The 56,425-nt window shown below is 63.0% G+C and carries 54 protein-coding genes (1 of these 54 cut by a window edge); 22 read left to right on the plus strand and 32 right to left on the minus strand.

The window, feature by feature from the left end; translation table 11 throughout:
* The coding region (locus tag BRAS3843_RS41485; RefSeq protein ID WP_008969479.1) for a hypothetical protein at window positions 1-255 on the plus strand (255 nt) is incomplete at its 5' end.
* 874 nt (window positions 256-1,129) lie between these two features.
* On the opposite strand, the gene BRAS3843_RS13590 is transcribed toward BRAS3843_RS41485, so the two are convergent.
* From BRAS3843_RS13590 to BRAS3843_RS13615, 5 genes are all read right to left on the minus strand, one after another.
* The gene (locus BRAS3843_RS13590; protein WP_244425287.1) at window positions 1,130-2,287 is read right to left on the minus strand and encodes a DUF418 domain-containing protein; all 1,158 of its coding nucleotides are present in this window, start codon (window positions 2,285-2,287) and stop codon (window positions 1,130-1,132) included.
* Window positions 2,288-3,153: 866 nt separating this feature from the next.
* Window positions 3,154-4,665 carry an exopolyphosphatase gene (gene ppx, locus BRAS3843_RS13600; protein ID WP_008969482.1) on the minus strand — a complete coding sequence of 504 codons (1,512 nt, stop codon included), beginning with the start codon at window positions 4,663-4,665 and terminating at the stop codon, window positions 3,154-3,156.
* A gap of 30 nt (window positions 4,666-4,695) precedes the next feature.
* Window positions 4,696-6,876 (minus strand): RNA degradosome polyphosphate kinase, encoded by a 2,181-nt coding sequence (locus BRAS3843_RS13605; protein ID WP_008969483.1) that lies wholly within the window; start codon window positions 6,874-6,876, stop codon window positions 4,696-4,698.
* A gap of 108 nt (window positions 6,877-6,984) precedes the next feature.
* Complete coding sequence (locus tag BRAS3843_RS13610; RefSeq protein WP_008969484.1) at window positions 6,985-7,686, minus strand: DnaA/Hda family protein; 702 nt, start codon at window positions 7,684-7,686, stop codon at window positions 6,985-6,987.
* Window positions 7,687-7,731: 45 nt separating this feature from the next.
* Window positions 7,732-8,286, minus strand: a complete 555-nt coding sequence (locus BRAS3843_RS13615; RefSeq protein WP_008969485.1) for a CDP-alcohol phosphatidyltransferase family protein — start codon at window positions 8,284-8,286, stop codon at window positions 7,732-7,734.
* A gap of 149 nt (window positions 8,287-8,435) precedes the next feature.
* Between BRAS3843_RS13615 and purM the strand changes: the two genes are divergently transcribed.
* Window positions 8,436-9,509 (plus strand): phosphoribosylformylglycinamidine cyclo-ligase, encoded by a 1,074-nt coding sequence (purM, locus tag BRAS3843_RS13620; protein ID WP_008969486.1) that lies wholly within the window; start codon window positions 8,436-8,438, stop codon window positions 9,507-9,509.
* A 4-nt stretch (window positions 9,510-9,513) separates the two neighbouring features.
* Window positions 9,514-10,182, plus strand: coding sequence for a phosphoribosylglycinamide formyltransferase (gene purN, locus BRAS3843_RS13625; protein WP_008969487.1), 669 nt, complete (start codon window positions 9,514-9,516; stop codon window positions 10,180-10,182).
* Window positions 10,183-10,379: 197 nt separating this feature from the next.
* Here the strand turns inward: purN and BRAS3843_RS13630 are convergent, their stop codons facing one another.
* Window positions 10,380-10,589: a cold-shock protein gene (locus tag BRAS3843_RS13630; protein ID WP_008969488.1), complete on the minus strand. Its 210-nt coding sequence runs from the start codon at window positions 10,587-10,589 to the stop codon at window positions 10,380-10,382.
* Between the two features lie 352 nt (window positions 10,590-10,941).
* Here BRAS3843_RS13630 and BRAS3843_RS13635 point away from each other — a divergent pair, with 352 nt between their 5' ends.
* Window positions 10,942-12,093 (plus strand): autotransporter outer membrane beta-barrel domain-containing protein, encoded by a 1,152-nt coding sequence (locus BRAS3843_RS13635; RefSeq protein WP_008969489.1) that lies wholly within the window; start codon window positions 10,942-10,944, stop codon window positions 12,091-12,093.
* A 25-nt stretch (window positions 12,094-12,118) separates the two neighbouring features.
* Here BRAS3843_RS13635 and BRAS3843_RS13640 read toward each other — a convergent pair whose 3' ends face one another.
* The gene (locus BRAS3843_RS13640; RefSeq protein WP_008969490.1) at window positions 12,119-13,165 is read right to left on the minus strand and encodes a LysR family transcriptional regulator; all 1,047 of its coding nucleotides are present in this window, start codon (window positions 13,163-13,165) and stop codon (window positions 12,119-12,121) included.
* A 53-nt stretch (window positions 13,166-13,218) separates the two neighbouring features.
* Here BRAS3843_RS13640 and BRAS3843_RS13645 point away from each other — a divergent pair, with 53 nt between their 5' ends.
* Genes BRAS3843_RS13645 through BRAS3843_RS13655 form a run of 3 tightly spaced genes read left to right on the plus strand, consistent with a single transcriptional unit; the run spans window position 13,219 to window position 15,036 of the window.
* Window positions 13,219-13,845 carry a hypothetical protein gene (locus BRAS3843_RS13645; RefSeq protein ID WP_008969491.1) on the plus strand — a complete coding sequence of 209 codons (627 nt, stop codon included), beginning with the start codon at window positions 13,219-13,221 and terminating at the stop codon, window positions 13,843-13,845.
* A complete protein-coding gene (locus BRAS3843_RS13650; protein ID WP_008969493.1) occupies window positions 13,832-14,458 on the plus strand; it encodes a GNAT family N-acetyltransferase in 627 nt (208 codons plus the stop codon). The genes BRAS3843_RS13645 and BRAS3843_RS13650 overlap by 14 nt, the downstream gene beginning before the upstream one ends.
* A complete protein-coding gene (locus BRAS3843_RS13655) occupies window positions 14,455-15,036 on the plus strand; it encodes an isochorismatase family protein (RefSeq protein WP_008969494.1) in 582 nt (193 codons plus the stop codon). Before BRAS3843_RS13650 ends, BRAS3843_RS13655 begins: the two co-directional genes overlap by 4 nt.
* 21 nt (window positions 15,037-15,057) lie before the next feature.
* Here the strand turns inward: BRAS3843_RS13655 and BRAS3843_RS41490 are convergent, their stop codons facing one another.
* From BRAS3843_RS41490 to BRAS3843_RS13665, 3 genes are all read right to left on the minus strand, one after another.
* Complete coding sequence (locus BRAS3843_RS41490) at window positions 15,058-15,231, minus strand: hypothetical protein (protein WP_008969495.1); 174 nt, start codon at window positions 15,229-15,231, stop codon at window positions 15,058-15,060.
* Between the two features lie 296 nt (window positions 15,232-15,527).
* The gene (gene rnd / locus BRAS3843_RS13660) at window positions 15,528-16,679 is read right to left on the minus strand and encodes a ribonuclease D (protein WP_008969497.1); all 1,152 of its coding nucleotides are present in this window, start codon (window positions 16,677-16,679) and stop codon (window positions 15,528-15,530) included.
* 379 nt (window positions 16,680-17,058) lie between these two features.
* Entirely contained in the window at window positions 17,059-18,534 is a 1,476-nt protein-coding gene (locus tag BRAS3843_RS13665) for a protein adenylyltransferase SelO (RefSeq protein ID WP_008969498.1), read from the minus strand.
* Between the two features lie 188 nt (window positions 18,535-18,722).
* Here BRAS3843_RS13665 and aspS point away from each other — a divergent pair, with 188 nt between their 5' ends.
* Window positions 18,723-20,513 carry an aspartate--tRNA ligase gene (gene aspS, locus BRAS3843_RS13670; protein ID WP_008969499.1) on the plus strand — a complete coding sequence of 597 codons (1,791 nt, stop codon included), beginning with the start codon at window positions 18,723-18,725 and terminating at the stop codon, window positions 20,511-20,513.
* Between the two features lie 15 nt (window positions 20,514-20,528).
* Here aspS and BRAS3843_RS13675 read toward each other — a convergent pair whose 3' ends face one another.
* Complete coding sequence (locus BRAS3843_RS13675; RefSeq protein ID WP_008969500.1) at window positions 20,529-21,377, minus strand: metallophosphoesterase; 849 nt, start codon at window positions 21,375-21,377, stop codon at window positions 20,529-20,531.
* 529 nt (window positions 21,378-21,906) lie between these two features.
* On the opposite strand from BRAS3843_RS13675, the gene BRAS3843_RS13680 reads away from it, so the two are divergent.
* The gene (locus tag BRAS3843_RS13680; RefSeq protein WP_008969502.1) at window positions 21,907-23,463 is read left to right on the plus strand and encodes an ABC transporter substrate-binding protein; all 1,557 of its coding nucleotides are present in this window, start codon (window positions 21,907-21,909) and stop codon (window positions 23,461-23,463) included.
* A 186-nt stretch (window positions 23,464-23,649) separates the two neighbouring features.
* Window positions 23,650-24,096 carry a hypothetical protein gene (locus tag BRAS3843_RS40695; protein WP_139024849.1) on the plus strand — a complete coding sequence of 149 codons (447 nt, stop codon included), beginning with the start codon at window positions 23,650-23,652 and terminating at the stop codon, window positions 24,094-24,096.
* 101 nt (window positions 24,097-24,197) lie between these two features.
* On the opposite strand, the gene BRAS3843_RS13690 is transcribed toward BRAS3843_RS40695, so the two are convergent.
* Together BRAS3843_RS13690 and BRAS3843_RS13695 are read right to left on the minus strand one after the other, a co-directional pair.
* Window positions 24,198-24,530: an avidin/streptavidin family protein gene (locus BRAS3843_RS13690; protein WP_244425289.1), complete on the minus strand. Its 333-nt coding sequence runs from the start codon at window positions 24,528-24,530 to the stop codon at window positions 24,198-24,200.
* A 134-nt stretch (window positions 24,531-24,664) separates the two neighbouring features.
* A complete protein-coding gene (locus BRAS3843_RS13695) occupies window positions 24,665-25,018 on the minus strand; it encodes a cupin domain-containing protein (protein WP_008969505.1) in 354 nt (117 codons plus the stop codon).
* Between the two features lie 192 nt (window positions 25,019-25,210).
* On the opposite strand from BRAS3843_RS13695, the gene BRAS3843_RS13700 reads away from it, so the two are divergent.
* Window positions 25,211-25,999: an outer membrane beta-barrel protein gene (locus BRAS3843_RS13700; protein ID WP_008969506.1), complete on the plus strand. Its 789-nt coding sequence runs from the start codon at window positions 25,211-25,213 to the stop codon at window positions 25,997-25,999.
* A 147-nt stretch (window positions 26,000-26,146) separates the two neighbouring features.
* On the opposite strand, the gene BRAS3843_RS13705 is transcribed toward BRAS3843_RS13700, so the two are convergent.
* From BRAS3843_RS13705 to BRAS3843_RS13715, 3 genes are all read right to left on the minus strand, one after another.
* The gene (locus BRAS3843_RS13705; protein ID WP_008969507.1) at window positions 26,147-26,704 is read right to left on the minus strand and encodes a sterol desaturase family protein; all 558 of its coding nucleotides are present in this window, start codon (window positions 26,702-26,704) and stop codon (window positions 26,147-26,149) included.
* 231 nt (window positions 26,705-26,935) lie between these two features.
* Window positions 26,936-28,114, minus strand: coding sequence for a cytochrome P450 (locus BRAS3843_RS13710; protein WP_008969508.1), 1,179 nt, complete (start codon window positions 28,112-28,114; stop codon window positions 26,936-26,938).
* Between the two features lie 81 nt (window positions 28,115-28,195).
* The gene (locus tag BRAS3843_RS13715; RefSeq protein WP_008969509.1) at window positions 28,196-28,987 is read right to left on the minus strand and encodes a helix-turn-helix transcriptional regulator; all 792 of its coding nucleotides are present in this window, start codon (window positions 28,985-28,987) and stop codon (window positions 28,196-28,198) included.
* Window positions 28,988-29,180: 193 nt separating this feature from the next.
* On the opposite strand from BRAS3843_RS13715, the gene BRAS3843_RS13720 reads away from it, so the two are divergent.
* Window positions 29,181-30,329: an ABC transporter substrate-binding protein gene (locus BRAS3843_RS13720; RefSeq protein ID WP_008969510.1), complete on the plus strand. Its 1,149-nt coding sequence runs from the start codon at window positions 29,181-29,183 to the stop codon at window positions 30,327-30,329.
* Between the two features lie 9 nt (window positions 30,330-30,338).
* Here the strand turns inward: BRAS3843_RS13720 and BRAS3843_RS13725 are convergent, their stop codons facing one another.
* The 4 genes from BRAS3843_RS13725 to BRAS3843_RS13740 form a co-directional block, all read right to left on the minus strand.
* Window positions 30,339-30,998 (minus strand): TadE/TadG family type IV pilus assembly protein, encoded by a 660-nt coding sequence (locus BRAS3843_RS13725; protein WP_008969511.1) that lies wholly within the window; start codon window positions 30,996-30,998, stop codon window positions 30,339-30,341.
* A gap of 10 nt (window positions 30,999-31,008) precedes the next feature.
* The gene (locus BRAS3843_RS13730) at window positions 31,009-31,563 is read right to left on the minus strand and encodes a TadE/TadG family type IV pilus assembly protein (protein WP_008969512.1); all 555 of its coding nucleotides are present in this window, start codon (window positions 31,561-31,563) and stop codon (window positions 31,009-31,011) included.
* Window positions 31,564-31,572: 9 nt separating this feature from the next.
* Window positions 31,573-32,976: a pilus assembly protein TadG-related protein gene (locus BRAS3843_RS13735; RefSeq protein WP_008969513.1), complete on the minus strand. Its 1,404-nt coding sequence runs from the start codon at window positions 32,974-32,976 to the stop codon at window positions 31,573-31,575.
* Window positions 32,977-33,436: 460 nt separating this feature from the next.
* A complete protein-coding gene (locus BRAS3843_RS13740; protein WP_008969514.1) occupies window positions 33,437-34,924 on the minus strand; it encodes an MFS transporter in 1,488 nt (495 codons plus the stop codon).
* Window positions 34,925-35,316: 392 nt separating this feature from the next.
* Between BRAS3843_RS13740 and guaB the strand changes: the two genes are divergently transcribed.
* The 6 genes from guaB to guaA all read left to right on the plus strand — a co-directional run bounded on the left by guaB (window position 35,317) and on the right by guaA (window position 42,149).
* Window positions 35,317-36,804 (plus strand): IMP dehydrogenase, encoded by a 1,488-nt coding sequence (guaB, locus tag BRAS3843_RS13745; protein WP_008969515.1) that lies wholly within the window; start codon window positions 35,317-35,319, stop codon window positions 36,802-36,804.
* A gap of 164 nt (window positions 36,805-36,968) precedes the next feature.
* The gene (locus BRAS3843_RS13750) at window positions 36,969-37,991 is read left to right on the plus strand and encodes an NADP-dependent oxidoreductase (protein ID WP_008969516.1); all 1,023 of its coding nucleotides are present in this window, start codon (window positions 36,969-36,971) and stop codon (window positions 37,989-37,991) included.
* 136 nt (window positions 37,992-38,127) lie between these two features.
* Entirely contained in the window at window positions 38,128-38,472 is a 345-nt protein-coding gene (locus BRAS3843_RS13755) for an MAPEG family protein (RefSeq protein ID WP_008969517.1), read from the plus strand.
* 16 nt (window positions 38,473-38,488) lie between these two features.
* The gene (locus BRAS3843_RS13760; RefSeq protein WP_008969518.1) at window positions 38,489-39,790 is read left to right on the plus strand and encodes an RsmB/NOP family class I SAM-dependent RNA methyltransferase; all 1,302 of its coding nucleotides are present in this window, start codon (window positions 38,489-38,491) and stop codon (window positions 39,788-39,790) included.
* Window positions 39,791-40,150: 360 nt separating this feature from the next.
* Window positions 40,151-40,435: a hypothetical protein gene (locus BRAS3843_RS13765; protein WP_008969519.1), complete on the plus strand. Its 285-nt coding sequence runs from the start codon at window positions 40,151-40,153 to the stop codon at window positions 40,433-40,435.
* 118 nt (window positions 40,436-40,553) lie between these two features.
* A complete protein-coding gene (gene guaA / locus BRAS3843_RS13770; protein ID WP_008969520.1) occupies window positions 40,554-42,149 on the plus strand; it encodes a glutamine-hydrolyzing GMP synthase in 1,596 nt (531 codons plus the stop codon).
* A gap of 228 nt (window positions 42,150-42,377) precedes the next feature.
* Here guaA and BRAS3843_RS13775 read toward each other — a convergent pair whose 3' ends face one another.
* Window positions 42,378-43,985, minus strand: a complete 1,608-nt coding sequence (locus BRAS3843_RS13775; protein ID WP_008969521.1) for a serine hydrolase — start codon at window positions 43,983-43,985, stop codon at window positions 42,378-42,380.
* 541 nt (window positions 43,986-44,526) lie between these two features.
* Entirely contained in the window at window positions 44,527-45,024 is a 498-nt protein-coding gene (locus tag BRAS3843_RS13780) for a helix-turn-helix domain-containing protein (protein ID WP_008969523.1), read from the minus strand.
* An 85-nt stretch (window positions 45,025-45,109) separates the two neighbouring features.
* Between BRAS3843_RS13780 and BRAS3843_RS13785 the strand changes: the two genes are divergently transcribed.
* Window positions 45,110-45,751 (plus strand): dihydrofolate reductase family protein, encoded by a 642-nt coding sequence (locus tag BRAS3843_RS13785; RefSeq protein WP_008969524.1) that lies wholly within the window; start codon window positions 45,110-45,112, stop codon window positions 45,749-45,751.
* A gap of 156 nt (window positions 45,752-45,907) precedes the next feature.
* Here the strand turns inward: BRAS3843_RS13785 and BRAS3843_RS13790 are convergent, their stop codons facing one another.
* The 5 genes from BRAS3843_RS13790 to BRAS3843_RS13810 form a co-directional block, all read right to left on the minus strand.
* Entirely contained in the window at window positions 45,908-46,720 is an 813-nt protein-coding gene (locus tag BRAS3843_RS13790; RefSeq protein ID WP_008969525.1) for an SDR family oxidoreductase, read from the minus strand.
* A 51-nt stretch (window positions 46,721-46,771) separates the two neighbouring features.
* Window positions 46,772-47,632, minus strand: coding sequence for an NmrA/HSCARG family protein (locus BRAS3843_RS13795; RefSeq protein WP_008969526.1), 861 nt, complete (start codon window positions 47,630-47,632; stop codon window positions 46,772-46,774).
* A 26-nt stretch (window positions 47,633-47,658) separates the two neighbouring features.
* Window positions 47,659-48,087, minus strand: a complete 429-nt coding sequence (locus BRAS3843_RS13800; protein WP_244425291.1) for an SRPBCC domain-containing protein — start codon at window positions 48,085-48,087, stop codon at window positions 47,659-47,661.
* Window positions 48,088-48,346: 259 nt separating this feature from the next.
* Window positions 48,347-48,949, minus strand: coding sequence for an NAD(P)-binding domain-containing protein (locus BRAS3843_RS13805; protein ID WP_008969528.1), 603 nt, complete (start codon window positions 48,947-48,949; stop codon window positions 48,347-48,349).
* Between the two features lie 216 nt (window positions 48,950-49,165).
* Complete coding sequence (locus BRAS3843_RS13810) at window positions 49,166-49,900, minus strand: SDR family oxidoreductase (protein WP_008969529.1); 735 nt, start codon at window positions 49,898-49,900, stop codon at window positions 49,166-49,168.
* Between the two features lie 288 nt (window positions 49,901-50,188).
* Between BRAS3843_RS13810 and BRAS3843_RS13815 the strand changes: the two genes are divergently transcribed.
* Window positions 50,189-51,085: a LysR family transcriptional regulator gene (locus BRAS3843_RS13815; protein WP_008969530.1), complete on the plus strand. Its 897-nt coding sequence runs from the start codon at window positions 50,189-50,191 to the stop codon at window positions 51,083-51,085.
* Between the two features lie 47 nt (window positions 51,086-51,132).
* Here the strand turns inward: BRAS3843_RS13815 and BRAS3843_RS13820 are convergent, their stop codons facing one another.
* The 3 genes from BRAS3843_RS13820 to BRAS3843_RS13830 form a co-directional block, all read right to left on the minus strand.
* A complete protein-coding gene (locus BRAS3843_RS13820) occupies window positions 51,133-51,690 on the minus strand; it encodes a hypothetical protein (RefSeq protein ID WP_008969531.1) in 558 nt (185 codons plus the stop codon).
* A gap of 128 nt (window positions 51,691-51,818) precedes the next feature.
* Window positions 51,819-52,400: a TetR/AcrR family transcriptional regulator gene (locus BRAS3843_RS13825; protein WP_008969532.1), complete on the minus strand. Its 582-nt coding sequence runs from the start codon at window positions 52,398-52,400 to the stop codon at window positions 51,819-51,821.
* 89 nt (window positions 52,401-52,489) lie between these two features.
* On the minus strand, window positions 52,490-53,209 hold the full coding sequence (locus BRAS3843_RS13830) for a hypothetical protein (protein WP_008969533.1): 720 nt from the start codon (window positions 53,207-53,209) through the stop codon (window positions 52,490-52,492).
* A 117-nt stretch (window positions 53,210-53,326) separates the two neighbouring features.
* Here BRAS3843_RS13830 and BRAS3843_RS13835 point away from each other — a divergent pair, with 117 nt between their 5' ends.
* A complete protein-coding gene (locus tag BRAS3843_RS13835) occupies window positions 53,327-53,779 on the plus strand; it encodes a helix-turn-helix domain-containing protein (protein WP_008969534.1) in 453 nt (150 codons plus the stop codon).
* A 146-nt stretch (window positions 53,780-53,925) separates the two neighbouring features.
* Here the strand turns inward: BRAS3843_RS13835 and BRAS3843_RS13840 are convergent, their stop codons facing one another.
* Together BRAS3843_RS13840 and BRAS3843_RS13845 are read right to left on the minus strand one after the other, a co-directional pair.
* On the minus strand, window positions 53,926-54,372 hold the full coding sequence (locus tag BRAS3843_RS13840) for a cupin domain-containing protein (RefSeq protein WP_244425293.1): 447 nt from the start codon (window positions 54,370-54,372) through the stop codon (window positions 53,926-53,928).
* Between the two features lie 69 nt (window positions 54,373-54,441).
* Window positions 54,442-55,488: an aldehyde reductase gene (locus tag BRAS3843_RS13845; protein ID WP_008969536.1), complete on the minus strand. Its 1,047-nt coding sequence runs from the start codon at window positions 55,486-55,488 to the stop codon at window positions 54,442-54,444.
* A 95-nt stretch (window positions 55,489-55,583) separates the two neighbouring features.
* On the opposite strand from BRAS3843_RS13845, the gene BRAS3843_RS13850 reads away from it, so the two are divergent.
* Window positions 55,584-56,425, plus strand: partial view of an AraC family transcriptional regulator gene (locus BRAS3843_RS13850; protein ID WP_008969537.1) — the 5' portion only. It continues 100 nt past the right edge of the window; only the first 842 of its 942 coding nucleotides appear in the window; its start codon is at window positions 55,584-55,586; its stop codon lies off the right edge, out of view.

Consider the following 56,425-nt stretch of genomic DNA (forward strand, 5'->3'; position numbering starts at 1 on the left):
ATGACCGTCAAGCCGGGCACGTTTCGCGGTATGCTGAATGCGGGGCCAAATGCTGGCCAGCAATTCTCCATCGAGGGGGATAGCAGGTTGTTCCGGGTCTCCGATGATGGAAAGAGGCTTGCAGCTGCGATAGACAAGCCCTTCGTCCAGAAAATCAGCTTCTCGGGATCGTCTGAGCCTGTTTCACGAGTCTGCACGGCGATCAGCAATCAGTCGCTGATCAACGAATCCGTCACGGTGGGGACTGCCAGGTGACAGGCTGATTGCGATCGGCGCCTTACGCAAGGTTCGGCGCAGGCTCTGACGCCTGCGCCGCTTCCACGTACAAGGCTCGATACCGGACAAGAGTCCGATATCGATACGGGATCGCCGGTCAGCGACGATTGCGCGTCGCCAAATCTCTATACCGGCAATCTCCGAAAAGTGGGGGTTCACCACGCCGCCGTGAACCACACCGAAAATGACATCAAAACGATAAGTAAGCCCGAACTGGCTGCACAATCGGCCACAGAAGAGGTCTCGATAACGTCAGCGCATACAGCGCTGCCTGCGGTCAGTCTAATAAGGAAAGGACATCGCATGCATCCGTTCGTCATGGCCATCGCTACGGCCACCCAAATGTTTGCGCCCGTTTCCGATGCCGTCCCGAAACTCAACGTCGAAGCGACCTGCAGAGGGTCGGTCGAGGCCGATAAAGAGATGGGTTTGAGCTTACCTCAAAGCTTCGACAAATGTATGAGGGACGAGAACTCCGCGCGTGAGCAATTAGGTCCGATTTGGTCTTCGTATCCCTCGACTGTCAGGACCCAGTGTGAGGGAGAGGCGATAAGCGCAGGCGAAGCGAGCTATGTAGATCTATTGACCTGTCTTCAAATGAATGATGGGTCAGTCACGACGTCGGTAACTACGTTGAGAGGCGCGAGCAAAAAGAAGAGAACTTCAAAATAGCCGGTGCTAACGGCCTTGCCGAATGGACTGCACGTCCCGGACCTTCCGGTCTGCGCCCGCGATGCCGGCTTCCGGGCCTCGACCGGAAATAAGCAGTCGGGGGACCGACAGGCCGCTTTGACCCTGGCTGTGTGAAAAGTCTTATTGCACACAACCAAGACCGCGGACCTTGGACCGTGCACTAAATGGAGCTGGTGAGTGGTGCAATCGACATCGGCTGCATGGTGCCATACATCAGCGTTCGCCATAGCCATTCGACCGGGCCGTATCGGTAGCGGCCCAGCCACCACGCACTGAAGAATATCTGAGCGATGTAGACGGCGAGGCCGATGACGAGCGCTTTTGCTGCACCGATCGAACCGAACAGCCCAAGGCCGTATCCATAGAAAATCCAACCGAAAATCAGGGACTGGGCGAGGTAGTTTGTGAACGCCATCCGCCCCAGCGGCACAGCCCAGCCCAGCAATGCCTTTCCGCTCGTCAGGTTTGCGATCGCAAGGATCGCCGCGCCGTAGCCAAGTGCCAGCGCAATTGTGCCGACGGGCGTCGCGAGCCTGCCGATACCCGTGACCGCGACGAAGCTGCTCGAACCTGAAAGGACAAGAAGGGCGCCGAGACCGATGCAGACGACGGCTGTCGAGAACAGGAGTACACGATGGGGTGTGCGCAGGACGCCGCTGCGCCAAACGAACGCACCGAACAGAAACAGCCCCAAGGTGCGCGGCAACATGTAAACGTGCAGGGGAACGAATAGTGGGATTTCGCGAAGTCGGAATGCCAATACATCGCCGAAGCTCCCCGTTGCATAAATCTGATTGGCCTCCTGCACGTCGCGCTGGATCGAAGTGAAGCTGGGAAATAGTCCAGCCGGCGGCCATACCTGCATCGCGAGATACACCCCGAGGAACGCCGCCGCGCCACCCGCCAGAAGCCAGCGGGGACCGAATAGAAACGGCAGGACGATCAGACCAGCGAGCGCATATTCGGTGAGGATGTCGCCGTTCCAGATCAGACACAGGTGGATGAGTCCGAACGCCAGAAGGACGATCAGGCGGCGAAATAACAGAACAGCGCGGCGTGGAGATTCGGAAAGATGCTCGAATTGAATGGCAAGCCCTATCCCGAAAAGGAGGGAAAAGAGAGCAAATGCCTTCAGATCGACAGCCAGCATCAAAACAGTCTCAACGGCCCGGTCGAGTGGAGCTGCAGGCGGGACGGCGGACAGGAACTGCTCGAAAATCGAAACGCGGAATTCCATGACCAGATTGATTGCTAGAACGCCGAGCAGTGCGACGCCGCGGAGCGCGTCGATACTGTCGATACGGTCCGATGGGTTCACCGGGCCAGGGCGTTCGTCACGGACGAGAGCGCGGGACATTGCACGGCGATTATAGATTGTAGGACGAATTTGGATAGATGCTCATGTCGGGTTCTGGCCCCCCGGACCATCCGGTCTGCGCCCGCGCGGATGGCTCTTCGCTAACGGGGGACGTGCCTCACATCGGGAGTGTTCGCTATCGGCCGAGACGATCGAGCAGGGCAGATCGATCTAGCCGACCCGCGGTCGCGGGAAGCGGGAAGAATTCGTCCTGATCGCGCGCGCCAAAACACGAAGTTCGCCAGCGATTCCAACGCGACTCGGCGTGTCCAGTCCCGCCGCGAAAAATTTCCTTGTTTCTTATTTTCAGAAATCGTGGTTGTCTATCGGCATCCCGCCTCATCACGGAGGGGCGTTGCGCGCGATCGTCACGACACGCGGGGCGGGGAGGCGGTGGCCGCAAAACATCGGGAGCGCTCGCTGGGCGCGGACGAACGATGGTTTGCGGACGGTGAAGCCGCGTGGTCCTGGCGCCTCGGTGCTGGCGCTAAGTTCGCGGCGATGCAACTCGACATCGCTTTGCGATGCGAGGGCATCGCGCGGATGACGGGGGCAAGACAGCCGATCCCCGGGGAGAGCGCGGAGTAAGCCGTAAGCCCATCGCGCAGGGAATGCCGGTTGATCGGCTGCACCTGTGGTGACTGCCGCCTGCTTTCTTTGTTGCAGGCGGGCCATGGGTGAGGCCTTCACCCGGCATTCCCTGCGCCCTCTGCACTTCGAGGGTCAATTAGAACAAGCGCAACTCGGGCAAACATGCCGCGAGAACGCCATCGCACGTCGAATTGGGCTCTCGCATGTCCTGCATTGCTAGCACTGTGGATCGAGATCTAGCTCAGCACCACCGACCCGCTGCGGCCGACCAGGCGCGCCAGTTGCTTGAAGCGGCCGCCGACGCGGTCGGCGATCAGATCGACCATCCGATGTTCGAACACCAGCATCAGCTCGTCCCCGCGGGTGCGGAAATGCGTCGCCGGCAGCACGCCGGGCCGGGCGGCCGAGACCAGATGGGCGACGCGGAAGGCTGTGCCCAAAATCCTGGCACGTTCGATCTGGTCTTTCGGCAGGCGCCGCATCAGCGTCGGCGGCGCGGCCTCGTTGCGAAAGCCCTCATAACGAAAGAACACCGACAGCGCGACGAAGATGCGCCCCTCATGGCTGATCGAGCCGAAATTGCCGTTGAGGATCAGGCCATAGGTCTCTTCGCCGCGATGATCCGGATGCATCCGCCAGCCGATATCCGACAGCAGGCAGGCGGCGTGACGCAGCCGTTTCTCTTCCTCGGTCTCGGCGAGGTGCGCGACGCGGACCAGCCGGTCGGTCCACTCGATCAGCTCGCGGGCGTGGCGGGCCGATCGCGACAGCAGTTCGTTCAAGGTCTGGGCGGCGCTGAGCAGCCCATCCAGGCTGCGTTCCTTCTCGGAAAGCTTGGCGTAGAGCAGGCCCTCGCGCACGCCATAGGTCGAGAACACGATGGTCTTCGGCCGTGCAACGCGGATGATGAATTCCAGCACCAGCGCCGCGTAGGCGAGCAGCGGCCGCCGCGCTTCTGCTACGGCCTCGATATCGGCGAGCATGTCGGCAGCCGCAAGCTCGCGCAGGCGGCGGGCAAAGTCGAGCGCCGGCGCGGCCGGAATGGAATAGCCATGCATGACGCTGAGCGGATAGCCGCTCTGGATGATGTGGATCTTTGCCAGCGCGCGCCAGGTGCCGCCGACCGCGTAGAAGGTGCGGCCTTGGCCGGCCACGAGTTGCGGCAGATCCGCCAGCGCGTCGCGAACGATCCGCTCGGCTTTCTTGAGGGATTTCTCAGCGAGATCCTGCAGCGCGAGCCCGCCGAGCGGCAGCGTCACGCCGCTATGGACCTGGTGGCCGCGGACATCGATCAGCTCGAGCGAGCCACCGCCGAGATCGCCGACGACGCCGTCCGGCTTATGGAGGCCGGAGACGACGCCGAGCGCCGAATAGCGCGCCTCCTCGGTGCCCGACAGGATCTGAATCCTGACGCCGCAGATCTTCTCGGCGCGCGCGATGAAATCGGGACCGTTGGAGGCGTCGCGGCAGGCGGCGGTGGCGATTGCAAAGACGCGCCCGACCTGCTGCACCTTGCACAGCGCGCGGAAGCGCGTCAGCGCCGTGAGCGCCTTGTCGACGGCATCGGTCGCGAGCAGGCCGGTGGTCTGGACCTCGCGTCCCAGGCCGCACAACGCCTTTTCGTTGAACACGGTGACGAGGCTGCGCTCCATCGCCTGATAGACGACGAGACGGACCGAATTCGAGCCGATATCGATGACGCCGACGCTTGGGGTCCGCGCCGGCGCTCGCTTGCGGGCCCGCTTCACAGGAGGTTTCCGCGATTCGAGACAGTCACGTCACTTGCGGCGCGTGAGGCGGCGGGGCGAAGATTCCTTGAGCGACTTTCCACGACCGGACAGACTTGGGTTTGTCATGAAATAGTTATGCAGATTGAACGGCTCCTCGCCGGCCGCGGCCTTCATACGCGTTGACGATCCGTCCGGCAACAACTGCCAGCTCTGTTCGGTATCGATGAGGTTTGCAACCATGATCTGTTCGAGCACCTGCTGGTGCACCGTCGGGTTCTGCATCGGGCAGAGCACCTCGACGCGGCGGTCGAGATTGCGCGGCATCATGTCGGCCGAGGAAATATATACCGCCGCTTTCGCGCTCGGCAGACCATGTCCCATGCCGAAGCAGTAGATGCGGCCATGCTCCAGGAAACGGCCGATGATGGATTTGACGCGGATGTTGTCCGACAGCCCCGGAAGGCCCGGGCGCAGGCAGCAGATGCCGCGGACCACGAGATCAATCACGACGCCGGCCTGCGAGGCCTCGTACAGTGCATCGATGATGTCGGGATCGACCAGCGAGTTCATCTTCATCCAGATCGCGGCCGGCTTGCCTTGCCGGGCGAAATGGATCTCCCCATGGATGTGCTCGATGATGCGCTTGCGCAGCGTGAGCGGCGACACCGCCATCTTCTCGATGTCGATCGGCTCGGCATAGCCGGTGATGTAGTTGAACACGCGCGTCACATCGCGGCCGATCACGGGATCGGAGGTGAAATAGGAGAGATCGGTGTAGATGCGCGCGGTGACCGGGTGATAGTTGCCGGTGCCGGTATGCACATAAGTGGTGAGGCTGCCGCCCTCGCGGCGCACGACCATCGACAGCTTGGCGTGGGTCTTCAGCTGCAGGAAGCCGTACACCACCTGCACGCCGGCGCGTTCGAGGTCGCGCGCCCAGCGGATGTTGGCCTCTTCGTCGAAGCGCGCTTTCAGCTCGATCAGTGCGGTCACCGACTTGCCGGCCTCGGCGGCCTCCGCCAGCGTGCGCACGATCGGGGAGTTGTTGGAGGTGCGGTACAGCGTCTGCTTGATCGCGACCACGTCGGGGTCGCGCGCCGCCTGCTGCAGGAACTGCACGACGACGTCGAAGGATTCGTAAGGATGATGGACGATCAGGTCCTTCTGACGGATCGCCGCGAAGATGTCGCCGCCATGCTCGCGGACGCGCTCGGGGTGGCGCGGCACATAGGGCTGGAATTCGAGATCGGGGCGGTCGACGCGGGTCAGCTGCGACAGCTCGTTCATGGCGAGCACGCCGTCGACCAGGAACACCTCGTCGTCGGTCGTGGACAGCGCCTCCTGCACGAACGAGCACAGCTCCTCCGGCATGTTGGCCTCGATCTCAAGCCGGATCACCGACCCGCGGCGGCGGCGCTTCAGCGCGGTCTCGAACAGCCGCACCAGGTCTTCGGCCTCTTCCTCGATCTCGATTTCGGAGTCTCTGATGATGCGGAAGGCGCCCTGGCCCTTCACCGTGTAGCCGGGGAAGAGCCGGCCGATGAACAGTCCGGTGGCCTGCTCCAGCGTGATCAGGCGCACGCCGCCATCCTTGGCGCCGGGGAAGCGGATGAAGCGGTCGAGCTTGCCGGGCATGCGGATCAGCGCATTCATTGCCTTGCCGTCGGAGACGCGCATCAACTGCAGCGCCACCGTGAAGCCGAGGCTCGGAATGAAGGGGAAGGGGTGCGCGGGGTCGATCGCGAGCGGCGTCAGCAGCGGGAAGATGTTGGCGAGGAAGTGATCCTCGATCCAATGGCGCTCGGTCTTGGTGAGATCCTGGCCATCGACCAGCACCACGCCGACCTCGGCGAGCACGCGGCGCAGATCGCGCCAGATCGCCTGCTGGTCGGATGCAAGCTGCGATACGCTTTCATTGATGACCTTGAGCTGCTCCAGCGGGGTCAGCCCGTCAGGGCTGCGTTCCGCAATGCCTTCGCGCACCTGGGCGCGGATGCCGGCGACGCGGACCATGAAGAATTCATCAAGGTTGTTGGCGGAAATCGACAGGAACCGCACCCGCTCCAGCGCCGGATGGCGCGGATTGACCGATTCCTCCAGCACGCGCCGATTGAAATGGAGCCAGGAGAGTTCGCGATTGATGAAGCGCTCGGGGCGCGTTGCGATCTCCAGCGATGCTGCGGGCACCGCTTCTTTCTCATTGATTTCAGTAGCTTGCGCGGATTCCATGAGAAATCGATCCATTGTGAGGAAGAGTCGGATCCGACCGCCGCGGGCAGGGCGGGCGATCATCCGTTGACGCGTCCGGGCCCATTGATGTTCCCCCGGCAGACCGCGTCAAGATGCGGGAGGCGCCGACCCATCATGTTTTCGCAGCAATTCGCCGGCGAGCGCCCGCGTCACCGGCCGGCCGAGGCGCAGCGATTCGGCATCGAGTTGAGCAACGGCCTGGCGGGCGGCGGCGTAGGAGCGTTCGATCCGGGTCGCGAGATAGCTCACCACCGTCTCATCCACGGCCAGCTGCCGGTCGGCACACAGTTTCACGATCAACGCCCGAAACAGCTGGTCATCAGGCGGCAGCAATTCGATCGCCGGAATGGCGCGCAGCCGCGAGCGCAGATCGTTCAGCGCGATCGGCAGCGACGCGGGCGCCTCGCGGGTTGTGATCAGGACATACGCTTCGTCCTGGCGCGCGAGGTTGAGCAGATGGAACAAAGCGCGCTCGTCGATCTCGCGGGCCTTGAGATCCTCCAGCACCAGCGCGCCGGTGGCGAGCGCGCCGGGAACGGCGGCAGCATCGAGCGCTTGCGCAGAGAGCGAGCGCGCGCCGGCCTGTTCGGCCCAGATCGCGGCGAGGTGGCTTTTGCCGGATCCGTCCGGCCCGACCAGGAACATGGCTCTCGCCGGCCATTCCGGCCAGGCATCGACGAGCGCAAGGCCCGCGGCATTGCCGGGCCCTTCGAGAAAATTGTCTCGCGAGAGGCTTTCGGCATGCGGCAGTGCCAGCGCCAATTGGCGGGGAGGCGTGTGGCCGGCCACGTCAGATCTGCTCCGTCTCGAATCGATCGTTCCGGGAAATGTGGTTCATCTCGGTTCGATGGTGTTCATGTGGCGTACCCACTCGACCAGATAAAGCGCCACGGAGACGAGCGTAAAGACCGTCACAAGTGCCATCAGAACGACATCATAGGGAGCCGGCTGAAATCCGAAACCGAGCGAGGCGAGCACGAGGCCGGCGAATCCGACCTGCGCAACGGTGTTGAGCTTCGACACCATCAGCGGGCGGATCGCAACGGGCTTGTCGAACAGCCAGGAGACGATCACGGCAGCCACGATCATGATGTCGCGCGAGACCACAAGAATCACGATCCAGCGCGGGATGGCACCCCAAATGCCAAGCGCGACGAAGATCGAGACCAGGAGAGCCTTGTCAGCGAGCGGATCGAGCAGAGCGCCTAGTTCGGAACGGAGGTTGAAATGCTTGGCGAGGTAGCCGTCGACGGCGTCGCTGACGCCGGCCACGACGAACACTGCAAACGCGATCTCCATCTGGCTGGAGGCAATGGCCCAGACCACGATCGGAACCAGCAGGATGCGTCCCAATGTGATCAGGTTGGGGAGGGAATGGGGAATGGTCACGCCACGCGTCCCGGCTGCGAACAAATCGTCCGATTCTCAAGGCGGGGAGAACCGGCTGCATCAACATAGTATGGGGATCGATGGCTTGCGAGCCATTGCGCGGGCGCGGAATTCGACGTAACCAGCGGGCGAAACTAAGGGTTTTTACCATGGCCGAGCGCAAGAACGGGCTCACTTATGCGGATTCGGGCGTCGACATCGATGCCGGCAACCGCCTGGTCGATCTGATCAAGCCGATGGTTCGCGCCACTGCGCGCCCCGGCGCCGATGCCGAAATCGGCGGCTTTGGCGGGCTGTTCGACCTGAAGGCCGCCGGCTTCAAGGATCCCGTCCTGGTCGCGGCGACCGATGGCGTCGGCACCAAGGTGAAGATCGCGATCGAGACCGGGCTGCACGCCGGCATCGGCATCGATCTCGTCGCCATGTCGGTCAACGACCTCGTGGTGCAGGGCGCCGAACCCCTGTTCTTCCTGGATTACTTCGCCTGCGGCAAGCTCGATCCCGAAACCACGGCCTCCATCGTGGCGAGCATCGCGGAAGGCTGCCGGGAGTCCGGTTGCGCGCTGATCGGCGGCGAGACCGCGGAGATGCCCGGCCTCTACAAGGATGGCGATTACGATCTCGGCGGCTTTGCGGTCGGTGCGGCCGAACGCGGCACGTTGTTACCATCAGCTGATATCAGCGCAGGCGATGCCGTCATTGGGCTCGCCTCGTCCGGCGTGCACTCCAATGGCTTCTCGCTGGTGCGCAAGATTGTCGCGCAATCCGGCCTGGGCTTCGATGCGCAGGCGCCGTTTGCGCCGGTAATGACGCTGGGCGGCGCGCTGCTGGCGCCGACGCGGCTTTACGTCAAATCGTGCCTGCGGGCGATCCGCGAGACCGGTGCGGTGAAGGGCCTGGCCCATATCACCGGCGGCGGCTTCACCGACAACATTCCGCGCGTGCTGCCGAAGCAGCTCGGCGTGTCGATCGACCTGAACCGCCTGCCGGTGCTGCCGGTGTTCAAATGGCTCGCGGAGCAGGGCGGCATTGCCGAGCTGGAATTGCTGCGCACCTTCAACTGCGGCATCGGCATGATCGCGATCGTGCGGGCGGACGCGGTGAAGGCGGTCAGCGAGGTTCTCACAGCCAATGGCGAGAGCGTCACGCTGCTGGGTGAAGTGATCCCGGCTGAGGGCGAGCAGCGCGTCGTCTATAGCGGTCAGCTGGACCTGTCGCGGTGAAGCCATGAAGCGGCGTGTCGCGATTCTGATTTCTGGCCGCGGGTCGAACATGGCGGCGCTGGTCCGCGCGGCGGCCGTGAGCGATTTTCCCGCTGAGGTCGCGGTGGTGATCTCGAACCGCGCCGATGCGGCGGGCCTGCAATGGGCAGCGGAGCAGAAGGTCCCGACGCTGGTGATCGAGAGCAAGCCGTTCGGCAAGGACCGCGCCGGTTTCGAGGCCGTGCTGCAGCAGGCGCTCGATCAGCGCGGCATCGAGCTGATCTGCCTGGCCGGGTTCATGCGCCTGTTCACGGCGGAGTTCGTGCAGCGCTGGCATGGCAGGATGCTCAACATCCATCCGTCGCTGCTGCCGTCGTTTCCAGGGCTCGACCCGCACGGCCAGGCGCTGCGCGCCGGCGTGAAGATCTCAGGTGCTACCGTGCATTTCGTCATTCCCGAGACGGACGCCGGACCGATCGTGATGCAGGGCGCGGTCCCGGTCGGTGATGACGACACGGCGGAGATGCTTTCTGCCCGGATACTGGAGGTTGAGCACCGCATCTATCCCGAAGCGCTGCGGCTGCTGGCGATGGGGCAGGTGCGCATGGAGGGGGATCTCTGCAGGACCGCAACAGCCGGTCCGCAAGGCCAGGCGCTGATCTGGCCGGCGTCCGGCGGCGAGCGCGCCGGCTAAACAAAAATCCCCCGGGCGAAGCCGGGGGAGGGCTCAGGGCGGCGCATGCAGGCCGCACGAAGTTTGACCGATCGGCCAGATGCGAAGCATCGGCAGATCCGGTGATGAAGTATCTTTCGGAACGCGACGAGCGCCGCGGTCCGTCCGGGTGATCGTGCACAAGTGATAGTGCAAGCGAATGGCGTGCTGAGTTCGGCTCAGGACACCTTCAGATTCTCGGCCGACGTCTTGCCGCGGCTGTCCACAAGATCGTATTCGACAGCCTGGTTTTCATTGAGCGTGGTCAAGCCCGCGCGCTCCACGGCGGAGATATGGACGAAGACGTCCTTGTCGCCACCTGCCGGTTTGATGAACCCATATCCCTTGGTTGGGTTGAACCATTTGACGGTGCCTTTGTACATCGGCATCGTTGTCTCCTCGTCTAGACGAAAAAAAGACGCGGTCACGCGCGTTGCGTGCCACGCCACAAACGGGCTTCCCGAAGTCTGCTCAATTTCCGAAGTCGCGAAACGCACAGTCGAACGGCCAGATCCGATTGTACTGGAGATTGCAACACGAATTTCGCCCGATAGCAAGATTTGGGCGCAGGTGAGGACGACGGGCAACGGACCGCTCAATTTCGAGGGTTGTGACCAGGGAACCACATTGGCTGCGAATGCCGCCGCCGGGCGGCGAGAGCAATTGACCCCCCAGCGGAACTGCGGGCAAATCGGTCGATCGCAACTGTCAGATTTCGATATTGCGCCCGGACGAGCACCGATGCGCGGCGGATTGCAGCCCTCAGCGGCTCAGATGATCGGCACCGGCACCCGCTGGCTGGCCGCGGCCGCCGTTGGTTGCGCTGCGATAGTGGCCTGCGGTTCCGGCTTGGCCGCGGAGGTCTCGGCATCGCCCACTCCGACCCCCAGCCCGAGCCCGTCGCCATCCCCCGTCCCGGTCCCCAGCCCGACCGCCGGCAATGCCACGCTTGCGACCGGCCAGACGGTGTTGGACCTGGGCTCAGGCTTTCTCGCGCGCCTCGGCAACCAGGCCACAAACGGCGCGGGCAGGGGCTTGCGGACCAATCCGGGCGGGGGCGGCGCCTCCGAGGCGGTCGAGGCGTCGCAGTTTCGCACCTGGGGTGAGGCGTACGGCATCTGGGCCAGAACCAGTGCTCAGGGGAGCTTCGTTGGCGATACCCGGACCACGGCGGGCGGAGTTGCCGGGATCGGTGCGCGGCTGGGGCTGGGCGTCAATGTCGGGATCTCGGTCGACCAAAGCCGGACCAGTGTCGATGTGCCCTTGGCGTTGCAATCGGCGAGTCTCGACCTCACGCAGATCGGCTTCAACGCCTCGATCGACCGGGGTCCATGGACCTGGGCCATGGCCCTGGTGCATGGCGTCGGTGATATCAATTCACGCCGGGATACCAGCCTGGGCGCGGCGACTGCCGGCTATGGCGCTCATCTCACCGGCGTCCTCACCGAGCTCGACTACTACTGGACCTTCGCGCAGAGCCGGATCGTTCCGAAAGTCGCGTTCGAATATGCGCGGGCAACGAGCAGTGCTTTCCAGGAAACCGGCGGTCTCGACCCGCTCGCGGCGAGCCGGACATCGCTGGAGCGCGCCCGCGTTCTCGTCGGGGCCGAGATCGGGCACTACGTCGTGGTCGACGGCAGGCTCCTCGACCTTTCGGCCTATGGCAAATTCGTCGACAATTTTTCGCAAAATCTCGGCCTGCTCACCGTCAGCCTGGGCACGCAAAGCATCGCGCTGCAGGGGATCGGGGAGGGGCGCTACGGCGCCGACGCCGGTGCTGCCGCATCGCTGTCGCTGAGCAACACGGCCAGACTCTATCTGAACTACGATGCGAAATTCCGCGCCGCCTTGCAGTCGCACCAGGGCACCTTCGGCGTCGAGGTGAGCTGGTAGCCCGACAAAATTTCCGTGTATTCGGCTACATCGATCCGGCGGCGGCGTAGCCGGCCATTCCAAAGCTGTTTCGCGAACTGCTCATCAAAGGCACCAGGTCATTCGGGTGGATGAACTCGTCCCGAAAGCACGGATAGATCTTCGGATCGAAAATCTTCCTGAGCCAATCGATGACAATCTTGTGTCGGTCGGAGTTTCGAAACTCCTTGTGGTAGGTCAGCCAGAGATCCGCATGATGCTTGAAGCCGTCCATATCTACGGCGACGAGGGGCGCTCCCAAGGCGATTGACGATGTGGGCAGGAAGCCGATCCCCGCGCCTCTTTCGACCGCGTAGAGAACCCCGATGCTGGAGTTTGTCTTGATCCCGACCACGCCCTGGAGCGACGGCAGCCCGAGGATGCGGGCATAGGCGCTGTCGTCCACCTGAGGGGCGTTCTGCTTGATGATCCTGTGGTTTCCGATTTCCGAAATGGAGGAAGGAGTTCCGTACAGCTTTTGATACGCTTCGGAGACGAACGGGTAGATGTGTAATCTCCCGAGTTTAGCGACGATGAGATCGGGGTTGGTCGGCGGTTCAAGCTGAATTGCGATATCGGATTCCAGTCGCGCGACGTCGGCCTGCTCCATCGCGCAGCGCAGATCCACGGTGATCTTCCGATAGGTCTTCTGAAAATCGATCAGTCTCGGAAGAATCCAGAAATTGCCGGGGCCTTCGGTGACGGCAACGCGCACGGTCCCGGCGACATCGGTCGCAGACTTGGCGGCGCGGCGGAAGATGTTGAAGGCGTGGCGTTCCATCTCCACCACGTCACCCATCATCGCGGCGCCTTCGTCGCTCAAGGTTAATCCGCTCTGATCACGCAAGAACAATTTGCAGCCAATCTTTTCTTCTAGTCGGTCGATCCTGCGCATGAGCGTGGTGCTCGTGACCTGCAGATCCTCGGCGGCGTTCCGGAAACTCTTGGATCTGGCGCAGGCCAGAAACGACTTCAGATCGTCCCAGGAGGCATCCAGAACCTCATCAGTTCGGTGCTGCACCGTTGCAGCACCCCGGTGCAATAGTTGCTGCATACAGGAAATCCTTGCCGATTATCGTATGACCCAAAGAGAGTGAGTGACGATAGATGCGCGATCCGGTTAAGGAAAGAGCCTCTTGGGTTGGTAGACATGATTTCGACTCGCTGCCAATCGACGCAGATGTCGAGGTGAGATGCGCGCGGTACGCTGAGCTGCCGGGCCTGGCCGACATGGCTCATCGTCTGGTGCCGGGGGTCGATATGACCGCGGACGTCCTCAGCAATTACTTCGCGTTCGATCCTGAGAGCATCCTGACGTTTAGCCGGCAGGGGAAGCTGCTTGGTGCGATCGCCTTCCTCTACCTCAACGACCGTGGACATGACGCGTTGCTGCTCGACGAGATCCGCCTGACGCAGCCAGAAATTGAGTTTCTGGCTGCCGGAAAGGAGGAGGTGTCGGCTATCTACATCTGGGCCTGCGCGATCACCGGGCGTGGCATTTCAGGCTACGGCAAGGTTGCGGAGCACTTGAGAAAGCCGCGCTACGTCAACGCTGACGTCTTTGCCCAGCCGTCGACCAAGGCCGGACGCGACTGGCTCGTCGCAACATGTTTCAAGCCGATACAGAGTTTCCAGCCCGATCTCTGGTGCTACGAGCGGGCCTGGAATCGCATCCCAATGTCCGTCGCGGTCTCGAAGTTACCAATCAGGAGTTGCGCAGATGCACGGCGTTAGAAGCTCTCTCCAGCCTGAACCACACCCGCGTGCAATATCGGTCCGCATCGCGCGTGATCCCAACGACCTGATGTTAGTGACCGCCATCCGTTCGGCGGTCTATTTGGCCGAGCAGGATTGTCCGATGGAAGAGGAGTTCGACGGCAATGATCTGGTTGCCGCGCATTTCATCGGCTTTGTCGGCAAGGAGCCGGCGGGATGCCTGCGGGTGCGCTTCTTCGGCGAGTTCGCAAAAGTCGAACGGCTCGCGGTGCGTCACCAATATCGTCGCTCGCGGCTCTCGTTCAAGCTGGTGCAGGCAAGCGTCGACTATGTTCGGCGCAAGGGCTTCCGCAGGATCTATGGCCAGGCGCAGGATCGCCTCGTCGACTTCTGGGCCCATTTCGGCGCAAAGCCGCTCGGACAAAATCGCAAGCTGACCTTCTCCGACTTTTCCTACACCGAGATGGTGCTCGAGCTCGAGCCGAGCGATGACGCGATCACGCTCGACAGCGATCCTTATGTGATCATCCGTCCCGAAGGTGATTGGGACCGGCCCGGCGTGCTCGACCTGTCGGCGAGCCGGCCGCCATCATCTCCGTTGCGCGGCGTTGCGGCGGTGGCGCGACCATGACCCATCCCCGTGACCTGCCGGGCGGAATCGAAGACGATCCGCCGGTGCTGATCTGTGCCGATCTGCAATGCGAATATCTTGCCGAGGGGCGAAAGCATCGGATCGCCGATGGCGACATGGTGATGCCGCGTTGCCTCGAACTGATGACGCTGTGGCGCGACAATCTCTGGCCGGTGATCCATCTGAAGCGGATCGCGCAGGCGGCCTGGTTCAACCCGGCTTCCAACCTGACCAATTGGATCGCGGAATTGAAGCCGCAGCCGGGAGAGCTCGCCTTCGAGCATCCGCTGCCGTCGGCCTATAGCTCCGCACGCTATGCCGAATACATGGCCAATATGCGCAGCATCCGCTGTGTCGTGCTCGGCTTTTCGCTCGACGAAACCATCCTGTCGACCGTCGTCGACGGCTTCCATCGCAGCCATCGTTATCAGGTGGTCGGCGATGCCGTGGCCTGCCGGAGGCCGGGTATCGACGACGTCGCGTCCTACAAGATTGTCGTCACCAAGGTGATCGGCAATTTCGCCGGCGTGGTGAAAGGCGCCGATCTGACCGGCGCCAGCGGCCAGATCGCGGTGTAAGTGGACCTGAGGATGGCGTGCTCACTTCGAAAGCCGTTCGGCGAGTTCGATCAGAACGCGCCGGTCCGAAGCTTCCTTGATCCTGTTGAAGGCGATGATCAGCCGCAGACCTTCGACAACGTTCAGATCGGCATGATTTTCCTGCAGCAGGCGCAGCAGCTTCTCTCGCGGCTGTTCGCAATCGTCTGTGCTCACGCATAAGCTCCAGAAACGAGAAGGTCATGGCGACCCGAGAGGATGAGCTCAAGGACTTGGCCCGAACTCTCCGGGCGGCCACCGAAAAAGCGCGTGAGCTCAACTTACCTACCAGCGCCTATATTCTGTCAATGGCCCTTGTCGAAGTTTCGCAGGCGCTCGCAGCCGAGCGTGGGACAGAAAACAGGCCGGAATAGGCCTTGTTGAGCTCTGTATTGGGCAGAAACGGTTTGCAATAAACTGGGTAAAGTTGCGCCGGCTTTGAAGGCACGCAGGCCGAGCACATGCAGCAGCGCTCAGCTGCCGCGGTCGACCCGGACCACACGGCCCTTCTCGATCGCGAGCGCAAGCTGGCCGTGCTTCAGCGCGAGTGCGGCCTCGCCGAACAATTCGCGACGCCAGCCGTGTAGCGCTGCAACATCGGCATTGTCGTCCAGCGCGATCTGCTCGAGATCGTCGACCGTTGCAATCACTTTGCTGGCGACGGCGTGACGCTCCGACGTCATCCGCAGCAACACCTTCAAGAGCTCGACGATGGCGGCGCCATTGGAATTGTTGCGCGGCTTCTCGAGCTTGGGCAGCGTGGCGGGATCACGCGCAACCCCGCGCTGCACGGCGGCCACAATGTCCGCGCCCCATTTCGAGCGCTCAAAACCCTTCGGCAGCGAGCGCAGGCCGCCGAGCTTCTCCACGCTTGTGGGCGCGTGGATGGCGATGTCGCCGACCGCATCGTCCTTGAGGACCCGGCTGCGCGGCACGTCGCGGCTCTGCGCCTCCTGCTCCCGCCAGGCGGCAACCTCCATGAGCACCGCCAATTCCTTCGGCTTGCGCACCCGCGTCTTGAGCCGCTCCCAGGCGCGTTCGGGGTGGAAGTCGTAGGTCCGGGGCGAGGTCAGCACCTCCATCTCCTCGCTGACCCAGTCGCTTCGTTTCCGTCGCTTCAGGTCGGCGTCGAGCGCTGCGAAGACGTCGCGCAGATGCGTGACGTCGGCCTCGGCGTAATGGATCTGCTCCTTGGTGAGGGGGCGGCGCGACCAATCGGTAAAGCGGTGCGTCTTGTCCGGGCGATGGCCGGTGATCCGCTCGACGAGCTGGTCGTAGGCGATGCTGTCGCCGTAACCGAGCACCATCGCGGCTACCTGGGTGTCGAAGATGGGGTGGGGCACGATGCTGGCGCGGTGCCAGATGATCTCGATGTCCTGGCGCGCGGCGTGGAACACCTTCAGCACGTTCTCGTCCGCCATCAGCGCGAAGAACGGCTTCAGATCGAGCCCTTCGGCGAGCGCATCGATCACGATTGCCTCGTCAGCGCTCGCCAACTGGACGACGCAGAGCAGGGGGTAATAGGTGGTTTCCCGCAGAAACTCGGTATCCACGGTGATGACGGGATGCCGGGCAAGGCGGGTACAGGCGGCTGCAAGGTCCGCAGTGGTGGTGATCAAATCCATGAACGATCCATGACGGGCTATGTTACGCCGTCGTCCGAAAGCGCTGATATGTCAAGCGCCTTGGCGCGAATTCGGGGCTTGCATTTCAGTCGGATCAGCAGCCAGCGCTCCGGAAAGCGCTTGTTGCGTGCGCGCTCAGGTTGAAGATCGCGGAGATGGAACGGCTAATGGTGGCGAACGCGGCCCGATGACCGGCGGCCGCAGGGCACGGCCAGCACGATGACGCAGAGCGCGATCATCGCCAAACCCATGAATTCGAAGACCAGAGCGTCCACGGCAATTCTCCCGACAGATCATGAGGATTGTCGGGGCGGCGTTGACCGTTTCTTAAATGCTTGCGCGCGCGTATCGCGATGGTGGAGGCGCGGTTAACGGGTCCTTAAGTGCCGCAGAAGGTCTGCAGCACCCGCTCCTCCGGCTGTGGTGGCTCGGCATAGGCCGCGTAGGTCGGCTGGTCCTCGTAGGGCTTGGCGAGCACGGCGATCAGCTCCTCGAACGGCGTAAAATCGTTGTCCCGCACCGCGGCGGCGATGACCGCCTCGATCCGGTGGTTGCGCGGGATGAAGGCCGGATTGACGCCGCGCATCGCGGCCTGCCGCTCGGCCGGCGCCTGGTGCTCTTCGGCGAGACGTTGCCGCCAGCGCGGCGCCCATTCGTCGAATCCGGCGGGATCCTGGAACAAGGCCCGCACCTTGCTGTCGTCCCCGTCACCCGCGGCGTCGCTGAGTCGGCGGAAGGTGAGGGTGAAATCCGCCTGGCCCGCAGTCATCGCATCGAACAGGGCCTGCGCCAGCTGCTGGTCGCCCTCGCGTTCGGTCGACAGGCCGAGCTTGCGCCGCAGGCCGGCCTGATGTGCCGCCGTGAACTGCTCGGCAAAGCCGTCGAGCGCGGCCTCGGCCTGCTTGATTGCCGTATCCTTGTCGTCGTCGAGCAGCGGCAGCAAGCACTCCGCGAACCGGGTCAGGTTCCAGAGCCCGATCCGGGGCTGGTTGGCAAAGGCATAGCGGCCGAACTCGTCGATCGAAGAGAACACCTGCTTCGGATCATAGGCGTCCATGAAGGCGCAGGGACCGTAGTCGATGGTCTCGCCTGCGACCGAGGTATTGTCGGTGTTCATGACCCCATGGATGAAGCCGACCAGGAGCCACTGCGCGATCAGCCTGGCCTGGCGTGTGATCACGGCGTCCAGCAAGGCATGGTAGGGCCGCTCGGCGGACCCGATTTCGGGATAATGCCGGGCGATGACATGATCGGCGAGCTGGCGCACCGCTTCGGTGTCGCGACGGGCGGCAAAGTACTGGAACGTGCCGACCCGGATATGGCTGGAAGCCACCCGCGTCAGCACCGCGCCCGGCAGGGCGCCTTCGCGATACACCGCCTCGCCAGTCATGACCGCGGCGAGCGACCGCGTGGTCGGGATTCCCATCGCGTACATCGCCTCGCTGACGATGTATTCGCGCAGCACCGGGCCGAGGGCCGCCCGGCCGTCGCCGCGGCGGGAGAATGGCGTGGGACCGGAGCCCTTGAGCTGGATGTCGCGGCGGATGCCGTTTTTGTCGACGACCTCGCCGAGCAGGATGGCACGGCCGTCGCCGAGCTGCGGAACAAAGTGCCCGAACTGGTGTCCGGCATAGGCCATCGCGATCGGCTCGGCGCCTTCGGGCACGCTCTTGCCGGCCAGGATCTCGGCGCCCTCAGGCGTCTCGAGCTCTTTCGGATCGAGCTGCAGCTCCTCGGCCAGCATCCGGTTGAGCTTGATCAGCCGCGGGGCGGCCACGGGCGTCGGCGCGACGCGGGCGAAGAAATTGTCCGGCAGCGCCGCATAGGAGTTCTGGAACGGGAAATGCACGGTCATGACGGTAAAGATAGGCGCGCTGCGCCTGCTTTTCGAGCCCAAAGGGCGTTCAACTGGGCTTTCTCGCGCCAGCTCATTTTCGCAGCACGGTTGCCGCAACGGACCGGCTCGGCTAAACCGGCGCGCGCCGGCTGCGCCCCTGAGGGGCTGCGCCGATTCCTTGCCCCGACAGCCTTTTCAGGACGACCATGCATCGCTACCGGACCCATACCTGCGGCGCGCTCCGCGAGAGCAACATCGGAGAGACGGTGCGGCTGTCCGGCTGGTGCCATCGCATCCGCGACCATGGCGGCGTGCTGTTCGTCGACCTGCGCGACCATTACGGCATCACCCAATGCGTGGTGGACCCGGATTCGCCGGCGTTCGCTCTTGCCGAGAAGCTGCGCTCGGAATGGGTGGTCCGCATGGAGGGCAAGGTGCGTCGCCGGCCCACCGGCGCGGATAACAAGAGCACCGACAATGACGAGCTGCCGACTGGCAAGATCGAGCTCTACGTGTCCGACATCGAGGTGCTCGGACCCGCGGACGAGCTGCCGCTGCCGGTATTCGGCGAGCAGGAATATCCCGAGGACATCCGGCTGAAGTACCGCTTCCTCGACCTGCGCCGCGAGAAGCTGCACGCCAACATCATGCGCCGCATGGCGATCATCGACTCCATGCGCCGGCGCATGAAGGAGCAGGGCTTCTTCGAATTCCAGACCCCGATCCTGACTGCGTCCTCGCCGGAAGGCGCGCGCGACTTCCTGGTGCCCTCGCGCATCCATCCCGGCAAGTTCTACGCGCTGCCGCAGGCGCCGCAGCAGTACAAGCAGCTGCTCATGATGAGCGGCTTCGACCGCTACTTCCAGATCGCGCCGTGTTTCCGCGACGAGGACCCGCGCGCCGACCGCCTGCCGGGCGAGTTCTATCAGCTCGACGTCGAAATGAGCTTCGTCACGCAGGAGGACGTGTTCGCGGCGATGGAGCCGGTGATCCGTGGCGTGTTCGCGGAATTCGCCGACGGCAAGCCGGTGACGGAGGTGTTCCCGCGCATTCCGTTCGCGGAAGCGATCCGCAAATATGGCTCCGACAAGCCTGACCTGCGCAACCCGATCGAGATGGCCGACGTCTCCGAGCACTTCCGCGGCTCCGGCTTCAAGGTGTTCGCGCGGATGCTGGAGGACCCGAAGAACCAGGTCTGGGCAATCCCGGCGCCGACGGGCGGCTCACGCGCCTTCTGCGACCGCATGAACTCCTGGGCGCAAGGCGAGGGTCAGCCGGGTCTCGGCTACATCATGTGGCGCGAGGGCGGCGAGGGCGCTGGTCCCTTGGCCAACAACATCGGCCCGGAGCGCACCGCTGCGATCCGCACTCAGCTCGGTACCAAGGAGGGCGATGCGGCCTTCTTCGTCGCCGGTGATCCCGACAAGTTCTGGAAGTTCGCAGGCCTCGCCCGCAACAAGGTGTCGGACGAGCTGAACCTCGCCGACAAGGAGCGCTTCGCGCTCGCCTGGATCGTCGATTTCCCGATGTACGAGTACAACGAGGACGACAAGAAGGTCGACTTCTCGCACAACCCGTTCTCGATGCCGCAGGGCGGCCTGGACGCGCTGCAGACCCAGGACCCGCTGACGATCAAGGCGTTCCAGTACGACATCGCCTGCAACGGCTATGAGATCGCCTCCGGCGGCATCCGCAACCACAAGCCGGAAGCGATGGTGAAGGCGTTCGAGATCGCTGGCTATGGCGAGCAGGATGTGGTCGAGCGCTTCGGCGGCATGTACCGCGCCTTCCAGTACGGCGCGCCGCCTCATGGCGGCATGGCGGCCGGTGTCGACCGCATCGTGATGCTGCTGTGTGGCACCACGAACCTGCGCGAGATCTCGCTGTTCCCGATGAACCAGCAGGCCGTCGATTTGCTGATGGGCGCGCCGTCGGAGGCAACGACCAAGCAGCTCCGCGAGCTGCACATCCGGACCAACCTGCCGAACAAGGGCTAGGCGCCGGAACGCCGGTCAGTCTGCGTCTGGTGGGGGCGACGGCGGCATGTCGCGCAGGAACGGATAGCGGCCGTGGCCCTTGATCGCGGCGAGATCGTGCGAGACGAGGCCGACGGGCCGTTCGATGGTGACCTCGACGGCGGCTTCCGAGAAATCGAGCACGGTGAGCCCGCAACGGTCGTCACCGCCATGCGCCTGCGGGGCGGCGAAGGCGACAGCCGGCACCCAGAGGTGCCGCTGGTTGCCGACCATGCGGTCGCGATGTTGATGCAGGTGACCGCTGACGATCAGGCGAACGTCGGAGCGATCGAGCCTGTCCAGCAGCCGGGCCCGAGCCCGCGGCCCCATGCATGAGGGGCTTTCGGCATCCTCGGTCGGATCGTCGAGAAAGAGGGGCTTGTGCAGGAACAACGCGGTCGGCCGTCCGGCGGTGCTCAACTGCTGGTCGAGCCAGTGATCCTGCACAGCTTCCCGTGCGAGCCCCGAGCCGAACAGTTGCGCGTCGACGCCGATCAGGCGCCAGCCTCCGACATCGAGCGCCCAGCGATCCCCGCCAAAGCAGCGGTCCCAGCGCGCGAGCCTGTTATCATCGATGATCTGGTCGGGGTCCTGACCGGGCGGCTCGTCGCCGACGTCATGGTTGCCGGGCAGGGCCATGACACGCCCGCGCAGCTTTGTCAGCGCTGTCGCGGCGAAGGCAATCTCGGCGTCGCTCTCGGGTCCATTGATCGCCAGATCACCGTTGACGATCACCGCATCGGGCTCCGCCGCGTTGGCGAAGTCGCGCGCGACGCACCAGTTCTCCCAGAAGAAGCCATGTGTCGGCGACAGGTGGATGTCCGACAGGACGATGATGCGAGTCATGCCAGCGTCCTAACCAAATCCCTTTCGGAGAGCCTAAGATGCCGAAGCGACAGTGGTATGAATGTCGACGACATCAGGCAGTTGGGACGGCCCGCGATGGTCGGCGCGTCTCACCAGTGCAAGGTGACCCAGCCTTTAAAGCGTCCTTGCACGTTGTATCTTCCTGCGTCAGCGGTGGTTAAGACTGGAAGAACTTAATCCCCTTGTTCGGATCGCGTGCGAGCAGCACCGGACGCTTCTGATTATCGCACGCATTTTATCGAACCTCGCGCGAGGCTGACTGCCAAGCAGCGGGGCAAACCGCTGATTCTGAGTAACAATCGATCAAGCTCATTGTTAGTTCGGCGTCTTGAAAGACGGAGCTCAAACGGCCGGCAACGTTGCGACCAACAAATTTGTAACGATCCTGTTCAGCCCGCGGCAACGGCGCAATGGATTGCTTTCGGTAATGTGCCTGTTCTTAATATGCAGGCCATCTGAATGATGTAGTGAACATAGCCAACCAATCAGAAGAAAACGGAAAGCTCAAATGACGGTTCGCTGGTCTGTGCTCCTTCTCGGAACTTGCTTCGTGGTGCCTATGGGCTCCGCTCTTGCCGCTCCCGCCGATGTTGTTCGCGATCTCGCCTCTCGCGTCGGTCCGATCGTCGGTCAGGCCTCGACCTGCCAGAACATTGCGCAGGGACGCGTCCAGACCATCGTTGACCAGTTCGGCGAGGTCATCCGCCAGGCCTCGTCGAGCAACGGCGAGCGCGATCTGCTTGTCCGCAGCTTCAACGGATACATCGCCGACGGCCGCAGCCGAGTGGCTGCCTCGCAGGTGAACTGTCAGATGGCGGAACAGCAATTGGCGGAGCTCGAGCGGTCGCTCAGTCAGCAGCAGTCGGCGGCTCCCGTCATCCCCTTCACGCTGGCACCCTCAACCGCGGCGGCCTCGACGCAGCCCACCGCCAAACTGCCGCCACCCCTTCCGCACGGCGTCAGCGACACCGAGATCCGTTTCGGCACCGTCATCCCCTTTTCCGGTGTCCGCAAGGAGCCCGCGCGCCAGATGAAGCTCGGCATCGAGACGGCGTTCAACCGCGCCAATGACGCCGGCGGAATCAACGGCCGCAAGCTGAGGCTGATTGCCGCCGACGATGCCTACGATCCCAGTCGAACGCTTGCCGCGATGACGCAGCTCTACGAAAAGGATCAGGTGTTCGGCTTCATCGGCAACATGGGCACGGCCAACAACGCGGTCGCGATCCCCTATGCGCTGGAGCGCCGCGCGCTGTTCTTCGCGCCCTATAGCGGCTCGGCCGTCGTTCGCCACGATCCGCCCGACCGTTACGTCTTCAACTATCGCGCGAGCTACGCCGAAGAGACCGCGGCAATCGTGCACTACCTGATGAAAGTCCGGCGCATTCCGGCCAAGCAGATCGCTGTGTTCGCGCAGAACGATGCTTACGGCGACGACGGCGCCAACGGCGTCGCCAAGGCGTTCCGCTCGCTTGGCATCAATGATCCGATCATCCGCTACGGCTTTCCCCGCGGCACGCTGGAGGTCGACGAAGCCGTCAGCAAGCTGAAGGCGCAGACCAAGCCGCCGATCAAGGCCGTGATCATGATCGCGACCGACCGCGCGGCCGCGAAATTCATCGAAAAGACCCACGACGCGGTTCCGGGATTGATCTATGCCAACATCTCGGCCGTCGGGTCCTCGTCGCTCGCCGCCGAGCTGACGCTGCTCGGCCCGAAATACACCGATGGAGTCATCGTCACGCAGGGCGTTCCATCGGTCGCCGGCTATTCGAGCCTCGTGCTCGACTATAAGACTGCGCTGGCAAAATACTTCCCCGGCGAAGCGCCGGACTACACCTCACTCGAGGGTTTCATCTCCGCGAGCATCCTGATCCAGGCGCTGAAGCAGACCACCCCGCTCGAAACCGAGCGGCTGGTCGACACGCTGGAAGCGATGCGCAGCATCGATCTCGGCCTCGGCAGCGCGCTGTCATTCGGACGCGCTGAGCACCAGGCGTCGCACAAGATCTGGGGCACCGCGCTCGACGAGACCGGCACCTACCAGGCCATCGAGCTGGAGTGACGTGCGAGGCGCCCGGCGGACCTGATGCAAGGGGCGCCTGCGGGCGCCCCTTCGCAGTTCCAGTACGTGCGACCCTCCGGCCTGCGGCCGTATTGGCTTTGCGGCGCAACATCGAAAACAGGCGACCTCCATCGAAACCAACCCTGAGCCGCACGGTTGAACCGCATTCTCGTGGAGGGATGAACCATGCGCGTTTCAACAGCGGCAACCGTCCTGTTCCTGTCCTCTGGTCTTGTCTCCGGGGCGGCGTTCGCCCAGCAGGCGCAGACAACGCCGGGGACAAGCCAAGCCCAAACCACTCCCGTCCAACCGGAACGCACACCCCAGCAGTCAGATCAAGCGCGCGAGCGAGACCGTCAAAGTGCCGAAGACACGCGGGTCAACCGAGACTGGACGACGCAACAGCGTGATGAGGATCGCATGGGCATGGATCGCATGCGCCAGCACCGCATGGGCCGTATGATGGATCAGGATATGGATCGTCGCACCACCGGTCAGAACTGGCGAATGCAACGCGGCGACGAAGATACGGATCGCCGCTCGCGGTACTTTGATGAAGATCGACCCTATCGCCGCGTCAAGATTTGCTACGAATACGAGAACGGCGACGAATTTTGTCGCTACCGCGACTAGATGAGCGGCGACATCGTTGCGCTGTAGCAGGGCAAAAGCGCGCAACGCGTTCGTGCTTGATATCCGGGCCATCCACGCCCCGTTTCTCCATCGGTGGGACCTCACGCGCGTTCGAACGTGTCCGCATTGGTCATGACGGCGTGCGGCCAGCTCGGCTTGTTTGCCACGACATGCCATACGGTCTGCAGCTGCCCTTCGACCAGCCGGCCGCTGAAAGTCGCGATCGCGCCGTCCGCCGCGTCAGAGGTGCAGAACGCAAAGCCGATGCAATTGCCACTGTGAACGCCGATGACCGGCCGTACGTCACCGAAAAAGCTGCTGTCGCGCAGGGCCGTCTCGAACGTACCGGCAATCTGGCTGGCCTCGTCACGCGTAATCCGCAGTATCGACCCGTACTGATTTTTCCAGGTTCCGAGCCATTGCATCGGGATCATTCCTCCCGTCGCTGATAGGACGGACTTGCGAAAGCCCCCGGCGTTTTGCTGCACCCATTTTCCACTACGGACGAATAGGGCGCAACTCAAACGTCGGAGAGCTTCGTGCACTCAGGCAGTTCGGCGCCTGTCCATCACGCCAGGATGCGCGGTGCGGCTGTGGCCTTGTCGCCGCTGTTCGGCGTTCCCGTTGGCTCAATCAGCAGGATGTGTACCTCCTCATGCGCGACGGGCCGGTGCTCGACGCCCTTGGGCACGACGAACACCTCGCCAGGGTTGAGCGTGACGGTGCGATCTCGCAACTCGATGTGGAGCGTGCCCTTCAGCACCAGGAAGAAATCATCGGTGTCGTCATGCTTGTGCCAGTGGTATGGCCCCTCGAGCTTGGCGACCATGATGTCGTTGTCGTTGTAGATGGCCACCGTGCGCGGGGAGAAGCGTTCGGTGAACGTCGTGAGCTTTTCGGCGAGATTGGCAGGAGCTTTCATTGCGCAAGGCCTGACTGCAGGGTTCAAAGTCGTCGCCCGTTTGGGGACGGACGACATCCCAGCGTGTTGGAGTTCAGCAACACATGTTCCAGAATTGGAACTTGACCACGCGTTGGTATGGCGCGCGTCATAAGTCTCTGTCACAACGTGTTACCGCTTGTTGCTATCTTATTCACGTTGGTGGAGCTAGGAATGCGCCGGGTTGTAGTGATTGGGTTTGGCATGACCGCGGTTGTGGGTCTTGCCAACGCGGCGTTCGCCGCTGATTTGCCTGCCAAGGTCTACACCAAGGCGCCGGTGGCCGCGCCAATCTACAACTGGGGCGGCTTCTATATCGGCCTCAATGGCGGCGGTGCCTCCAGTCGCAACTGCTGGAATCTCACCAATTCGCTGGGCACCCCGATTCCCAGCGCGCCGAGCGTGGGCTGCCACGACGCCACAGGTGCTGTGGCCGGCGGCCAGATCGGCTATCGCTGGCAGATCACCAATTGGGTGTTGGGCCTGGAAGCCCAAGGGGATTGGGCCAACCTGAAAGGCTCCAACACGAGTACGATCGGGACCTTTGGCGGCTTCCCGTTCGCCAACCAGACCAAGATCGACGCGCTCGGCCTGTTCACCGGCCAGGTCGGCTACGCCTGGAACAATGTGCTCTGGTACTTCAAGGGCGGCGCTGCCGTCACCCACGCCAAGTACAATGGCGTGGTGCAAACACCTGTCGGAGCTTTCCCGGCTGGGTTTGCGTTCGATCAGGCCACCGAGACCCGTTGGGGCGGTGCGGTCGGGACCGGTGCTGAATTCGGCTTTGCGCCGGGTTGGTCGGTTGCGATCGAATACGATCATCTCTTCATGGGTAGCAGCAGTTCGAACCTCTACAACACATCCGGAAGGTTCGATCGGACCCAGAGCATCAAGCAGGACGTCGACATGGGGACCGTCCGCGTGAACTACACGTTCGGCGGTCCGCTGGTCGCGAGGTATTGAGAGCAAATATAGTCGTTTGCGCCTGAAGGCCGAATCTCAAGGGCCCGAGAAGGGGATCAGGCTCGAGAGCGTCTGGCCCCGTCTCCCGAGCGCTGGACGCGCCGAAACGGAATTCGGTGAGCGAAGGTCGTCAGAAGCGCGGCGGCCCTATGCATCGCGCGGCCGCGCGCGTCCCGACGCCAGGACAGTGCCAAAGACGTGATCCCAGAACCCGGTTACGACGCCGAAATTGCCGGGAATGGGGTCGCGATGGTGACGGAGATGGCGGAGCCGGCAGCTCCGCAGCCAGGAATGTTCCGAAAGCTGCCAGCGATGAACGGCATCGTGAACCAGCAGATACGAGATGTAACCGACGATCAGGCCGCTTGTGCTCCCGCCTGCAATCTCGAGGTCCGCGAAGCGCGCGACCACGGCAAAGAATGACAAGAAAACAACCACGCTGACCCAGATCGGCGCCCCGACGAGGTCGCAGGGCCGCGCATGGTGCATGCCGTGGAGCTCCTTCAGGACAGGGACTTCATGGTAGACGAACCGGTGCACCAGATATTCGGCAAGCGTCCAGAGCATCGCTCCACACAAGGCGGCGAAGAGCCAACGCGGGTGCAATGCAAAGCCGCTGCTCTCGACATCGTAGAGCAGAAGGCCGGCGACGATGATCGGGTAGATGAACAGCTCGGCGTAGTAACTGATCTTACTATGATTCACGTCGTCCCCACACGCAACATAACGGACAGTGCGCGCCCCCAAGGAGATCAGCCGCAGGATTGGCGATCGCCGGCATCAACGTCCGTTGAAGACCTTGGTCTTGGGCACTGGATAGCGGAGTCGTGCGGCAGCAGCGTGACTGGACCAGACGTTCCGATGTCTACATAGCGAGCGCAAGCTGCAAGGGATTTGCGGACACGGAACGCGAGCGCCGTGACGTGCCAACCCCGCTCAATTCCGGCTTGCGTCCCACGTCACCGGCAGGTTCAGCAGTCCGCGGAAAGCCCAGCCGCCGATGCGGACCGGCTCGGTCTCGCTGATGCGCAGGTTCTTCAACCGCGCAAAAAGGGTCGGCAGCGCGACGTCAGCAATCATCGCCCGTGACGCCCAGGCGCCGGCGCAGAAGTGCGGACCGGCACCGAAGGCGATGCTCTTGGAGGTGTCGCGGCGGATATCGAACCTGTCGGGATCGGCAAAGTGGGTCTCGTCGCGGTTGGCCGAGCCGAACATCAGGAATACGCGCTCCTCCGGCGCGAAGGCGACATCCCGGATGATCCAGGGCTTTGCGATCCGGCGCGGCGACATCCCGATCGGCGAGATCCAACGGGCATATTCCTCGAAGGCCTGGATCCAGGGCACATACCCCTCGCGCGCCAGTGCCAGCTGATCGGGGTGGGTGAGAAGCGCCCAGACGGTGCCTGCGATGGCATCGCGCGGCTCGTTCTGGCCGCCGCTGATCGCAAGCTTGATGTTGGCGCGGACGCTCTCGATCGGCATGCCGGAGGCGAGCATGACGCCCAGCAGGCTCGCGTCCGGCGTCTTGGTCAGCACCGGCAGCATCTCGTCGATCGCGGCATCGATGCCGGCAGTGGCGGCGTGGCAGCGCGCTTCGACCGCGCCGTCGCCGGTGTAGTTGGCAATGCCGTCGATCATGGCCTGCGACCACGCATTCATGTCCTGAAATCGCATGTTGGTCAGGCCGGTGATCAGCTTGAGGCACTCGGCCGAGAACGGCATCGCGAAATCCCGCACCAGATCGACGTCTTCAGACGGATCCATCGCGTCGATCAGGCGATCGGCGTGCGCCTGGAACTGCTGCAGCCAGTGCAGCCTGACGGCTTTGGGCGAGACCGCCGGCGCGATCGCCTTGCGCTCGGCCATGTGCGCCTCGCCGTCCTTGCGCATCATGTTGTGGCCCATCAGCCGGTTCATCAGCCCGCCCGGCTGATGCGAGCTGAACACGTCGATCTGCTTCTCCGAGACGAAGATGTCGTCGCGGCTGCAGAGCAGGGTGCTGCCGAGCTGCGGCACGAAGGCGATCGGCGCCTCCCGCCGCATCCGCGCCAGCGCAGGGTAGGGGTCGGCCCAGAACGCGGCGACGTCGATATCGATCTGGGGAGCTGTGCTCACGGGCGGGCCTCCGGTCTGACCCGGGTGACGGTAAGCCGCAATGCTTACGTCGTCTGTCCCCGTGATTGGGGACAGCATGTCTCAATTGAGCGGAGGAGGGCTCGCCATCAGCCGCAGAGCGATCCCGAACAGTTCGTTCTGTGAGGCGATGTTGAGCTTCTGATAGGCGCGCTTGCGATAGGTGAAGGTCGAGTTCAGGCTGATGCCGAGATCGGCCGCGATGGCTTCGGAGCTGTAGCCGGACAGGATGCGCAGGCAGACCGCCTTCTCGCGCGAAGTCAGACTGGCGAGCGGCTCATGCGCCGCAAACAGCGCCGCCAGCTTCTGGGCCGGATCTGCCGCCGGAGCATCGGCCTGAAAATGCCGCGCCACGGCTGCGCTGACCAGGGGAGCAACCGTTCCGAGGCGCTGCCGCTCGTCGGCGCGGAAGCAACCTTGTGGGGCGGTCCGGTAGAAATTGACGTAGTAGCAGGCGCTCCCTGCCCAGATCGCGCAAGCCACTTTGTCGACGATCTCGGAGCTTTCGAAGAACAGCTTCCGATAGGCTCTCGCGTACATGCGGCGCGCGAAGCTCGGCAGCATGATGTGCCGGCAGCCCGACCTGGCGGCGAAGATCGCATCCCGGTTCGGGTCGGCGACGTGGAAATGCTCGGAATAGGCGGCCCCGAGGTCGGGGCCGATGCCGATATTGCCGACGCTCAGGGCCCAGCGCGCCGAGCGCTCGTCGTCGAACGCGAACACCATGCAGTGGCCGACGTTGGCCACGGCACCGAGCGCCTCGATCAGGACTTGCGGAAACGAGCTCTGCCCAATGGCGAGAACGACCGGGCTGACCGCGCCGGCCGCATCGATGAAAGCTCCTCGAGCTTCCATGCCTCTTCCTCCCGAATGGATCGTTTGAGCGAAGGCTAGCAGCAACGATGGCCGCTTGGAAGCGCGGGCCAGCCCGGGATGTCACCATCCACGGGGACAGACGCGAGCAGCCCGGACCGGTTAGCCTGGGCCGCTTGCAAGCGCTGGCCACATCAACGCGCCGACAGCGGCAGGCGAACGGGGAGGAACCGCCATGAGGCTCGGTCTGGCTGGACTATGCATGCTCGCAGCAATCGCGCTTGGCGCGTCCTGTGCCCGAGCCGAGATCAAGGTCGGTATTGTCGTGTCTGCGACCGGGCCCGGATCGGCGCTCGGCCAGCCGCAGCTCAAGACTGTTGCTGCGCTGCCAAAGGAGATCGCAGGGGAGACCATCACCTACATCGTGCTCGACGACGAGTCGGACAGCGTGAAAGGGCTTCAGAACGCGCGGCGCCTCGTCATCCAGGACCGCGTCGACGTTCTCATCGGCTCGTCGCTGACCCCCGTCACCATGCCGATGCTGGACGTCGCGCTCGAAAGCAAAACGCCGCTGTTGTCGATGGCGGCATCGACCGCGATCGTGCAGCCGATGGACGACAAGCGCAAATGGGCCTTCAAGGTGGTTCCGAACGACGACCTCATGGCCAAGGCCATTCTCAAGCACATCGTCCGATCCGGCATCAAGACGCTCGGCTATATCGGCGTCTCCGACGGCTATGGCGAAGGCTACTACCAGGAGATCAGCCGGCTGGCGCCTGAGCTGGGACTGACGATCACCACGCATGAAGTCTATGCGCGCGCCGACACCAGCGTAACCGGCCAGGCGCTGAAGGTGATCTCGACCAATCCGGAGGCGGTCTTCATCGCGTCCGCAGGCACGCCGGCGGTGCTGCCACAGCAGGCGCTGCGTGAGCGCAACTACGCGGGCAGGATATTCCAGACCCACGGTGTCGCCACCCAGGAGTTCATCAACCTCGGCAAGGACAACGTGGAGGGCGCGGTGTTCGCCGGCGAGGCCTTCTCGATTGCGGATGATCTTCCCGCCGACAGCCCGTTCCGGCGCGCCACCGAAGATTTCGTCTCGGCCTACCAGGCTGTGAACGGCAGTAAGCCGAACATCTTCGCCGCGCATCTGTGGGATACTGTGGCGCTGTTGAAGCGGGCCATCCCCGTCTCGCTCAAGGCTGCATCTCCCGGGACCGCGGAGTTTCGCGCGGCGCTGCGCGACGCGCTCGAACGCAGCAAGGACGTTTATCTCAACAACGGGCTCTCGAACATGAGCCCGACCGATCACAACGGCTACGACGAGCGCTCCGCCTTCCTGATCAAGGTCGAAGGTGGGAGATTCCGGCTGGCGCAGTAACCGGTAGCGCTAGCAGCTCTTCTGCTGTATATGCTGGATACAAGTGCAAGTGGTCGTCGACGTCCTGCTGTATTTGACGTCGTAATAGGGAAAGCTCGACGTGCTGGGACTGTTGGTCGAGCAGCGCGGAAACAGATAATAGCTGTCTGACAGCCTCACGTTGCCCACGACCCCGGAACCGAGATTGGGCTTGTAGCTATAGAAGACCTCGGCCAGGATCAGCGAGATGTTGGCGTTGACCGGCGTGGTGTCTGAGGTGAACGCCGATAGCGTCATCTGCTGATTGACAGGCCTCGCGCCCGTCGAACTGGTTGACTCGCTCCATTGCACGGTCGCATTGCCATTGCTGTCGGTCGAGACTTCGGACACCGTGACCGTAATCAGCGAGCCATTGCTGTCCGTAATCGGATAGGGCGCCATGATTGCCGTGGCAGCTCCTAGAATGGCTTGCATCCGGGTCCCGGAGACCTGCGTGTTCTGGGCAATCATGTCGGCGACGCTGTGCGACGTTTCGCTGACCTTGACGTTGACGGCCAACCCGTTCCCGAGTTCGACGCCGCCGAGGAGAAGCAACAGCATGAAAGGCAGCACGATCGCGAACTCGGTCGCCGCCACCGCTCTGACGTCGGTCCACAGGTCCCGCACACGGAATGACAGGCCGGCGAGCATAGTAAACTCCTTAAGAGGACGGCTCATTCTGGAAGGCGGCGGAAGCCATGATCAGCCGGTTGCCGCTGGAGATGTTCGAGAGGTTGAAACCGAGCGGTCCCAGCATGACCGGCCAGATGTACATCACCCGGAGAACGACGATATCGCCGGCCGTGCCGGGATTGAATTGCATATTGTTGACGTTTCCTTGGGCGTCATAGCTCGGCGTGAGCAATGAGGTGTCAGCTGTCGACCACGCATTGGCAACGCGCAAGTCGACCATCAAGCCGCTGCAGTTGAAGAAGATGCGGATCTTAGTGCAGACCTGCTGCTGGAATACGGTCTGAGACATGTTCTGCGTCTGCACCTGTCCGGTTTTGACAAGGCGCGCGGATTGAATCACGACCTCCTCCAGCAGCTCCTGAGCGAAGAAGACCAGGAACGTCTGAAACAGCGCGATGATGAGTGCCAGAAATGGCGCGGCAACCAGGGCGAATTCGACGGCGGTGGCGCCCTTGCTGTCCCTGAGGAACGCGGCGCAGCTGTTTCCGCCTCCGTTCTTTGATACGAGGTCCGGTTCAGTCATGGGCTGATCCTACTGCACGAGGCTGGCCGTGCTCGACGCGACCTTGAGGAAGAGATTGGTCAGGGCGGTCGAGATGTCGCCGCCGGTCTGAACATCCGCGAACAGGCCGGGCGAGGCGCACGATTGCAACCGTTGTGCGATCGTGCCCTTCGAGGAAGACGGGTTGTTGAACTGCGCTATCTTGGTGTCGTACCAATTCTGGCCCGTCAGTTGGAGATACTCAGTGTAGAGAATCGCGATTCGAATGCCCTTGTTCTTGATGGTGTCGCATATCGCGGTATTGAGTGGCTGCTGACATCTATACTTCGAGCCCGCGGCCGGGAGGGGATAGGTGGCAGCTGGGTCGCAGTTCGAACTGCCGGTGACGAGCTTGTCCTCAACGCCGTCGGTGACGAGGAAAACCACTTCTTGCGGCGTATCGCCGGACTGATTGGTGCCGGTCCCCGGGTTTGGCATGATGGTGTTCACGCCTGAGAGCGCGCCGGAAATGTCCGTTCCATAGTCGGTGTTGCAACTGCCGAGGATAACGCAGTTCTGGTGGTCGACCGTCAGAAGCTGAATGTTCGAGATTTGGGTGCCGGCCGTCGTCGGCGTCGTAAGCGTTTGAATCGTGTTCAATTTGTAGTCGAAAGTATAGATGGCCGCCTTGTATGTCGTATTGTTGAGCGCCGACATGCACTGCATGACGCCACCGGTGACACTCGTCTGGGGGCACGACCACGGCCCGACTAGCAATTGCTTGACGGCGCTCGACACCAGGTCGATGCGCAGCGTGATGTTGTTCGAGCGCGCGATGCTGAGGTTGTCGACGGTCGCTGGGGGGTTGTCGGAATTCGGATGCACCTCATGACAGGCGAAGCCGCAACTCTTTGAGCCAGATGGCTGACTTGCGGTTGCGGTGATGAGGTTGTTGATATCGGTCTGGGTCGCTGCGATCGCCATCGACGGCGAGACATCCAACAGCAAATAGAAGTTCATGTTGGGCGCGCTCGAGGCCATGGCCACTGCCGAGCCTTTGAGCGCCCATGCCTGAGCGCCGAGAAACGACGGAAAATTATTGATGGATTGCGCGTTATAGGAAATTGTGATCTTGCGCTGCAGGCCGCTATCCGCGACCGTGACCGTGGGCACCGGAACCGAGACCAGACCCGGAATATTGGCCTTCGCCGCAAACACGGCTGCTGCTGTGTCCTGGACGACAGAGGCGTTGGTCTGGGTCAGCATCGCCGGTCGAACGGCGGCGATTGCTGCCGCATCCGCGGCCGCGTCCAGCTGCTCCTGCTTGCGCACAGCCTGGGTGTAGTCGAGCGCCATGCCCAACAGATAGATGGTCGGCACCATCATGAGCGCGAACATGATGGCGACGTTGGCCTCACGATGTCTTGCGAAGCGCAGCAGCAAGCCGCGTAGCATGATCTTCACCCTCTTTGCCGTTCCTGCGGGAGACACGTTTCTCTGCATTTCCCGAAATCGCGGATCGAAGAAGGCAGTCATCTATCCCCCTCCGCCGGTCGTTCTCGGCAGGGTTTAGACTATGGGGATCACCCGTTAAGCGATGCTTACTGGCATAACGCGAACAGGCCCGACCCGGGATTTGGGCCGCGCCTGGCGAACGCGTAGCATCAACGAAGCCTGAATAATTTGGCGAAGATTGTCGCTAGTTTGCTTTGATCTCGCGGACTTCACGCGCGGCATTTGGAGTTCGGATTTCCTGTGCCGACCACGATACCTCTAACCTGGAGAACTGAACGAAGAGTAACGATGCGCGGAATGAACTGGCGCAGCTTCTAACGAGTGCAATCGCGCGAGACCAATTCGGGGCGGGTTGCGCGTCATCGATTGTCGGGCGACGGCAGGGCAGCCATCGTCCGCCTCATCCCAGCCTTTGATCCCGCGCATCCTGCGTGGTCTCGGACGCCGACTTGGTGGCGGCTTTCTCCACGCCCTTCTCGGCACCCTTGCGGCTTGCGATGGCCGCGACCTTGCGGCCCGAGATCTCGCTGCCGGCGTCGTCGGGCATCTGCCAGAATAGGATGGACGACAGCGCGGAAATGATTGCGACCACGACAAAGGCCGGCGCAAAGGACGAGGCGCTGAGTTCGCTCGCGTCGTGCAGCCACATCGTCGTTTCGACCGAAAATGCGCCGACCGCGACACCTGCCGATAGCGCGAGCTGCTGGCCGACGGCGGTCAGCGTGGTCGCGCGGCTCATCTGTACGGTCTCGACCTCGGCATAGGCCACGGTGTTGATCGCGGTGAACTGCAGCGAACGGAAGAAGCCGCCGACCACCAGGATGATCAGGATCAAGAGCAGGGGTGTGTGCGGTGTGAACAACGCACAGGCTGCAAGGAAAACCGAGGAGGTCAATGCATTGATCGTCATCAGATGGCGGAAACCGAAAGCCTTGATGATGCGCGCCGCCAGGGCCTTCATTCCCATTGCGCCCGCCGACGAGCCGAAGGTGACGAGGCCCGACTGGAACGGAGACAGGCCGAAGCCGATCTGCATCAGGAGCGGCAGCAGGAACGGCAGTGCGCCGATGCCGAGGCGAAACATGAAGCCGCCGATCAGGCTGGCACGCAGGGTCGGCAGGCGCAGCATCGAGAAGTCCAGCACCGGCGAATTGGTGCGGCGCGAATGCATCACGTAGAGCGTCATCGAGATGGCGCCGACTGCGATCAGGGCTGCGACCACCGACCAGGGCAGCAGGTTAAGGCCTGCCACCGAGAGCCCGAATGCAATGCCGGCAAGCCCGATGCCCGCCAACACCATGCCGTAGAGATCGAATGGTTCGGGATTGTCGCTCTTGATCGGGGCGATCACGCGCAGCGCCAGTGCAATGCCGGCAAGCCCGATCGGGATGTTGATCAAGAAAATCCAGTGCCAGGAGAAATAGGTGGTGATGAAGCCGCCGAGCGGCGGTCCGATGACGGGGCCGATCAGCGCGGGGACCGTGACCCAGGCCATGGCGCCGACCAGCGCGCTCTTGTCCACGGAACGCAAGAGGACAAGACGCCCGACCGGGGTCATCATCGCCCCGCCGATGCCTTGCAGGATGCGGGCGAACACGAAATTCGACACCGACTGCGACAGCGCGCAGCCGATCGAGCCGAGGATGAAGACGACCACCGCGAGACTGAAGACCTTGCGCGCGCCGAACCGGTCGGCGGTCCAGCCGCTCGCCGGGATGAAGACGGCAAGCGAGAGCAGATAGGAGGTGATGGCGAGCTTGAGCGTCAGCGGGCTGGTGCCGATATCGGCCGCGATCGCCGGCAGCGACGTCGCGATCACAGTGGAGTCCATGTTTTCCATGAACAGGGCGGCGGCGACGATCAGCGGGATGACGCGTTGCTTATTCATCAAAGGTCGGGCTTGACGGGGACGAGGGGCGGCGGGCAGGGCGGGCTTATCACCGTGCCGCGGTGGGCACCATTGCGCTGTCGGCATGGCCTCGCGCGGGCGAAGCAGCGGCGGGCCTTGGCTGACCTGAAACTTCCGCCTCGGAATCAAGCGTCCCGTGATATTTTGTTCCACTGCACGCCTGGATTTCAGTGCGCCGGGCGCGAGCGGCGTCTCCGGCCCGCATTTGCTGGATTCCGGCGGCACGGCCCTTTGATTCGTCACAGGCCCATGCTATCGACCCGCGTCAACCCCATTGATGGGCATCGATTCGACGGCGGGCCGCAGGGTTCGCCGGTAGCGGCGCTCATCCGAATTCGCAGGCGGCATCAGCCGCAGACAAGGAGTTGACGATGGCGACCGTCCAGGGACTTCGCGAAGCGTTTACGTTCGATGACGTGCTGCTCAAGCCGGGCCTGTCGGACGTGCTTCCCTCCGAGGTCGATATCCGCTCGCACGTGACGCGGGCGATCCCTTTGAACATTCCGATCATGGCCTCCGCCATGGATACCGTGACCGAGGCCAAGATGGCGATCGCGATGGCGCAGGCCGGCGGTGTCGGCGTCATCCACCGCAATTTCGATCCCGAAGGCCAGGCTGCGCAGGTGCGGCAGGTCAAGAAGTTCGAATCCGGCATGGTGGTGAACCCGCTCACCATCGGCCCGGACGCGACCCTCGCCGATGCGATGGCGCTGATGAACGACCACGGCTTCTCCGGCATTCCCGTGGTGGTCGGCGGCGGCAAGGGCATCCCCGGCAAGCTGGTCGGCATCCTCACCAATCGCGACGTCCGTTTCGCCACCGATCCTCGCCAGAAGATCTCCGAGCTGATGACGCATGAGAACCTGGTCACGGTGCGCGAGGGCGTCGGCCAGGACGAGGCCAAGAAGATCCTACACAAGCATCGCATCGAGAAGTTGCTGGTGGTCGACGAACAGTATCGCTGCGTCGGTCTGATCACCGTGAAGGACATGGAGAAGGCGGTGGCGCATCCGCTGGCCTGCAAGGATTCGCAAGGCCGCCTGCGCGTGGCCGCGGCCACGACGGTCGGCGAGGGCGGTTTCGAGCGCACCGAGCGGCTGATCGATGCCGGTGTCGATCTGGTGGTGGTCGACACCGCCCATGGCCACTCCTCGCGAGTGCTGGAGGCGGTCAACCGCATCAAGCGGCTGTCCAACGAGGTGCAGGTGATCGCAGGCAACATCGCGACCCGCGATGGCGCGCAGGCATTGATCGATGCCGGCGCGGACGCGGTCAAGGTCGGCATCGGCCCGGGCTCGATCTGCACCACCCGCATCGTGGCCGGTGTCGGCGTGCCGCAGCTCACCGCGATCATGGAATCGGTGGAGGCGGCGAAGAAGGCTGGCGTGTCGGTCATCGCCGATGGCGGCATCAAATATTCCGGCGATCTCGCCAAGGCGCTCGCCGCCGGTGCCGATGTCGCCATGGTCGGCTCGCTGCTCGCCGGCACCGACGAGACGCCGGGCGAAGTGTTCCTGTGGCAGGGCCGCTCCTACAAGGCCTATCGCGGCATGGGCTCGGTCGGTGCGATGGCGCGCGGCTCGGCCGACCGCTATTTCCAGCAGGATATCAAGGACACGCTGAAGCTGGTGCCTGAGGGCATCGAGGGCCAGGTGCCGTATAAGGGCCCGGTCGGCAATGTGATGCATCAGCTCGCCGGGGGCTTACGCGCCGCCATGGGCTATGTCGGCGCCAAGGATCTCAACGAGTTTCACGAGAAGGCCGAGTTCGTCCGCATCACCGGCGCGGGCCTGCGCGAAAGCCACGTCCACGACGTGACCATCACCCGCGAGAGCCCGAACTATCCGGGCGGGGCGTAAGGAACGGGGCGCCATTTACTCCGTCATTCCGCGGCACGCGAAGCGTGAACCCGGAATCTCGAGATTCCGGGTTCGATGCTTCGCATCGCCCGGAATGACGGCTTCCTAATAAGGATCCGCTTCGCTACCGTGACCGCCACGAAACCCCAGCGGAGGAAACAACAATGGCCCAAGCCAAGCGCATCATTCTCGCATCGCGTCCGGTCGGCGAACCCAAGCCCAGCGACTTCCGTCTTGAAGACTGCGCGGTGCCCGAGCCGGGTGCGGGCGAGGTGCTCTTGCGCACGATCTGGCTGTCGCTCGATCCCTATATGCGCGGGCGCATGAGCGATGCCGCGTCCTATGCCAAGCCGGTGCCGGTCGGCGGCGTCATGGAAGCCGGCACCGTGAGCGAGGTCATCGCCTCCAACAATCCGAACTTCGCACACGGCGACATCGTGCTGTCGCGCGCCGGCTGGCAGACGCATGCGCTGTCGGATGGCACCGGCCTGCGCAAGATCGATCCCGCACTCGCGCCGATCTCGACCGCCGTCGGTGTGCTCGGCATGCCCGGCATGACGGCCTATACCGGCCTGCTCGACATCGGCCAGCCCAAGCCGGGCGAGACCGTGGTCGTCGCGGCCGCCTCCGGCGCGGTCGGCTCGGCAGTCGGCCAGATCGCCAAGATCAAGGGCGCACGCGCCATCGGCATCGCCGGCGGCAAGGACAAATGCGACTACGTGAAAAACGAGTTCGGCTTCGATGACTGCATCGATCACCGCAATCCCGATCTCGCAGCGAAATTGAAGGACGCCTGCCCGGATGGCATCGACGTCTATTTCGAAAATGTCGGCGGCGCGGTGTTCGACGCCGTGTTTCCGCTGCTCAATGCCTTCGCGCGGATTCCGGTCTGCGGTCTGATTGCACAGTACAACGACACCCAGTCGGTGGCGCCGAAATGGGCCGGCGCCTTGATGCGCAATGTGCTGACCAAGCGCCTCACCATCCGCGGCTTCATCGTCTCCGACTTCGCCGCACGCCACGGCGATTTCCTGCGCGACATGTCCGGCTGGGTGCGCGACGGCAAGGTCAAGTATAAGGAGTTCGTGACGGAAGGCCTCGAAAATGCGCCGGACGCCTTCATGGGCCTGTTGAAGGGCGCCAATTTCGGCAAGCAGCTGGTCCGGGTCGGGCCGGATAAGGCCTGAGCCACACTTGATGTGAAAGTTCAGCGCGAGGCAAAAAGCACGGGAACCGCGGAGGCTTGTCGGGAGTCGCTTGGGAACCGGTTCAAACACGGGTGGCCCGGCATGCCGGGCCACACACCTTCCCAGGGGATTTGCAATGTCACTCACCATGGTTCTGCTGCCCGTCTTCGTCGAGGTCGGACTTACCTTCGCGCTTCTGTTCTGGACCCGGGGCCGCACCAGGCCCGCGGACGCCGGCGACGAGTTCGGCCTGCCGACGCTGTTCTACGCCCTGATCGCGTTGGCGCTGCCGCTGCGCCATGCCGATCTCGTGATCGTGCTGTTGTCCTGGGTGTTCGTGGTGACCCGCTTCGTCCATGCCGGGCTGGTCAGCGGCACCAAGGACGGCGGCCGCCAGCGGTCGCTGGCCTGGGTTGCGTCGGCCCTGGTGTTGCTGGCGATGTGGCTGTATTTCGCCCTCAAGATTCTTCTTCTGATCTAGCACTGGACGACCTTGAATGACGCCTGCAGCCCGGCTCTCCGCCGCCATCGAATTGATCGACACCATCGAGGCCCAGCGCGCGCCTGCGGCCAAGGCTCTGAAGGATTGGGGCACCAGCCACCGCTTCGCCGGCTCCGGCGACCGGGCCGCCATCGCAGGCCTGGTGTGGGACGTGCTGCGCCGGCGCGCCTCCAGCGCCTACGTGATGGAGGACGACAGTCCCCGCGCGCGCGTGCTCGGCATGCTCAAGGTCGAGCGCGGGCTCGACGTGCCGACCATCGAGGCCCTGTGCGACGGCGGCCGTTTTGCACCGGCGCCGCTGACCGACGCGGAGCGCGACGCGCTGGCTTCGCGCACGCCTGAGAGCGCGCCGTCGCCTGTCGCGGGCGACTATCCCGAATGGCTCGATCCCTATCTCGCCGCCGTGTTCGGCGAGGACCGCGCCGCGGAGGCCGCGGCCATGGCCAGCCGGGCGCCGCTGGATCTGCGCGTCAACACGCTGAAGGCGGGGCGCGAGAAGGTGCTGAAGTCTCTTGCTCATCTCAAGGCCCGACCGACGCCGTGGTCGCCGATCGGCCTGCGCATCGAGCTCGGCGCCGACGCCCGCAATCCCGGCGTTCACGCCGAGGAGGACTTCATCAAGGGCAACATCGAGGTGCAGGACGAGGGCTCGCAGCTCGCGGCGCTGTTCACGGCGGCGAAACCCGGCGAGCAGGTGATCGATCTCTGCGCCGGCGCCGGCGGCAAGACGCTGGCGCTGGCCGCGATGATGCAGGGCAAGGGCCGGCTGATCGCGACCGACCAGGACAAGCGGCAGCTGGCGCCGATCCATGAGCGGCTGTCGCGCGCCGGCGTCCACAATGCCGAGGTCCGCTCCCCGAAAGGCGAGGAGGAGCCGCTCGCCGACATCAAGGCCTCCGCCGATCTGGTCGTGATCGACGCGCCCTGCACGGGCACCGGCACCTGGCGCCGCAACCCGGACGCCAAATGGCGCATGCGCCCGGGCGCGCTCGAAATCCGCTTGAAGGATCAGGCCGAAGTGCTGAATCGCGCGTCCGCCATGGTGAAGCCGGGTGGCCGCATCGCCTACATCACCTGCTCGGTGCTGAACCCTGAGAACGGCGAGCAGATCCGTGCCTTCGTCGCGCGGCATCCTGAGTTCGCGTGTCTGCCGCCGGAGCAGACCGCCAGCGTGTTGTGGGACAAGGCGGAGGATTTCGCACAAGCCGCGCTGGCCTCGCCCGAGGGCTGGCTGATGACCCCGCGCCGCACCGGCACGGATGGGTTCTTCGTGGCGGTGCTGAAGAGGCGGCCGTAATCCACCCTCGCTGTCGTCCCCCGCCGCGCAGGCGGGGACCCAGTATTCCACCGCTATTTGTGATTGACCGAGAGGCTGCGGCGTACTGAATACCCCGCCTCCGCGGGGTATGACGGCTTCGAGGGTCAGTCGTCCCGTCGCGCACTCATCCTCTCACACCGTCATTCCGGGGCGCGCGGAACGCGCGAGCCCGGAATCTCGACATTGTCTTGCCCTTCAAGCTCGGGAGTCCGGGTTCGGTCCTGGCGGACCGCAATAGCTCCATGGGTGGGCACGCTTGCGCTTTGCCCACCCTGCAAGACCGCGGATGGGGTAGGGTCCGTGGCCGCAATTCGATGGCGGACCTCTGGAGCAATGCGCGTGATAGATGAGCGAGGTCATGTCCTGCTGGCGCTGCTCGCGATCGGGGTCACGCTGATCTTCGTCGGAGCCGTCTATTGGTCCCTGGCCGCCATCGTCCGCGCGCTTGCGACCGGACGGGTCCGTATGCCGAACACGGACGAGGGCGATCCGGTCTGGCGCTATCGCGACAGCGATCCGGTGTCGTTCTGGATCAATCTGGCGATCAAGCTGGCCGCTGCGGTGCTGTCCCTCTACATCCTATTTGGTATTTTTATACCTCTATGGTTTAACGCTCTGCAATAGCACCCGACGCGATCGGGCGGGCCGCTCGGATCGCCCGTTGCGCCCGAAATGCGGGGACGGCGCGGCAACTGCGGCGGAGAGGGTTGCGGGGCGGCCTGTCGTCGCGTACCTCCTTGTCATGACAGCCCCACAAGATTCCAGCGATCCGACGCTCCACGTGGCCTCGGCGCATGACAAGATTCTGATCGTCGATTTCGGCAGCCAGGTCACCCAGCTGATCGCCCGCCGGGTGCGCGAAGACGGCGTCTATTGCGAGATCGTGCCGTTCCAGAAGGCGGAGGCCGCCTTTTCCGAGATGAAGCCGAAGGCCGTGATCCTCTCCGGCGGCCCGGCCTCGGTGCTCGACGACAACGCTCCCTCGGTGCCGTTGCCGATCCTCAACGCCGGCGTCCCCGTGCTCGGCATCTGCTATGGCGAGCAGACCATGGCGCAGCAGCTCGGCGGCACCGTCGAGGGCGGGCATCATCGCGAGTTCGGCCGCGCCACCATCGAGGTCACCGACGATTGCGCGCTGTTCGAGGGAGTGTGGGAGAAGGGCGGCCGCTACGAGGTCTGGATGAGCCACGGCGACCGCGTCACCAAGCTGCCGGACGGCTTTCGCGGCGTGGCGAAGGCGCAGGGCTCCCCGATCTCGGTGATCGCCGATGATGCGCGCAAGTTCTACGCGATGCAATTCCACCCCGAGGTGGTGCACACGCCTGATGGCGCCAGGCTGATCCGCAATTTCGTCCGCAAGGTCGCCGGCCTCTCCGGCGACTGGACCATGCGTGCCTTCCGCGAGGAGGCGATCGAGAAGATCCGCGCCCAGGTCGGCAAGGGCAGGGTGATCTGCGGCCTCTCCGGCGGCGTCGATTCTGCCGTCGCCGCTGTGCTGATCCATGAGGCGATCGGCGACCAGCTCACCTGCGTGTTCGTCGATCACGGCCTGCTCAGGCTGAACGAGGCCGAGACCGTCGTCGACCTGTTCCGGCATCACTACAACATCCCACTGGTGCATGTTGATGCCTCGAAGCTTTTCCTCGGCGAGCTCGCCGGCGTCACCGATCCCGAACAGAAGCGCAAGACCATCGGCAAGCTCTTCATCGACGTGTTCGATGCCGAAGCCAAGAAGATCGGCGGCGCCGACTTCTTAGCTCAAGGCACGCTCTACCCTGACGTGATCGAGAGCGTCTCCTTCACCGGCGGCCCATCGGTGACCATCAAGTCGCACCACAATGTCGGCGGTCTTCCTGAGCGCATGCACATGAAGCTCGTCGAGCCCTTGCGCGAACTGTTCAAGGACGAGGTGCGCGCGCTTGGCCGCGAGCTCGGCCTCCCCGAAATCTTCGTCGGCCGCCATCCATTCCCGGGCCCGGGCCTCGCCATCCGCTGCCCCGGCGACATCACGAAAGAGAAGCTCGACATCCTGCGCCAGGCCGACGCGGTCTATATCGACGAGATCCGCAAAGCCGGCCTCTACGACACCATCTGGCAGGCCTTCGCGGTGCTCTTGCCGGTCAAGACCGTCGGCGTCATGGGCGACGGCCGCACCTACGACTACGTCGTAGGCCTGCGCGCGGTGACCTCGACCGACGGCATGACCGCGGACTTCTATCCGTTCGATATGAAGTTTCTGGGCGCGACCGCCACGCGCATCATCAACGAGGTGAAGGGCGTCAACAGGGTGGTGTATGACGTGACGTCAAAGCCGCCAGGGACGATTGAGTGGGAGTGAGGGGGATACTGTGGCGTAGGACGGGACAGTCCGGGACACCGGAGCGAATTGCACGCGGCCAAAAGGCATCAATAGAGGTCGAACGATCCTACTCGAACCAGCCGCACCGTCCGATTTCCGATCGGCACCGGATATTCGCGCTACGCTCCGATAGGTTGGCTTGGTGCCAGGGGCGGACATAAGTCGAAACAGGATCGAACGGGCGCCGTCGCTATGGCGATAGTGATGTCAACGCGGGTCACTCTGTTCGCCATCGACCGATACTTCGGGTTCGTGCTCTGGAGCGAAATGAAAATGGAGTTTGGCGCCGTCAAATGAGAACCGATATCTGGTCTTTCGGCCCTGCCCCAGACCTTCCGAGTCGATCTCGAAGGTCTGCCTGTTCAGCCACGTTCCCTTGAGGGCCGGAATATGACCGGGGTTGAGGCCATTGAGCGCCGGCGCGCCTTGGCGAAAAAGCCCATTGAGCCCGATCGGTGCGCGATAGGTGACCGAGGCATTGGGTGGGTATTTTAAGGATGACGCGTATTCAAGTGGGTATTTTGAGGATGACGCGTATTCAAGATGCGGATTCGGGCCAGTCAAAAACAGGGTCAGTGACTTCAGTCCGAGATCGTTATCCGGGAATTTGTAAGTCTTGCCCGAAATCATGGAAGCAAGCTCGGGCGTCGGACTGACGGCGCTCGGCTTTTCGACAGCAGCATCCTTGATCGTATTCGCCAGCAGGTCAGCGCCGTCCGGGTTAGGCGGGAGTGCCGCCTCGGACTTGACCGTCGCGGCAACGCCACCGATCAGGGTTCTGAACCGGACATACTCCCGGGCGGTAGTCACCGCCACGACATCCAGGTCGGGAAACACAAAGATGTCCTGGCCATTGAGGCCGCTCGCCATGAAAACGTGCTTGTCGGGGAATACCCAAATGAAATTTGAGTAGCTCAGATTCGGATCATCCGACGCATGCGTGTTCAGGAGCGTGTGGCTCAGGACATCTGCCCAACCGGGTGGAAGGAGCTGCTTCCCCTCCCACTGCCCGTGGCGCAAATACAAATAGCCGATCTTCGCCATGTCGCGGGGTAGCAGGGTCAGAAACCCGTCCCCGATCGAGAGGCCTTCAGGTTCACGCTCCCAGTGCCAATTGGTGATGCCCAATGGCTCAAAGAGCTTTTCCCGCGCGTAATCTTCGGCAAGCTTGCCGGTCAGGCGGGTGATGATCGCGGAAACGAGATTGGGGTCGCCGTTGGAGTAGTTGAAAATTTCTCCAGGCACGCGAGCCATCGCGCGATCAAGAATGAACTGGGTCCAATTGGAGCTTCGGTACATTTCGTGCAGCGTTATCTCCTCTTCGCCCTGGAATCCCTGCGTCCAATCGAGCCCAGACGTCATGTCCAAGAGATCTTGGACCGTGATCGCCTGTTTTCTGTCATCGACATTCGCAACGCGGCGATCGGAGAAGAAATCCAGCATCGGGTGATCGAGACGGTCGAGCACACCGTCCTTGTACATGATCCCGACCAGCGTGCCGATGACCGCTTTTGTCGAAGAGAAGATTTCGTGCTGAAGGTTCCCCGTGTAGGGCGCGTAATATGCTTCGGTGACGATCCGTCCGTGGCGCACGACGAGGAGGCTATCGAAGTCGTGACTTTCCCCATAGGCGACCAGCTTCGCGAGCGCCGCCGAATCCATGCCTTGCTCTTCCGGCGTGGATGTCAGCCATTCGCTCGTCGGCCACACCGATTGATCTGTGTTCTCGGCGCGGACAGATCCGGGATGCGCGACCGCCAACAGGGCGCTCAGGCTCAACGCCGCGCTCAAACAGAAGCGGTCTCGAATTGCCATGCGAGCTGTTCCTTTCTCCGGCAAACGCGGCACCCGCATATTGTCGGTGCGCTCGCCGCAATGCGTGAAGGTCCCCGGGAACGCTTGTGCAGCGGAACCCGAGGTCAGTCTCCGGCTGTTGGTCGATGGCAATGGACAAAGACATACGGTCAGATAGTCGAAGGCGGGATCTTAATCCAGTTGATCGTCGTTGCCAGGGCTGACGGTCTTTTTGCCGATCGGGTCTGGCCAGCCATTCTTGCAGAGCGCGCGAGAATCGACCGATCGATGCCGATAGTCCCTGAAACCGAGCAGATTCGAAATCGACGGAATTCGTCTTTGAAGTCAAGAGCGGAAATCTCTGACGGATCGGCCAGACGGTTCTCTGTCGTGTGCGGAAGAAGTTTGCGCCGATAAATCAACGCGATATTATGGCTCAAAACAATCGAGTGGGAGTGAGGGGGAGTACTGCGAAGCAAAATCGGATAGCGCAGCGTGTGAAAGGCGGCGCTATCTCAGCGGTAGTCGTCGATCGCCTCAATTCTACTTCGCGCACAGCGCATCAGCGATGTGATCGCGCTTCCGCCATCGCAGCTTCATAGGCGGACTGCAGCTGAGCCAATACCGAAACCTTAGGTCGCGGCGCACTCAGATGGAGGTGCCGTAGCTCCTCCATGAACTTCGACCAAAGCTTCGGGCCGCCTTCTTCGAGGATCTGCGCGCGCACGGAGAGTTCCTTTGAGACCGGTGTGTGGCGCCGACCCCAGGCGCCCATTTGGGCGAGCAAAGGGACAAGTTGAATGGCGGGTTCTGTCAGGCTGTAGATCGCTTTCTGCTTATGGGTTGGGTCGTCGCGGCGAGAGATGAGGCGCGCGTTCTCAAGACGTCTTAGCCTGTCGGCAAGGACATTCGAGGCGATCCCTTCCTCTGATTGCGTGAGCAACGCGCGGAAGTGGCGGCGATTTCCAAACATCAAGTCACGAATGACGATCAGGCTCCACCGGTCGCCCAGCGTTTCCAACGTCAGATTGATGGGACACCCCGAGCGGTGGGCAAGCATGGCGGACTCCAGAAAAACTGCTTGCGATATAGGAGCAGTCTTGGTATCCAGCAACTGGTTGTGAATAACAATCAGTGAGGAAATTATGACGAGGGTGCGCGTCGCAGGCTTTTCGATCTCGCTCGACGGCTTCGGAGCGGGGCCGGAGCAAAGCCTTGAAAATCCGCTCGGCAAGCGTGGGCGGGAGTTGCATCAGTGGATATTCGGCACACGCATGTTCCGGGCAATGATCGGCGAAAGCGGAGGCTCGGATGGCATTGATCAGGCTTACGCACACCGTTCAATGGATGGGTTCGGCGCCTTCATCCTCGGCCGCAATATGTTCGGGCCGATCCGCGGTCCTTGGCCGGACAACAGTTGGAAGGGCTGGTGGGGCGACAACCCACCCTACCATGCACCGACTTTCGTGCTGACGCACTATCCGCGGGATCCGATCGAGATGGAAGGCGGGACCACCTTCTTCTTCGTGACCAACGGGATTGCGGAGGCCTTGGAGCAGGCGAAGCTTGCCGCCAATGGTCGCGACGTGAAGATCGGCGGTGGCGTCGAGACGGTGCGCCAATATCTTCTCGCCGGACTAATTGACGAACTGCATTTCGCATTGTCCCCGGTCGTGCTTGGGCAAGGCGAAGCGATGTTTGCTGGGATCGATCTGCCGGCGCTTGGCTACCGCGTCACCGAACATCAGGCGACCGAGCACGCGACCCACATCGTTCTCAGCCGATAGGAATCCACGATTTCATTCTGTTGGGACGAAGGCCGCAATTAGCGGCCTACAAAGTGATGACGTTGAGTATGTAGGATGGGTTGAGCCGAAGGCGAAACCCATCAGCTAAATGATTAGTCTCGATGGGTTTTGCTGACGCTCAACCCATCCTAGGAGCTAAGCGACGAAGCGGACCACGCCGCCGTCCACGCGCAGCGCCGCGCCAGTCGTCGCGGAGGCCTGCTCCGAGCAGGCGTAGACGATCATGCTGGCGACCTCGTCGGTCGTCGCGAATCGTTTGATGAGCGTGGTTGGGCGCATCGCCGCTAGGAAGCCCTGCTCGGCTTCCTCCTGCGTTATTCCGTTCGCCTCGGCCTGCTTCGCCATGAAGTCGCCCAGGATTTCGGACCGGGTCGGTCCCGGTAGAACGGCGTTGACGGTGACGCCCGTACCCGCAACCGCCTCGGCAAGCCCACGCGAGACCGCGAGCTGCGCGGTCTTGGTCATACCGTAATCGAGCATCTCCTTGGGAATGTTGACCGCGGATTCGCTGCTGACGAACACGACACGACCCCAGCCTTCCGCCACCATGCGCGGCAGGTATTGGCGCGCCATGCGGACGCCGCTCATCACGTTTAACTGAAACAGGCCGAGCCAGTCCTCGTCGGGGATTTTCGCGATGTCGTCGATGCCGTTGTACTCGCGGATGTATGCTGTCCCGACGTTGTTCACGAGGATGTCGGCGTCGGGTGCCTGCGCGAAGACGGTCTCGGCGCCCGCCGCCGTTGAGAGATCGGCGGCGATGCCGGTGATGTCGCTATCGGGAAGGGCCTGCCGCATCTGCCGCACCGCCTCGTCGACACGGGCGCTTCCACGGCCGTTGATCACGACCGATGCGCCGGCACGCGCCAGTCCCTCGGCGGTGGCACGGCCGATGCCTGCCGTTGAGCCCGTAACAATCGCCTTGCGGCCCTTGAGTTCGATGTGCATGTGATTCGTCTCCAGATAGCAGATGGGTAGCCGGGATATCGGGGCGTTCGGTTACGTCGAGGAAGTGATGTCCCAGTACGCGTTCAACCATTGATCGAACGTGTGAGTCTGGGGATAGGCGCGCCGCACTTGCGCGATGTCGAAGTGAAAGCCCTTTTCCTCGAACCAGCGATACATCATCGTCAGCTCCCGCCCCATGTTCTTCTCGAACTGATCCCAGGACACCTGAACATAGTTCACGTCTCGCATCGTTGCACGGCTGAATGCGTCCGCAATCTGCTGCATCGACAATTCATCGCCCGCCAGCGAAAACGTTCTGTTCTTCCATTCGTCGGGATGCTCGAACGCGAGCGAGGAAAATGCGCCGATGTCGTCTACCGCCACCATCTGCAGGGTTACCGTCGGGTTCAACGGCTGCTGCAGTTGCCCGCTCCGGATCGAATCGCCGAATCCTCTATGCCAGTTTTCCATGAAGAAGACGGGTCGCAGGATCGTGTACTGCAAGCCGCTCGATCGCAGATGGGCCTCCACTTCGATTTTGCTTTCGAAGTGAGGAAGGCCGGTCTTCTCGTCAGCCGAGCCGACCGAGCTGTAAACGACATGGACGACGCTCTGCCGCTTCGCTGCTTCGATGACCGCCGCGCCCTGCCGGACCTCGTTGGCCGAGTAAGGTTGAACGGAGAATACGCCGTACACGCCAGCCATCGCGCGCATCAGGCTGCCGGCGTCGTCGAGGCTTCCCTGCAGGACTTCCGCGCCAAGCCCGGCCAAGCGACGGGCTGCGTCGCCATGGGGATCTCGTACCAGCACACGCACCCTGAATCCTTTCTTTTGCAAGTGCCGGCATACAGCGCCGCCCTGCCTGCCGGTGACGCCCATCACCAGAATGATTTGTTCGCTATGGTTCGACACGATAGTTGCTCCCTCGATGGAGTGGTTCAGACTGCCTGTTTCGCCGCTTCGGCTTCCGCCGCGAGCGCGAGACGTTCGACCCAGTCCTGGTGATAGCAATACAACGCACCAGGATGCCGGCGCCCGATCACGTCGAGGAAGAATTCACCTTGCTGGGTTTCCTCGGTCAGTAGGTGGCAGCCTGCGTTGGTCGGTGTGATGACCCAGCCGTGATAAGCGGTGGAGCCGGTCTCATCGCCATCCACCGTCGTCGCCCATGCGAGCCGGCGATTGGGAATGCATTCGGTGACGGTCAGGCTCATCGGATAGCCGACCGTCACGCGGTGGTAGCGCGTGCCGAGCGCCAGTTCCGATTCTCCGGACAGGATGCGCACCTGATTTTCGGCGGGGAAGTAGCGCGACCAATGCTCCGCATCGATGAGCAGCTTCCACACCACTTCGGGCGGAGCTTTCACGTCGATATCATTGAGGGCGTAGATAGCCGAGATCTTGGGGTCGTATTGCGCGGGCCAGATTACATGATCATACATCGTTTACGACGCCTTCTTGAACAGGACGTAGGATGGGTTGAGCCGAAGGCGAAACCCATCAGCTGAATGATTGGTCTCGATGGGTTTCGCTGACGCTCAACCCATCCTACGAGCTAAGCGCCCGGCAGACCTGCCGCTCCGTCGGGCATCTCGCCGCTCTTCAACGGCGCCTATACGCCTTCGATCACTGCTCCTTCTTGAACAAATCCTGGAAGATGAGCTGACCCCAAGTGCGGCCACGTGCGTGGACCAGCGCGCCGCCCTCGTTGAGCTTTCCCAGCTTGACGGGTGCGAACCCGAGTTGTTTGGCCAAGGCCGCCACGGGTGCGATCGCATCGTCGTCGTCACTAGATAGAAGGACGACGCGGTGGCCGCCTTCGACGATCGGATCGGCAGCCAGGGTGGCCGCAATCAGGTGATTGAAGCCTTTCACCAACTTGGCGCCCGTGAACGCCTTCGCGACGAAGGCAGAGGACGGGAGACCGTCCAGCTCCTCAGGGAAGACTCCAAACGTATTCATCGCGTCGATGACCGTCTTGCCTTTCCAGTTCGGCAGGGCCTTCGCAACCTCGCGATGTTCCCCGAACGGGACCGCCAGGATGATCGTGTCGGCCTCGAGCGCATCCCGCAGCGACTTGGCGACGACCGTGGGTCCAATCGCCCGAGCCTGCGGCGCCAACGCCTCGGACGGCCGGCGGCTCGCGACGGCCACCTCGATGTTCTTGCGGGCGAAGGCCCGGGCGAGGGCCTGGCCTACCGCACCAAATCCCACAATCGCATAGCTCATGATACGTCTCCAATCCGTGTTGATATCGATCCCCTGGCCTTCAATGGCGCTGGGTTATCCGTTTCGCTGCATGGTGACCTTCGCGAGATCTTCTGACCGCCACCCGAAGCGATGCGCGGCATCGCTTCGAATTCCTGAATTGACGCGCAGGCGTCCTGCCGTGAACGACTTCCGCGCGGCCGGACGGTCAGCCACGTCCCGCGATCAGGCGCGATGTCAGATGGCCGAGAAGCCGCCGTCGACAGACAGCTCCACCCCATTCACGAAGCTGGCATCGTCGGACGCAAGAAACACCGCGACCGCCGCAATTTCCTCAGGACGACCCATCTTTCCCCGCGGGATCAGCGATTCAAACATCCGCTTCGCCTCCTCGGTGAGAACCTGGTCCTGCATCGGTGTGGCGATCGGCCCCGGGTGCAGCACGTTCACCCGGATATTCCTGCCCTTCAGTTCGTTGAGCCACCCGCGTGCGAATGCGTGCAACGCCGCCTTGCTCGCCGCATACACGCTGTAACCAGGAAAACCTTTCACCGAAGCAACTGATCCGGTCATGAAGATCGATCCGCCATCGTTGAACAGCGGTAAGGCCTTCTGAACCGTGAACAGCGTGCCGCGCGCATTCAGGTTGAAGGTCGCATCGAAATGCTGCTCGGTAATCTCGCCCAGTGGGACGGCTTCGCCCGTGCCGGCGCTCGCGTACAGAACGTCGATCTTGCCCTTTTCCCGTTTGACTGTGTCGAACAGGCGGTCGAGGTCGTCGAGATTGGCCGCGTCGCCACGCACGCCGGTCACGTTGCGGCCAATCAGCCTGACGGCTTCGTCGAGCGCCTCCTGTCTCCGGCCCGTGATGAAGACATAGGCGCCTTCTTCAACGAACCGCTTGGCGCTCGCGAGCGCCATGCCGCTCGATCCGCCCGTGATGACTGCAACCTTACCTTCAAGCTTTCCCATGACTTTCCTTCAGGCTCCGCCTTTGCTCTTTCGGGGAGGCCCCCGAGAACCTCGACGTAGATCTGCCGGCGTCAGGTGTTGAGTGCAGAAGCGCGCACACCGGTGGTGCTAAATCGATCCGGCTGGACGACTGACATCAGCGGCGACGATCGGCATCCGTCGTTCGGAATTGAGCCGCGCTTGTCGGCATTGGCTATGATCACCGCCCGTGCCACCCACAGACGAGATGCTGGTCGATGTGTTGGATACGAGCTTTGGAAGGGGCACCGCGCGGTGCCAAATTGCATCATGATTGACTGGGATGACGTCCGCTACTTTCTTGCCGTCGCGCGCGGAGGCTCGGTGCGGGCTGCCGCCGAGCGCCTCGGTGTGAACCACTCGACCGTGCTGCGACGCATCGCCCAGCTCGAGGAACGCCTCGGGGCGCATATGTTCGAGAAGCTGCCTTCGGGCTACCGCCTGACGGCTGCGGGCGAGGAGGTCCTCGAGTTCGCGGACCAGATGGAAGCGTCGTCGCACCAGTTGGAGACGCGCGTCTTCGGGCGCGACCAGAGCGTGCGCGGGCTTCTGCGGGTGACGCTGGCACCGCCCCTCGCGACACACCTGCTCATGCCGGATTTCGCCGATTTCGCGCGTCTGCATCCGGACATCGAGATGGAAATCTTGTCGTCCGGCGAGCTGGCAAATCTGACCAACCGAGAGGCCGACGTCGCGATCCGCGTCGTCTACGACCGCAAAACCCTGCCGCTCAATCTTCACGGCCTGAAGGGGCCGGAGCTGTTCGGCGGCATCTACATGTCCCGCGATCGACTGGCCGCGTGGCGTGCGGGCGCGCCTGATCCCATCCGGTGGATCGTCATAAGCATTCATGGAATTCCGGACTGGGTCCGCGAGGGTGAGGTTCGCGCCACCGGGGTTCCGTTCAGGACCACGGACGCCGAGGCGCAGCTCGTCGCGGTACGGCAAGGGATCGGGATGACGACACTGCCGTGCTTCGTTGGCGATGCCGATCCCCTCCTGGTGAGGGTGCCCGGCACCGACCTCCACCTGTACGGAACGCTCTGGCTTCTCACCCAGGGGGAGACACGCAAGACGAAGCGTGTAAGGTTCTTCACTGAGTTCGTATCCCGCAGGCTCACGGCGTACGCTCCGCTTCTCGCGGGGCTGTCCGTATCGCGCGACTGACACGCGGCAGGTCGCCGGCGACGCCTGCCGCCGGGACGGACTGGCGGCTAACGGCTGTTGCTCTCGTCCCTGTCAAATTTGAAATCGGCAGGCAAGCGGCCACGGAAGGGCTGCATCTTATTTGCCGCCGCCTTGGTCCGCTTGCGCAAGTCGACGAGCTGCGCCGTCAGTCCGACGATGAGCACGACGAGAAGCGCGGCCTGCGCACCTAGCAGCAGCGGCGACTTCGGATCGGTCACCAGCGGATGTCCGTCCGGTACGCGCCGCAGCGTCTCGGTCACGGTCGGCACCATCAGCAGGAAGACGGTGAGGCTCAGGCAGATCGTTTCGACATAGCTGGCCGCGCGTCCAGGCCCCGGGAGGCTCCCGACGCCATAGCCCGCGAGCAGCAGCAGGAGCGTGGCAATGCCGATGACATAGCTCACCGGCTGGTGCGCGACGAGGAAGACGGTCACGGCGCCGACCAGCATCGAGAAAAAGTAGACGAGGCCCGCTCCCGACCGCGGCACGATCCGGCCACGACCGGCGAGCATGTACGCGGCCGCAGGGATGGCGGGCAAGCTGCCGAGCGTATGCACCCAGCCGAGCGGAGAGATTCCAAACATGTCCTGAGCCTTTCATTGAGGGGGCGAGTGGTGGACTGGGAGAGACGGGAGGAGAGGGCGATATTGCTATCTACTAATAGGTAGGTTACGGCGCGGCTTTGACCTCAGGGATTGGGTTTCACTTGGCTTCATTGGACGATGAGGCGCTCCAGCACCGGACGGAGGATGACACCGAACATCTTGGCGTCACCATAGGCGCGGGCGGAGAGCATCGCGCCGTGGACGGTGGCCATCAGTGCTTCGGCCTCGCTTTTGGCGGGCCCGGCCAGTTGCAGGCCGCCCTGTTTGGCACCTCTTTCCAGAACCGAGGTCAGCCACGCCGACAGCGCGCGAAAATGCGCACGCACTTCGAGCGCGACCTCTTCGGGTAGCACGGGAATCTCGCCGGCAAGGAGGGCGCATACGCAAATGGGAGCGGTCGCATCCGTGATGCAGGCGTCCCAATAGGCAATATAGGCCCGGAGTTGCTCGCGGGGATCGGAGACGGCCCGCTCCAAGGCGGCAATGCCCGCATGGGCCTCTTCACGATACTGGGCGACCAGCGTGCGCACCAAATCGGACTTGCTGGGGAAGTGGTGGTGAATGCTGGCGTTGCGGATCCCGACCACCTTGGAAATGTCGGCATAGCTGAAGCCGTTATAGCCACCCGCTGATATCAGCGAGCGTGCACAGCGGAGGATGTCCTCGGCGGTGGACGAGAGATTGCTCATGCGTTTTTCTACCTTTGAGTAGGTAGGATGTCAAGGCGCGCCTTGCGTCGGCTCTCCGACACCGTCGCGGAGCGCGGGCGGATCGGCCCTCAAATGACATCGATATTGTGGATATCGATCGAGATTGCGACGCGATCGAGGATGGGCCGGTTGTCTGCCCCGGCGGTATAGACGCGCCGTTTCGTCGGGAAAACGAGTCCGCCAAATTCGCGGTGATCACTCGCGTAGTTCGCGCTCGTCGTGCCTCCCATGATTTCGACGCTGTAATCATGCCGGCGCAGCAATCCCGCCGTATCGAAATAGAATATCTGCTCGGTCGAATGGCTATGCACATCCGCGGGGAAGGTTACTTTCAGGCGGCGCCATGTCTCGCCATTCTCATCCCAGGGGGCGACTTCTTCGGTCTCGAAGCCGGGCAGTTTGAACAGGAATGGCGTGGTCAGGTAGGTCCACATCGCGTAGCCGGTGAAGTAGACCAAATGCTGCTGATCCCACGGTGTCGGGATCGTGTGGCCCTCGAAGAAAGAGCGTGGTGACTCGCGCTCGTTGAGGATTGCCCCATCATCCGCGACGATCGTCGTCCTCGCCGGCTCGTAGACACAGTGCTGGCCTGCCTTCAGGAAGGGCGAATATTCCGTATGCTGTCGATGTGCGAGCACCGTGCAACGAACGTCAGAATAGGCATCGGGCCAACCCTTGACATGCCATAGCGCGCCCGCGGCGCTGATGTGCGCATCCAGTTTGCTCACCTGCTGCCAACGCGCCCAGCCGCCATGGGCCGCGATAGCCAGATCCAACAGATCGCTCATTGTTCATCTCCAACTGGCGCGGATACACCGGCTATAGTTTAATTTTGCAACCTCTCGACAAGCATGCATATTTAGTTTAACTTTGCAACCTATATCGAAAGCGGCGCTGGAGAGCACGTGAAAGGCAAGCGAACGGATCTCGGAAACTCCGCCTGCGGCATCGCGCGGTCTTTACAGGTGATCGGCGACTGGTGGTCGCTCCTGATCGTGCGCGACGCATTCCAAGGCAGGCAGCGGTTCACGGAGTTTCAAAGGAATCTGGGGCTTGCGAAGAACATTCTGTCCAGCCGCCTCAAGAAGCTCGTCGACGCCGGCATCTTCACCGTCGAACCCGACCCGAACTCCGCGCTCAGCCATCTTTATGTGCTGACCCGCAAGGGCGAGGAGCTCTGCGTGATCCTCGTCGCGCTCTGGCAATGGGGCGAGGACCATTGTTTCGAGACCGGCGAACTCGACCATCGCATGGTGGACCGCGCGACCGGGAAGCCACTGGCAAGGCTAACGCTCACTGCTCAGGACGGGCGCAAGATTGGCCCTCGCGACTTTCGCCTGAAGGCGCGGCATGGCTAGGTCGTCAGCCGGAGTGTCGTTCTGGCTGCGTGGCCCAACGAGACCGCGCCGATCATGCCGCCGGCGGAGGGACTGAGCGCAGCGCGCAGGCCTACGCGTTCAATGTTGTTTGTTACGTGACCAGTCGATGCGAGTCGTGGGTCATCTTATGGCAGAGACCCGACGATCCGCTGGTCGTGGCGTGCGGCGATGGCAGGCAACAGGTGCATATTCTGGTCGCGCGGCTCGGGAATGTCGCGGAGATCGCGGAAAAACTCCTCATGCCGTCGCGGCGTCGAGACCAGGATATGGCGGGCATCGGCAGCTCCGACATTGGTGAAGCCGTGCACGACCCCTTTGGGGACCTGCACGCGCGCGCCGGGCTCGACCAGTTCCGTGCGGTCGCCGATCAGGTATTTCAGCGTCCCCTCCAGCACGATGAACAGCTTGTCCTCGCTCGCCGAGATATGCGCCGGTGCGCCGAAGCCCGGCTTGATCGTCATGTCCAGGATCGTGAACGGGCTTGTCTCCGGATTGATGATCCTGGTGCTGATCCCTGCGAAATCCGTCTGCTCGAATGTGGTCGTGATACCGGCTTCCATGGTCTCTCTCATGCTCTCAATCGTGTCGTCGTGTCTCGGCCTGGACGCGTCGCGGGTCCGCAACGCGGTTTCGCTGATCGACTAGGCGGCCTGTTTCGAACTGCGCAGCAGGCCGAGCCGGACCAGGCTCTCGGCGGTCGCGACGATGGCGTCCTCCGGGGAACGCGGAGTCCAGCCGAGCAAACGCATGGCTTTCTCGCTGGTGGCGTTCATGTTCACGCCGAGCGTCGGCAGGATCCCTTTCATCATCGGATCGCTGCGCGCAGCGAGGCGCACCACCCAGTTGGGCAACACCCGTGTCGACACCCTGCCGGCAGCAGCTCCCATGCGACGTCGCAGCACCTTTGCGACATCGACCAGCCACATGCTCTCGCCGGAGATCGCAAGAAAGCGCTCACCTCTCGCGGCAGGATGCGTCATCGCGCGCAGGTGCAGGTCCGCCACGTCCCGCACGTCGACAAAGCCGGAATTGATCTTCGAGCATCCTGGCTGGCCATCCATCAGAGTCTTGATCAACCTGATGGAGTGGGAGTAGTCCGCACCCAGCGCAGGGCCGAGCACCGCGACCGGATTGATGGCGGACAGTTCGAGCTCACGTCCTTCGCGCGCGATGAAGTCCCAGGCGGCACGTTCGGAGAGGGTCTTGGATTTCTGGTAAGGCGCGACATTGCTCGTCAGATCGCTCCAGTCACTCTCGTCGAACGGCCGCCGATGACTTGGCTGATGTCCGATCCCGACCGCGCCGAAGGCGGAGGTCAGCACCACGCGCCCGACGCCGGCATCGCGCGCGGCGCGCAGCACCCGCAGATTGCCGTCGACCGCGGGCTTGATCCAATCGTCCTCGCGGACCTGATCGCCCGATGGGGTCGGCGAGGCGCCGTGCAGCACATAGGCACATCCGGCGACGGCTTCCGCCCAACCTCGGTCGGCGGTGAGATCGGCGGCGACAAACGACAGACGATCGCCCGGCTCGGCGCCGCTAGTGCGCAGATTCCCGCGCACCTCCGTTTCACGCGCCGGTGAACGGACCGTGGTCCGCACCCGGTAACCCGCACCCAGCAGCGCCAGAATGCAGTGCTGCGCAATGAATCCGGTGCCGCCGGTGACCAGGATCAGATTGTCGTTCATGTCGATCTCCCAAGGACGAAGCGTTGCGTAGCTAGGGCCGCGTGGCCGGATTGTGAATGCTTGAAAGTCCGCATGACTTGCGCGAGAGTGCGAGAGTGAGCGCTGACCCCTTCTCAGACATCCTCAAATTCACGAATGCCGCATCGCTGCTGACCGGAGGTTTCTCGGCCGGAGGCGCATGGGCCATCCGCTTTCCGGCGCCGGACAAGATCAAGTTCTTCGCGGTCGTGAAGGGCAGTTGCTGGGTCAGCATCGGAGGCGAGGCCGAGCCGATTCATTTCGAGACCGGCGATGTCGGCCTGCTGACGGCGAAGCGGTCATTCGTCCTGGCGAGCGATCCGTCTGTCACTCCGGTTGACGCGATGGAGCTGTTTTCCGGCGCCGACAGGACCACGGCACAAGTGGGCGATGGTGACGACTTCGCCCAGATCGGCGGCCATGTTCTGCTCGATCCGGCGAGCGGGCAACTGCTGGCTGGTGTCCTGCCGCCGTGGATTCACGTCGCCGCAGCATCACCGCAGGCGACCGCCTTCCGATGGCTTCTCGACCAGCTTGTTGAAGAGCGGGCGGCCGTGCTGCCCGGCGCGCAACTCGCATCGGCGCAGCTGGCTCAGCTCCTCTTCATCCAGATTTTGCGGGCCCACCTGAAGACCTCCGGCGCCATGCCGGCCGGATGGCTGCGGGCGCTGGCAGATCCTCGCATCGCTCCCGCCCTTCGACTGATGCATGGTGATCCCGCTCGCTCCTGGCATCTCGACGAGCTCGCCAAAGCATGCGCGATGTCGCGAACGACCTTCGCGTTCCATTTCAGGAGCGTCGCCGGTGCAGCACCGCTGACCTATCTCACTGAATGGCGCATGCGCCTTGCCGAACGTGCCTTGCGAGACGAGACCACGCCTGTGGCGGTTCTCGCCCGGTCGCTCGGCTACACGTCCGA

Source organism: Bradyrhizobium sp. STM 3843 (assembly GCF_000239815.1).
In the GTDB taxonomy this organism is placed as follows: Bacteria; Pseudomonadota; Alphaproteobacteria; order Rhizobiales; family Xanthobacteraceae; genus Bradyrhizobium.

Bases quoted from the DNA above. Each gene is read 5' to 3' on its own strand.
- BRAS3843_RS13845 (WP_008969536.1), bottom strand. From the start codon at position 55,488: ATGAACGACAATCTGATCCTGGTCACCGGCGGCACCGGATTCATTGCG.
- BRAS3843_RS13635 (WP_008969489.1), top strand. From the start codon at position 10,942: ATGCGCGGCGGATTGCAGCCCTCAGCGGCTCAGATGATCGGCACCGGC.
- BRAS3843_RS13805 (WP_008969528.1), bottom strand. From the start codon at position 48,949: ATGAGCTATGCGATTGTGGGATTTGGTGCGGTAGGCCAGGCCCTCGCC.
- BRAS3843_RS13780 (WP_008969523.1), bottom strand. From the start codon at position 45,024: ATGCTTGCCCACCGCTCGGGGTGTCCCATCAATCTGACGTTGGAAACG.
- BRAS3843_RS13680 (WP_008969502.1), top strand. From the start codon at position 21,907: ATGACGGTTCGCTGGTCTGTGCTCCTTCTCGGAACTTGCTTCGTGGTG.
- BRAS3843_RS13695 (WP_008969505.1), bottom strand. From the start codon at position 25,018: ATGAAAGCTCCTGCCAATCTCGCCGAAAAGCTCACGACGTTCACCGAA.
- BRAS3843_RS13750 (WP_008969516.1), top strand. From the start codon at position 36,969: ATGGCCCAAGCCAAGCGCATCATTCTCGCATCGCGTCCGGTCGGCGAA.
- BRAS3843_RS13825 (WP_008969532.1), bottom strand. From the start codon at position 52,400: ATGAGCAATCTCTCGTCCACCGCCGAGGACATCCTCCGCTGTGCACGC.
- BRAS3843_RS13730 (WP_008969512.1), bottom strand. From the start codon at position 31,563: ATGACTGAACCGGACCTCGTATCAAAGAACGGAGGCGGAAACAGCTGC.
- BRAS3843_RS13645 (WP_008969491.1), top strand. From the start codon at position 13,219: ATGCGCGATCCGGTTAAGGAAAGAGCCTCTTGGGTTGGTAGACATGAT.
- BRAS3843_RS13740 (WP_008969514.1), bottom strand. From the start codon at position 34,924: ATGAATAAGCAACGCGTCATCCCGCTGATCGTCGCCGCCGCCCTGTTC.
- guaA (WP_008969520.1), top strand. From the start codon at position 40,554: ATGACAGCCCCACAAGATTCCAGCGATCCGACGCTCCACGTGGCCTCG.
- purN (WP_008969487.1), top strand. From the start codon at position 9,514: ATGAAGCGGCGTGTCGCGATTCTGATTTCTGGCCGCGGGTCGAACATG.
- BRAS3843_RS13785 (WP_008969524.1), top strand. From the start codon at position 45,110: ATGACGAGGGTGCGCGTCGCAGGCTTTTCGATCTCGCTCGACGGCTTC.
- BRAS3843_RS13790 (WP_008969525.1), bottom strand. From the start codon at position 46,720: ATGCACATCGAACTCAAGGGCCGCAAGGCGATTGTTACGGGCTCAACG.
- guaB (WP_008969515.1), top strand. From the start codon at position 35,317: ATGGCGACCGTCCAGGGACTTCGCGAAGCGTTTACGTTCGATGACGTG.
- BRAS3843_RS13760 (WP_008969518.1), top strand. From the start codon at position 38,489: ATGACGCCTGCAGCCCGGCTCTCCGCCGCCATCGAATTGATCGACACC.
- BRAS3843_RS13810 (WP_008969529.1), bottom strand. From the start codon at position 49,900: ATGGGAAAGCTTGAAGGTAAGGTTGCAGTCATCACGGGCGGATCGAGC.
- BRAS3843_RS13715 (WP_008969509.1), bottom strand. From the start codon at position 28,987: ATGGAAGCTCGAGGAGCTTTCATCGATGCGGCCGGCGCGGTCAGCCCG.
- BRAS3843_RS13690 (WP_244425289.1), bottom strand. From the start codon at position 24,530: ATGATCCCGATGCAATGGCTCGGAACCTGGAAAAATCAGTACGGGTCG.
- BRAS3843_RS13675 (WP_008969500.1), bottom strand. From the start codon at position 21,377: ATGACTCGCATCATCGTCCTGTCGGACATCCACCTGTCGCCGACACAT.
- BRAS3843_RS13665 (WP_008969498.1), bottom strand. From the start codon at position 18,534: ATGACCGTGCATTTCCCGTTCCAGAACTCCTATGCGGCGCTGCCGGAC.
- BRAS3843_RS13700 (WP_008969506.1), top strand. From the start codon at position 25,211: ATGCGCCGGGTTGTAGTGATTGGGTTTGGCATGACCGCGGTTGTGGGT.
- BRAS3843_RS13650 (WP_008969493.1), top strand. From the start codon at position 13,832: ATGCACGGCGTTAGAAGCTCTCTCCAGCCTGAACCACACCCGCGTGCA.
- BRAS3843_RS13605 (WP_008969483.1), bottom strand. From the start codon at position 6,876: ATGGAATCCGCGCAAGCTACTGAAATCAATGAGAAAGAAGCGGTGCCC.
- BRAS3843_RS13840 (WP_244425293.1), bottom strand. From the start codon at position 54,372: ATGAGAGAGACCATGGAAGCCGGTATCACGACCACATTCGAGCAGACG.
- aspS (WP_008969499.1), top strand. From the start codon at position 18,723: ATGCATCGCTACCGGACCCATACCTGCGGCGCGCTCCGCGAGAGCAAC.
- BRAS3843_RS13735 (WP_008969513.1), bottom strand. From the start codon at position 32,976: ATGCTACGCGGCTTGCTGCTGCGCTTCGCAAGACATCGTGAGGCCAAC.
- BRAS3843_RS13725 (WP_008969511.1), bottom strand. From the start codon at position 30,998: ATGCTCGCCGGCCTGTCATTCCGTGTGCGGGACCTGTGGACCGACGTC.
- BRAS3843_RS13640 (WP_008969490.1), bottom strand. From the start codon at position 13,165: ATGCAGCAACTATTGCACCGGGGTGCTGCAACGGTGCAGCACCGAACT.
- BRAS3843_RS13755 (WP_008969517.1), top strand. From the start codon at position 38,128: ATGTCACTCACCATGGTTCTGCTGCCCGTCTTCGTCGAGGTCGGACTT.
- BRAS3843_RS13815 (WP_008969530.1), top strand. From the start codon at position 50,189: ATGATTGACTGGGATGACGTCCGCTACTTTCTTGCCGTCGCGCGCGGA.
- BRAS3843_RS13830 (WP_008969533.1), bottom strand. From the start codon at position 53,209: ATGAGCGATCTGTTGGATCTGGCTATCGCGGCCCATGGCGGCTGGGCG.
- BRAS3843_RS13720 (WP_008969510.1), top strand. From the start codon at position 29,181: ATGAGGCTCGGTCTGGCTGGACTATGCATGCTCGCAGCAATCGCGCTT.
- BRAS3843_RS13655 (WP_008969494.1), top strand. From the start codon at position 14,455: ATGACCCATCCCCGTGACCTGCCGGGCGGAATCGAAGACGATCCGCCG.
- BRAS3843_RS13775 (WP_008969521.1), bottom strand. From the start codon at position 43,985: ATGGCAATTCGAGACCGCTTCTGTTTGAGCGCGGCGTTGAGCCTGAGC.
- purM (WP_008969486.1), top strand. From the start codon at position 8,436: ATGGCCGAGCGCAAGAACGGGCTCACTTATGCGGATTCGGGCGTCGAC.
- BRAS3843_RS13820 (WP_008969531.1), bottom strand. From the start codon at position 51,690: ATGTTTGGAATCTCTCCGCTCGGCTGGGTGCATACGCTCGGCAGCTTG.
- BRAS3843_RS40695 (WP_139024849.1), top strand. From the start codon at position 23,650: ATGCGCGTTTCAACAGCGGCAACCGTCCTGTTCCTGTCCTCTGGTCTT.
- BRAS3843_RS13630 (WP_008969488.1), bottom strand. From the start codon at position 10,589: ATGCCGATGTACAAAGGCACCGTCAAATGGTTCAACCCAACCAAGGGA.
- rnd (WP_008969497.1), bottom strand. From the start codon at position 16,679: ATGGATTTGATCACCACCACTGCGGACCTTGCAGCCGCCTGTACCCGC.